General features: G+C 64.4%; 59 protein-coding genes (2 of these 59 running past the window's edge). 22 read left to right on the top strand and 37 right to left on the bottom strand.

Features of this window, described 5'->3' with window-relative positions; genetic code table 11:
- The 4 genes in view from dmpG to AC1RWL_RS04165 are tightly spaced (at most 27 nt apart) and all read right to left on the bottom strand, a layout consistent with a single transcriptional unit that may run on beyond the window.
- Window positions 1-51, bottom strand: the beginning of a protein-coding gene (gene dmpG, locus AC1RWL_RS04180; RefSeq protein ID WP_493093099.1) for a 4-hydroxy-2-oxovalerate aldolase. 993 nt of this gene lie to the left of the window's left edge; the window shows 51 of its 1,044 coding nt (coding positions 1-51); its start codon is at window positions 49-51; its stop codon lies beyond the left edge, outside the window.
- Complete coding sequence (locus AC1RWL_RS04175) at window positions 48-956, bottom strand: acetaldehyde dehydrogenase (acetylating) (protein ID WP_493093101.1); 909 nt, start codon at window positions 954-956, stop codon at window positions 48-50. Before AC1RWL_RS04175 ends, dmpG begins: the two co-directional genes overlap by 4 nt.
- 27 nt (window positions 957-983) lie before the next feature.
- A complete protein-coding gene (locus AC1RWL_RS04170) occupies window positions 984-2,723 on the bottom strand; it encodes an IlvD/Edd family dehydratase (protein ID WP_493093102.1) in 1,740 nt (579 codons plus the stop codon).
- Between the two features lie 10 nt (window positions 2,724-2,733).
- Window positions 2,734-3,792 (bottom strand): 4-hydroxythreonine-4-phosphate dehydrogenase PdxA, encoded by a 1,059-nt coding sequence (locus tag AC1RWL_RS04165; RefSeq protein WP_493093103.1) that lies wholly within the window; start codon window positions 3,790-3,792, stop codon window positions 2,734-2,736.
- 71 nt (window positions 3,793-3,863) lie between these two features.
- Here AC1RWL_RS04165 and AC1RWL_RS04160 point away from each other — a divergent pair, with 71 nt between their 5' ends.
- Window positions 3,864-4,604 carry a GntR family transcriptional regulator gene (locus AC1RWL_RS04160; RefSeq protein ID WP_493158228.1) on the top strand — a complete coding sequence of 247 codons (741 nt, stop codon included), beginning with the start codon at window positions 3,864-3,866 and terminating at the stop codon, window positions 4,602-4,604.
- Window positions 4,605-4,614: 10 nt separating this feature from the next.
- On the opposite strand, the gene AC1RWL_RS04155 is transcribed toward AC1RWL_RS04160, so the two are convergent.
- The 17 genes from AC1RWL_RS04155 to AC1RWL_RS04075 all read right to left on the bottom strand — a co-directional run bounded on the left by AC1RWL_RS04155 (window position 4,615) and on the right by AC1RWL_RS04075 (window position 22,185).
- Window positions 4,615-5,571: a metal ABC transporter solute-binding protein, Zn/Mn family gene (locus AC1RWL_RS04155; protein WP_493093105.1), complete on the bottom strand. Its 957-nt coding sequence runs from the start codon at window positions 5,569-5,571 to the stop codon at window positions 4,615-4,617.
- Window positions 5,568-6,473 carry a metal ABC transporter permease gene (locus tag AC1RWL_RS04150; protein ID WP_493093106.1) on the bottom strand — a complete coding sequence of 302 codons (906 nt, stop codon included), beginning with the start codon at window positions 6,471-6,473 and terminating at the stop codon, window positions 5,568-5,570. The genes AC1RWL_RS04155 and AC1RWL_RS04150 overlap by 4 nt, the downstream gene beginning before the upstream one ends.
- The gene (locus AC1RWL_RS04145; protein ID WP_493093107.1) at window positions 6,470-7,216 is read right to left on the bottom strand and encodes a metal ABC transporter ATP-binding protein; all 747 of its coding nucleotides are present in this window, start codon (window positions 7,214-7,216) and stop codon (window positions 6,470-6,472) included. The genes AC1RWL_RS04150 and AC1RWL_RS04145 overlap by 4 nt, the downstream gene beginning before the upstream one ends.
- The gene (locus AC1RWL_RS04140) at window positions 7,213-8,169 is read right to left on the bottom strand and encodes a metal ABC transporter solute-binding protein, Zn/Mn family (RefSeq protein ID WP_493093108.1); all 957 of its coding nucleotides are present in this window, start codon (window positions 8,167-8,169) and stop codon (window positions 7,213-7,215) included. Before AC1RWL_RS04140 ends, AC1RWL_RS04145 begins: the two co-directional genes overlap by 4 nt.
- Complete coding sequence (locus tag AC1RWL_RS04135; protein ID WP_493093109.1) at window positions 8,166-8,759, bottom strand: DUF6162 family protein; 594 nt, start codon at window positions 8,757-8,759, stop codon at window positions 8,166-8,168. Before AC1RWL_RS04135 ends, AC1RWL_RS04140 begins: the two co-directional genes overlap by 4 nt.
- Entirely contained in the window at window positions 8,756-9,085 is a 330-nt protein-coding gene (locus AC1RWL_RS04130; RefSeq protein WP_493093110.1) for a hypothetical protein, read from the bottom strand. The genes AC1RWL_RS04135 and AC1RWL_RS04130 overlap by 4 nt, the downstream gene beginning before the upstream one ends.
- A complete protein-coding gene (locus AC1RWL_RS04125) occupies window positions 9,082-9,627 on the bottom strand; it encodes a PA2404 family protein (RefSeq protein ID WP_493093111.1) in 546 nt (181 codons plus the stop codon). Before AC1RWL_RS04125 ends, AC1RWL_RS04130 begins: the two co-directional genes overlap by 4 nt.
- The gene (locus tag AC1RWL_RS04120) at window positions 9,624-10,829 is read right to left on the bottom strand and encodes a PepSY-associated TM helix domain-containing protein (RefSeq protein ID WP_493093112.1); all 1,206 of its coding nucleotides are present in this window, start codon (window positions 10,827-10,829) and stop codon (window positions 9,624-9,626) included. Before AC1RWL_RS04120 ends, AC1RWL_RS04125 begins: the two co-directional genes overlap by 4 nt.
- 161 nt (window positions 10,830-10,990) lie before the next feature.
- Complete coding sequence (locus AC1RWL_RS04115) at window positions 10,991-13,390, bottom strand: TonB-dependent siderophore receptor (protein WP_493093113.1); 2,400 nt, start codon at window positions 13,388-13,390, stop codon at window positions 10,991-10,993.
- Between the two features lie 214 nt (window positions 13,391-13,604).
- Window positions 13,605-14,531, bottom strand: a complete 927-nt coding sequence (locus tag AC1RWL_RS04110; protein WP_493093115.1) for a FecR family protein — start codon at window positions 14,529-14,531, stop codon at window positions 13,605-13,607.
- A gap of 103 nt (window positions 14,532-14,634) precedes the next feature.
- Window positions 14,635-15,123, bottom strand: coding sequence for a sigma-70 family RNA polymerase sigma factor (locus AC1RWL_RS04105; protein ID WP_493093835.1), 489 nt, complete (start codon window positions 15,121-15,123; stop codon window positions 14,635-14,637).
- A 219-nt stretch (window positions 15,124-15,342) separates the two neighbouring features.
- Window positions 15,343-16,269: a nucleoside hydrolase gene (locus AC1RWL_RS04100; protein WP_493093116.1), complete on the bottom strand. Its 927-nt coding sequence runs from the start codon at window positions 16,267-16,269 to the stop codon at window positions 15,343-15,345.
- A complete protein-coding gene (locus tag AC1RWL_RS04095) occupies window positions 16,270-17,244 on the bottom strand; it encodes an ABC transporter permease (protein ID WP_493093117.1) in 975 nt (324 codons plus the stop codon).
- A gap of 3 nt (window positions 17,245-17,247) precedes the next feature.
- A complete protein-coding gene (locus AC1RWL_RS04090; RefSeq protein WP_493093836.1) occupies window positions 17,248-18,297 on the bottom strand; it encodes an ABC transporter permease in 1,050 nt (349 codons plus the stop codon).
- A 54-nt stretch (window positions 18,298-18,351) separates the two neighbouring features.
- The gene (locus tag AC1RWL_RS04085) at window positions 18,352-19,893 is read right to left on the bottom strand and encodes an ABC transporter ATP-binding protein (protein WP_493093118.1); all 1,542 of its coding nucleotides are present in this window, start codon (window positions 19,891-19,893) and stop codon (window positions 18,352-18,354) included.
- 68 nt (window positions 19,894-19,961) lie between these two features.
- A complete protein-coding gene (locus AC1RWL_RS04080; protein ID WP_493093119.1) occupies window positions 19,962-20,951 on the bottom strand; it encodes a BMP family lipoprotein in 990 nt (329 codons plus the stop codon).
- Between the two features lie 238 nt (window positions 20,952-21,189).
- Window positions 21,190-22,185, bottom strand: a complete 996-nt coding sequence (locus tag AC1RWL_RS04075; RefSeq protein ID WP_493093120.1) for a LacI family DNA-binding transcriptional regulator — start codon at window positions 22,183-22,185, stop codon at window positions 21,190-21,192.
- A gap of 170 nt (window positions 22,186-22,355) precedes the next feature.
- Between AC1RWL_RS04075 and AC1RWL_RS04070 the strand changes: the two genes are divergently transcribed.
- Window positions 22,356-22,505 (top strand): DUF1127 domain-containing protein, encoded by a 150-nt coding sequence (locus AC1RWL_RS04070; protein ID WP_256114806.1) that lies wholly within the window; start codon window positions 22,356-22,358, stop codon window positions 22,503-22,505.
- 91 nt (window positions 22,506-22,596) lie between these two features.
- On the opposite strand, the gene AC1RWL_RS04065 is transcribed toward AC1RWL_RS04070, so the two are convergent.
- From AC1RWL_RS04065 to AC1RWL_RS04045, 5 genes are all read right to left on the bottom strand, one after another.
- Window positions 22,597-22,719 carry a hypothetical protein gene (locus AC1RWL_RS04065; RefSeq protein ID WP_256114807.1) on the bottom strand — a complete coding sequence of 41 codons (123 nt, stop codon included), beginning with the start codon at window positions 22,717-22,719 and terminating at the stop codon, window positions 22,597-22,599.
- A gap of 24 nt (window positions 22,720-22,743) precedes the next feature.
- Window positions 22,744-23,160: an organic hydroperoxide resistance protein gene (locus AC1RWL_RS04060; RefSeq protein WP_493093121.1), complete on the bottom strand. Its 417-nt coding sequence runs from the start codon at window positions 23,158-23,160 to the stop codon at window positions 22,744-22,746.
- 167 nt (window positions 23,161-23,327) lie between these two features.
- The gene (locus tag AC1RWL_RS04055) at window positions 23,328-24,632 is read right to left on the bottom strand and encodes an ATP-binding protein (protein ID WP_493093122.1); all 1,305 of its coding nucleotides are present in this window, start codon (window positions 24,630-24,632) and stop codon (window positions 23,328-23,330) included.
- Window positions 24,629-25,369, bottom strand: coding sequence for a response regulator (locus AC1RWL_RS04050; RefSeq protein ID WP_493093123.1), 741 nt, complete (start codon window positions 25,367-25,369; stop codon window positions 24,629-24,631). Before AC1RWL_RS04050 ends, AC1RWL_RS04055 begins: the two co-directional genes overlap by 4 nt.
- An 89-nt stretch (window positions 25,370-25,458) precedes the next feature.
- Window positions 25,459-26,496: an alpha/beta fold hydrolase gene (locus AC1RWL_RS04045; RefSeq protein ID WP_493093124.1), complete on the bottom strand. Its 1,038-nt coding sequence runs from the start codon at window positions 26,494-26,496 to the stop codon at window positions 25,459-25,461.
- A gap of 274 nt (window positions 26,497-26,770) precedes the next feature.
- Here AC1RWL_RS04045 and AC1RWL_RS04040 point away from each other — a divergent pair, with 274 nt between their 5' ends.
- The 5 genes from AC1RWL_RS04040 to AC1RWL_RS04020 all read left to right on the top strand — a co-directional run bounded on the left by AC1RWL_RS04040 (window position 26,771) and on the right by AC1RWL_RS04020 (window position 31,759).
- Window positions 26,771-28,528: a cytochrome c biogenesis protein DipZ gene (locus AC1RWL_RS04040; RefSeq protein ID WP_493093125.1), complete on the top strand. Its 1,758-nt coding sequence runs from the start codon at window positions 26,771-26,773 to the stop codon at window positions 28,526-28,528.
- 32 nt (window positions 28,529-28,560) lie between these two features.
- A complete protein-coding gene (locus tag AC1RWL_RS04035) occupies window positions 28,561-29,319 on the top strand; it encodes an alpha/beta fold hydrolase (RefSeq protein ID WP_493093126.1) in 759 nt (252 codons plus the stop codon).
- Between the two features lie 104 nt (window positions 29,320-29,423).
- A complete protein-coding gene (locus AC1RWL_RS04030) occupies window positions 29,424-29,990 on the top strand; it encodes a TetR/AcrR family transcriptional regulator (protein ID WP_493093127.1) in 567 nt (188 codons plus the stop codon).
- A 54-nt stretch (window positions 29,991-30,044) separates the two neighbouring features.
- The gene (locus AC1RWL_RS04025) at window positions 30,045-31,013 is read left to right on the top strand and encodes a quinone oxidoreductase family protein (protein ID WP_493093128.1); all 969 of its coding nucleotides are present in this window, start codon (window positions 30,045-30,047) and stop codon (window positions 31,011-31,013) included.
- 11 nt (window positions 31,014-31,024) lie between these two features.
- Entirely contained in the window at window positions 31,025-31,759 is a 735-nt protein-coding gene (locus AC1RWL_RS04020; protein WP_493093129.1) for an SDR family oxidoreductase, read from the top strand.
- Window positions 31,760-31,808: 49 nt separating this feature from the next.
- Here the strand turns inward: AC1RWL_RS04020 and AC1RWL_RS04015 are convergent, their stop codons facing one another.
- On the bottom strand, window positions 31,809-33,317 hold the full coding sequence (locus tag AC1RWL_RS04015) for a winged helix-turn-helix domain-containing tetratricopeptide repeat protein (protein WP_493093130.1): 1,509 nt from the start codon (window positions 33,315-33,317) through the stop codon (window positions 31,809-31,811).
- A gap of 113 nt (window positions 33,318-33,430) precedes the next feature.
- Here AC1RWL_RS04015 and AC1RWL_RS04010 point away from each other — a divergent pair, with 113 nt between their 5' ends.
- The 3 genes from AC1RWL_RS04010 to AC1RWL_RS04000 all read left to right on the top strand — a co-directional run bounded on the left by AC1RWL_RS04010 (window position 33,431) and on the right by AC1RWL_RS04000 (window position 36,935).
- The gene (locus AC1RWL_RS04010; protein WP_493093131.1) at window positions 33,431-33,646 is read left to right on the top strand and encodes a DUF1127 domain-containing protein; all 216 of its coding nucleotides are present in this window, start codon (window positions 33,431-33,433) and stop codon (window positions 33,644-33,646) included.
- Between the two features lie 13 nt (window positions 33,647-33,659).
- Complete coding sequence (locus AC1RWL_RS04005) at window positions 33,660-34,835, top strand: MFS transporter (protein ID WP_493093132.1); 1,176 nt, start codon at window positions 33,660-33,662, stop codon at window positions 34,833-34,835.
- Between the two features lie 126 nt (window positions 34,836-34,961).
- Window positions 34,962-36,935, top strand: a complete 1,974-nt coding sequence (locus AC1RWL_RS04000; RefSeq protein WP_493093133.1) for a methyl-accepting chemotaxis protein — start codon at window positions 34,962-34,964, stop codon at window positions 36,933-36,935.
- Between the two features lie 55 nt (window positions 36,936-36,990).
- Here the strand turns inward: AC1RWL_RS04000 and AC1RWL_RS03995 are convergent, their stop codons facing one another.
- Together AC1RWL_RS03995 and AC1RWL_RS03990 are read right to left on the bottom strand one after the other, a co-directional pair.
- Window positions 36,991-37,998, bottom strand: coding sequence for a magnesium and cobalt transport protein CorA (locus tag AC1RWL_RS03995; protein ID WP_256114824.1), 1,008 nt, complete (start codon window positions 37,996-37,998; stop codon window positions 36,991-36,993).
- 132 nt (window positions 37,999-38,130) lie between these two features.
- Complete coding sequence (locus AC1RWL_RS03990) at window positions 38,131-38,619, bottom strand: carboxymuconolactone decarboxylase family protein (RefSeq protein ID WP_493093134.1); 489 nt, start codon at window positions 38,617-38,619, stop codon at window positions 38,131-38,133.
- A gap of 106 nt (window positions 38,620-38,725) precedes the next feature.
- Here AC1RWL_RS03990 and AC1RWL_RS03985 point away from each other — a divergent pair, with 106 nt between their 5' ends.
- The 4 genes from AC1RWL_RS03985 (at window position 38,726) to AC1RWL_RS03970 (ending at window position 41,066) form a co-directional block, all read left to right on the top strand.
- Window positions 38,726-39,616, top strand: coding sequence for a LysR family transcriptional regulator (locus tag AC1RWL_RS03985; protein ID WP_493093136.1), 891 nt, complete (start codon window positions 38,726-38,728; stop codon window positions 39,614-39,616).
- Between the two features lie 104 nt (window positions 39,617-39,720).
- On the top strand, window positions 39,721-39,852 hold the full coding sequence (locus tag AC1RWL_RS03980; protein ID WP_256114827.1) for a hypothetical protein: 132 nt from the start codon (window positions 39,721-39,723) through the stop codon (window positions 39,850-39,852).
- 159 nt (window positions 39,853-40,011) lie between these two features.
- Entirely contained in the window at window positions 40,012-40,740 is a 729-nt protein-coding gene (locus AC1RWL_RS03975) for an SDR family oxidoreductase (protein ID WP_493093837.1), read from the top strand.
- Window positions 40,740-41,066: an Atu4866 domain-containing protein gene (locus AC1RWL_RS03970; RefSeq protein WP_493093137.1), complete on the top strand. Its 327-nt coding sequence runs from the start codon at window positions 40,740-40,742 to the stop codon at window positions 41,064-41,066. Before AC1RWL_RS03975 ends, AC1RWL_RS03970 begins: the two co-directional genes overlap by 1 nt.
- Before the next feature lie 13 nt (window positions 41,067-41,079).
- Here the strand turns inward: AC1RWL_RS03970 and AC1RWL_RS03965 are convergent, their stop codons facing one another.
- On the bottom strand, window positions 41,080-42,009 hold the full coding sequence (locus tag AC1RWL_RS03965; RefSeq protein WP_493093138.1) for a LysR family transcriptional regulator: 930 nt from the start codon (window positions 42,007-42,009) through the stop codon (window positions 41,080-41,082).
- A 104-nt stretch (window positions 42,010-42,113) separates the two neighbouring features.
- Here AC1RWL_RS03965 and AC1RWL_RS03960 point away from each other — a divergent pair, with 104 nt between their 5' ends.
- The 3 genes from AC1RWL_RS03960 (at window position 42,114) to AC1RWL_RS03950 (ending at window position 43,923) form a co-directional block, all read left to right on the top strand.
- The gene (locus AC1RWL_RS03960) at window positions 42,114-42,866 is read left to right on the top strand and encodes a 3-oxoacyl-ACP reductase family protein (RefSeq protein ID WP_493093139.1); all 753 of its coding nucleotides are present in this window, start codon (window positions 42,114-42,116) and stop codon (window positions 42,864-42,866) included.
- A gap of 26 nt (window positions 42,867-42,892) precedes the next feature.
- The gene (locus tag AC1RWL_RS03955) at window positions 42,893-43,495 is read left to right on the top strand and encodes an NADPH-dependent F420 reductase (protein WP_493093140.1); all 603 of its coding nucleotides are present in this window, start codon (window positions 42,893-42,895) and stop codon (window positions 43,493-43,495) included.
- A 107-nt stretch (window positions 43,496-43,602) separates the two neighbouring features.
- A complete protein-coding gene (locus AC1RWL_RS03950) occupies window positions 43,603-43,923 on the top strand; it encodes a low molecular weight protein tyrosine phosphatase family protein (RefSeq protein ID WP_493093141.1) in 321 nt (106 codons plus the stop codon).
- 12 nt (window positions 43,924-43,935) lie between these two features.
- Here the strand turns inward: AC1RWL_RS03950 and AC1RWL_RS03945 are convergent, their stop codons facing one another.
- From AC1RWL_RS03945 to AC1RWL_RS03920, 6 genes are all read right to left on the bottom strand, one after another.
- A complete protein-coding gene (locus AC1RWL_RS03945) occupies window positions 43,936-44,679 on the bottom strand; it encodes an MBL fold metallo-hydrolase (RefSeq protein WP_493158226.1) in 744 nt (247 codons plus the stop codon).
- Window positions 44,676-45,416 (bottom strand): amino acid ABC transporter ATP-binding protein, encoded by a 741-nt coding sequence (locus AC1RWL_RS03940; RefSeq protein WP_493093143.1) that lies wholly within the window; start codon window positions 45,414-45,416, stop codon window positions 44,676-44,678. Before AC1RWL_RS03940 ends, AC1RWL_RS03945 begins: the two co-directional genes overlap by 4 nt.
- Window positions 45,417-45,440: 24 nt before the next feature.
- On the bottom strand, window positions 45,441-46,118 hold the full coding sequence (locus AC1RWL_RS03935; RefSeq protein WP_435264707.1) for an amino acid ABC transporter permease: 678 nt from the start codon (window positions 46,116-46,118) through the stop codon (window positions 45,441-45,443).
- A gap of 16 nt (window positions 46,119-46,134) precedes the next feature.
- Window positions 46,135-46,974 carry a transporter substrate-binding domain-containing protein gene (locus tag AC1RWL_RS03930; RefSeq protein WP_493093144.1) on the bottom strand — a complete coding sequence of 280 codons (840 nt, stop codon included), beginning with the start codon at window positions 46,972-46,974 and terminating at the stop codon, window positions 46,135-46,137.
- A gap of 121 nt (window positions 46,975-47,095) precedes the next feature.
- Complete coding sequence (locus AC1RWL_RS03925; protein WP_493093145.1) at window positions 47,096-47,398, bottom strand: GYD domain-containing protein; 303 nt, start codon at window positions 47,396-47,398, stop codon at window positions 47,096-47,098.
- Window positions 47,395-48,069 carry a cysteine hydrolase family protein gene (locus tag AC1RWL_RS03920; protein ID WP_493093146.1) on the bottom strand — a complete coding sequence of 225 codons (675 nt, stop codon included), beginning with the start codon at window positions 48,067-48,069 and terminating at the stop codon, window positions 47,395-47,397. Before AC1RWL_RS03920 ends, AC1RWL_RS03925 begins: the two co-directional genes overlap by 4 nt.
- Before the next feature lie 108 nt (window positions 48,070-48,177).
- Here AC1RWL_RS03920 and AC1RWL_RS03915 point away from each other — a divergent pair, with 108 nt between their 5' ends.
- A complete protein-coding gene (locus AC1RWL_RS03915) occupies window positions 48,178-49,086 on the top strand; it encodes a LysR substrate-binding domain-containing protein (protein WP_493093147.1) in 909 nt (302 codons plus the stop codon).
- A gap of 31 nt (window positions 49,087-49,117) precedes the next feature.
- Window positions 49,118-50,008: a LysR substrate-binding domain-containing protein gene (locus tag AC1RWL_RS03910; protein ID WP_493093148.1), complete on the top strand. Its 891-nt coding sequence runs from the start codon at window positions 49,118-49,120 to the stop codon at window positions 50,006-50,008.
- Here the strand turns inward: AC1RWL_RS03910 and AC1RWL_RS03905 are convergent.
- Window positions 49,966-50,925: an AraC-like ligand-binding domain-containing protein gene (locus tag AC1RWL_RS03905; RefSeq protein WP_493093149.1), complete on the bottom strand. Its 960-nt coding sequence runs from the start codon at window positions 50,923-50,925 to the stop codon at window positions 49,966-49,968. The genes AC1RWL_RS03910 and AC1RWL_RS03905 overlap by 43 nt on opposite strands.
- 203 nt (window positions 50,926-51,128) lie before the next feature.
- Between AC1RWL_RS03905 and AC1RWL_RS03900 the strand changes: the two genes are divergently transcribed.
- The 3 genes in view from AC1RWL_RS03900 to AC1RWL_RS03890 are tightly spaced (each overlapping or abutting the next) and all read left to right on the top strand, a layout consistent with a single transcriptional unit that may run on beyond the window.
- On the top strand, window positions 51,129-51,980 hold the full coding sequence (locus AC1RWL_RS03900; RefSeq protein WP_493093150.1) for an FAD binding domain-containing protein: 852 nt from the start codon (window positions 51,129-51,131) through the stop codon (window positions 51,978-51,980).
- Window positions 51,977-52,450: a (2Fe-2S)-binding protein gene (locus tag AC1RWL_RS03895; protein WP_493093151.1), complete on the top strand. Its 474-nt coding sequence runs from the start codon at window positions 51,977-51,979 to the stop codon at window positions 52,448-52,450. The genes AC1RWL_RS03900 and AC1RWL_RS03895 overlap by 4 nt, the downstream gene beginning before the upstream one ends.
- A protein-coding gene (locus AC1RWL_RS03890; RefSeq protein ID WP_493093152.1) for a xanthine dehydrogenase family protein molybdopterin-binding subunit crosses the window boundary here: on the top strand, window positions 52,447-54,130 show its 5' portion. 674 nt of this gene lie beyond the right edge of the window; only the first 1,684 of its 2,358 coding nucleotides appear in the window; its start codon is at window positions 52,447-52,449; its stop codon lies off the right edge, out of view. Before AC1RWL_RS03895 ends, AC1RWL_RS03890 begins: the two co-directional genes overlap by 4 nt.

Raw genomic sequence — 54,130 nt, 5'->3', positions numbered from 1 at the left:
GGCGTGCATGCCGTCCCGAAGCGTCACGTCCTGGATATAGAGTTTGCTCATGCCGCGGCTCCCATCCGGCGCTCTGCGATACGCTCGGCGGTGCGAAGAGCCGCCGATGTCATGATGTCGAGATTGCCGGCATAGGCCGGCAGGTAATGCGCCGCCCCCTCCACTTCGAGGAAGACGGTGACCTTGGTCCGCTTCGCGCTGACCTCGCCGTCAAACGGTTCGAACTGGATCTCCTGCTTCAGCCGATAGCCCGGAACATAGGTCTGGACCTCCGCCACCATCGCCTCGATCGACGCCCGCAATGCCGCCGTATCCTCCGTCTCCACCAGGGCAAAGACGGTATCCCGCATCATCAGGGGCGGTTCCGCGGGGTTGAGGACGATGATCGCCTTGCCGCGCTCCGCGCCGCCCACCGTCTCGATCGCGCGAGACGTGGTTTCCGTGAATTCGTCGATATTGGCGCGTGTTCCCGGGCCAGCCGACTTCGACGCAATCGACGCGACGATTTCCGCATAAGGCACCCGCGCCACGCTCGAAATGGCCGCGACGATCGGGATCGTCGCCTGGCCGCCGCAGGTCACCATGTTGAGATTGCCGGCGGCAAGGTGTTCATCCAGATTGACCGGCGGCACGACATAGGGTCCTACGGCCGCGGGCGTCAGGTCGATGACCAGTTTCCCGTCCTCACTCAGGATCGCCGCATGCTTCTGGTGCGCTCCGGCCGATGTTGCATCAAACACGATCCCGATATCCGCATAGATCGGCATACGGCGCAGGCCTTCCAGGCCCTCATGGGTGGTAGCGACACCCAGACGCGCGGCCCTCGCCAGCCCGTCCGAACCCGGATCGACGCCGACCATCGCCACGACGGAGATCGCTCCCGCTTTTTTCCGCAAGCACTTGATCATGAGATCCGTGCCGATATTGCCCGATCCGATAATGGCCGCCTTGAGCATTCAAGCCTCCCTTGTATTCACGCCGCTTCAGTGCGCGTTTTCGCGCGCTTCGGCGCCGCTTTGACCGACCAGGAAATCGAAGTCGGCCCCGGTATCTGGCTGCATCACATGATCGAGGAACAGCCCCTCGTAGCCGCGGATCGCCTTGCGCGGCGGCGGGGTCCAGTCCTTCCGCCGCCGATCCAGCTCCTCCTCTGAGACATCGAGATGCAATCGGCCGTTTTCCATGTCGATTTCGATGAAATCACCATCCCGCACCAAAGCGAGCGGACCGCCGAGTGACGCCTCCGGCGCGACATGCAGGATGACGGTGCCATAGGCCGTGCCGCTCATGCGGGCATCGGAGATGCGCACCATGTCGCGCACGCCGCTTTCGAGGAGTTTGCGCGGCAGCGGCATGTTGCCGACCTCCGGCATGCCCGGGAAACCGCGCAGGCCGACATTGCGCATCACGAGAATGCTGTCAGCGTCGACATCCAGCGCCTGGTCGTCGATCCGCGTGCGAAAATCCTGCAATCCCTCGAAGACCACGGCGCGGCCGCGGTGCTTGAGAAGCGCCGGCGTTGCTGCCGCCGGCTTGATCAACGCACCGTTGGGCGCAAGATTTCCGCGCAGGACGGCGATGCCGGCATCCTTCACCACCGGGTTCGCGCGTGGGCGAATGACCTCCGGGTTCCAGTTGACGGTTCCCTCGATATTTTGCGCCAGCGACATGCCCGTCACCGTCGCCGCGGAGCCGTCGACGAGTTCGCCGAGTTCTGCAATCAGGGCAGGCAGCCCACCCGCATAATAAAAGTCTTCCATCAGGAAGCGGCCGGCCGGCATCAGATCCGCGAGCAGCGAAATATGGCGGCCGATGCGATCGAAATCGGCAAGGTCGAGCGGGATGCCCGTGCGCCCGGCAATGGCGAGCAGGTGAATGACGGCATTGGTCGATCCGCCGATCGCCGCATTGATGCGGATCGCGTTTTCGAAGGAGCGCCGGTCCAGCACTTTCGACAGGCGCAGGTCCTCGCGCACCATGTCGACGATGCGAAAGCCGGAATCCCGGGCAAGCAGCGTGCGGCGGCTGTCGACGGCGGGAATGGCGCCGTTCTGCGGCAGGCTCAGGCCCATGGCCTCGATGAGACAGGCCATCGTGGAAGCCGTGCCCATGGTCATGCAGTGGCCGGCCGATCGGGACATGCCCGCCTCGGCTTCCAGGAAGGCTTGCGCGCTCAAGGTTCCCGCGCGGTGCTCCTCGCTCATCGAAAACAGGTTGGTTCCCGAGCCGATATCGCGGCCGCGGAACTTGCCGTTCAGCATCGGGCCGCCGGAGACGACGATGGTCGGCAGGTCGCAGCTTGCGGCCCCCATGACGAGGGCCGGCGTGGTCTTGTCGCAGCCGCACAGCAGGACGACGCCGTCGATCGGATTGGCGCGAATGGATTCCTCCACATCCATGCTGACGAGATTGCGAAACAGCATCGCCGTCGGCCGCAGCAGCGTTTCGCCGAGCGACATGACGGGGAACTCGACCGGGAAACCACCGTTCTCGATGACCCCCAGCTTCACCGCCTCCGCAATGCCCCGCAGATGCGCATTGCAAGGGGTCAATTCCGACCAGGTGTTGCAGATGCCGATCACCGGGCGGCCATCGAAGGCCCTGTTCGGCGTTCCCTGGTTCTTCATCCAGGACCGGTGCATGAAGCCGTTTCGGTCGCTTGTCCCGAACCATTCGCGCGAGCGAAGGGCGGGATTTCCGGCCGGAGGATCCTTCTTCGTCATCGCCCGCTCCTCACGCCAACAGTGCTTTGGCGGCAAGGGCCGTGCCGCCCGATCGATACGGCCCGCTGTAGCGCGCGCGGGCCATGCTGGCGGCAAGCCGCAGCGCCGCCTTGCTGGCGCCGACATTGGCGATGCCCTTGCCGGCAATGTCATAGGCGCTGCCATGCGCCGGCGTCAGGATCGGAATGGCAAGCCCTCCGAGCAGGGTCACGCCGCTGTCGAAGCCGATCAGCTTCATCGCGATCTGGCCCTGGTCGTGATACATGGTCAAAACCGCATCGAACTCCGCATTCCGAGCCCGCCAGAACACCGTGTCGGCGGGAAATGGTCCGTCGCAGCAAAGCCCCCTGCTGCGCGCCGTCGCCACCGCCGGTGCGATGATGTCGATCTCCTCGCGCCCGAAATTGCCGCCATCGCCAGCGTGCGGATTGAGCGCGGCGATCGCGATGCGCGGCTCTGCAAAGCCCGCCTCGCGCATCGTCTGGCGCGTCAGGTCGAGCATTTCGAGAATGCGCTCCTGCGTCACCAGGCTGGCAACATCGGACATCGGGACATGGGAGCTGACGCGAGCATTCCAAAGATTGGGCAGGATGTTGAACTCGGCCGCCGCCGGTTCGTTCGGGAACCGCTCTCGCAGGAAGGCCACCTCGTCATCATAGGTCGGATGGGCAAGGCGCATCGCCGCCTTGTTGAACGGGGTGAAAGCAACCGCACCGGCAGCACCCGCAACGCCGAGGCCAAGCGCGACGGTAAAATTGTCGAGCGCGGATCGCCCGCTTTCGACGGAGTGGGTGCCGACCTCGATGTCGCCGGGATCGCTGTTGCGCAGATCCACCAGAACCGGGCGTGGCATTGCGTCAGGAATCGCATCTTCGGCGGTGAGGTGATCCAACTCCAGCACGACACCCGCCACCCTGGCGCCCTCGGCGAGAATGCGCGCATCGCCGACGACGAGGAGATCCATGTCACGGCGGATATCGTCATCCGCGACAATCCTCGCCGCGAGTTCGGGTCCGACACCCGCCGGGTCTCCAATGGCCAGAGCTATGCGTGGCTTTACGTCTGTCATCGTTCTATCTCATGCCTGTGTGCTGTATGCAGCATACTGATAAACCAAAAAATGACGCCGTCAAGTGCTGTATGCAGCATACTGGAAGTCTCACGCGATATTTGCTATGCGTCGATAACCAGCCCTCCAGAACGGAACAGCACGTGGACAATACGGAAATCAAAAGGCGACCGACCCTCCACGAAGAGGTCGTGCAACGGCTTCGCGACATGATCGTCGAAGGCCAGATCGAACCCGGCGGGCGGATCAACGAGGGCGCGATCGGGGCACAGCTCGGGGTTTCCCGCACACCGCTGCGCGAGGCTATCAAGACGCTTGTCGGGGAAGGCCTTGTCGACATCGTGCAGACCAAGGGCGCCATCGTTCATGTGTTCAGCGAGAAGGAGCTGCACGACACGCTAGAGACGCTGAAGATCCTTGAGGAAAACGCGGGACGACTAGCCTGTCAGAATGCAAGCGATGCCGCGATTGCGGGCATCGAGCAGATGCACCTGACCATGGTGAAACACTTCAATGCCGGCGAGCGGCTCGAATATTTCAAGCTGAACCAGGCCATCCATTCGGCGATCGTCGCGGCCGCCGGAAACGATGTCCTCATGGCGACGCACGAAATGCTCCAGGCCCGCGTGAAGAGAGCGCGGTTCGAAGGACATGGCGAAAAGAAGAGATGGGCCGAGGCGGTGGGCGAGCACGAAGAGATGATCGTGGCCCTGAAGTCCCGCAACGCCAATGCCTTGGCGGAGGTGTTGGGCCGCCACATGAGCCTGGCGTTCGAACGCGTCCGTTATCTCTTCAGCGACAAGGAAAAGTAACCGGACAGCTTCACTTCGCGAATACCTGCGCCAGCGACGACAGGTTGCCTTCCACGATCGCGATCAAGTCCTCGCCCTGTTTGACGGCGGACAGTACCACCCCCCGACCGCCGGCCTGCCTGATGCCTTCGGCAAGCTCCGGCGTCGGCTCGGCGCCGAGCAACACGACCGTCACGCCGTTGGCCTTGAGCCATGCGGCGAGTTTTGCGATGCGCTCCGGCGTCCATTCGTTGGGAGCGGCGGTGATCGAGGCAAGGAGGTCGATGCCGAGGTCGGCGGAGAGATAGGCGAAGTGCGGCGACAGCGCGAGGGCGGAAAGGTCATCGGCCTCGGCAAGCGCCAGGTCGGCCTCGGCTTTCAGGACGAGCAGCTTCTGCTTCACCGTCGCGAGATTGGTGGCGATTGTCTTGGCAGAAGACGGATCGAGGCGCGTGAGATCGGCGGCGAGCACGTCGGCCATGCGGCCGAGGCTGCTGGGGGCGAGCCACGGGGCCGAGCCCTCGCCCGTTGCAGGCATGGGCGCGAGGTCGAGGGCGGCGTAGACGGCGCTGTCGTCGGCGGGTTCGGCAACCGCGATGCCGTTCAGCGCGCCGTCGAGCGGGCGGCCGGCGTCGACCTCGACGATGCGGATATTGCTGCGGCGGGCATGCGGGTAGAGCGGGTCTTCCGGCCAGAAGGAACGGAAGGTGATGACCGCATCGGCGCCGGCGGCTGCCTGCGCGAGCGCAATCTTGCCCCGACCGGCGAGATAAGCGTTAAGCCGTGTTGCCGGCAGTTTTGCGGGCTGGATGGCTTCGACGGTGATCGTGCTGTCCCGGGTCAGCAGCGTGGCCAGCGCAAAGGCGGCCGGGTGGGCCGTCAGCACGCGGGTCGCGGTCTTCTCCTGCGACGCGGCGGTCGACCCGGCAAGGACGGGCGCGGCGAGCGTTGCCGAGAGCAGCGCGCGGCGGGACAGGACACCGCTCATGCGGGATCTCCTCTAAGCGATGGAAGGACCGCGCGCACCGCGGTACAGCCGAGGAAGATGCTGCCGGCGGTGAGGATGATCGCCGCACCCGACGGAATGGGCAGGTCGAGTTCCATCGGGATCAGGATTCCGGCGATCGTTGCCACGAGCGCGAAGAGCACCGAGAGGGTGACGAAGCCCTTCAGGGAACTTGAGACCGTGCGCGCGGCGGCGGCGGGAATGACCAGCAGCGCGCCGACGAGGATGGCGCCGATGATCTTGACGCTTGCCACCGTCACGATGGTCACCAGCATGACGAAGAGATAGTCGAGCGCCTTGACCGGCACGCCGCGCACCGAGGCCAGCATCGGGTTGAAGCTCGCCACCATGAAGCGGTTGAAGAAGAGCACCGTCACCACCAGCACGACGAACCCCACCACGGCGAGAATAGCGATATCCGTGCCCGATACCGTCAGGATCGAGCCGAACAGCACGTTTTCCAGGATATGGATGTTGATCCGACCGGCCAGCACGAGAAGAATGCTGGCGCCGAGCGCCAGCGACATCGAGAGGAAGACGCCGATCAGCGTATCGGCGGAAAGGCCGGTGCGGTTGCGCAGGTAGTTGAGCGCGATGCCGAAGATGAGGCAATAGCCGAACAGCGAGCCATAGGGGCCGGTATAGGGCTCGCCGAGCAGGATGCCGATCGCCACGCCCGTCAGAGCTGCATGGCCGACGGCCTCCGAGAAGAAGGCATGGCGCTTGACGACGACGAGCGTGCCGAGCCCGCCCAGCACGGGACCGGCGATGAGGCCGGCAAGCAGCGCATTCACCGCAAAACCATAGGTAAGCGAGGGCGGCAGGTAGCCGCTTGCCGCCAGCGCCTGCACTGCCTGGCGGAAGGCTTCGAACCACGCGCTCATGCCGCAGCCCCGCCGCGGTGCGAGAACAGCGCCAGCACCCGCTCGGGCGTCAGCGCCGCCTCCGGCGCGCCATCGAACAGCACGGTGCGGCTGAGACCGGTGATGCGATCCCCCAGGCGCCGCACGGCGGCGAGATCGTGCTCGACCCAGACGACCGTGGTGCCGCGCGACTTTAGCGTTCCGATCAGCCGCTCGAAGATCTGCGCACCCGCCTCGTCCAGCGCCGCCATCGGCTCGTCGAGCACCAGCAGGTCGGGTGCCGGCATCAGGCCCTGCGCCATCATCACCCGCTGGCGCTCACCACCGGAAAGCGCGCCCATACGCCGATAGGCCTTGCCCTCCATGCCGACCTCGGCAAGGGCGGTGAGGATGGCCGCCTTTACGGAAGCCTTCGGAGAGAAGAAGGCGGGCCTGTCGGCGACGAGGGCGGACAGGAAATCCATCACCGTCATCGGCAGGCCGCGATCGAATTCCAGCGCCTGCGGCACATAGCCGACGCGGCCCGGCGTGCCCGGCCAGTCGATGCGGATCGTGCCGGCATGCGGCGCCTGGCCGAGCAGGCAGCGGACCAGCGAGGATTTTCCGCCGCCATTCGGGCCGACGATGGCGTGAACCGTGCCGGCCTCGACCTGAAGGTCGATATCGGCGAGGACCTGGGTTCGGCCGAGCACGAGGGAAACCCGTTCGAAGGCAATGGCGGGGCCTTGCCGGACCACCGAGGACGGCGGGACGATCGCGTTCATGGAGTGGCTCCCGCACCGCCCTGCTCGCGGATGGCCTTCACCACCGTCGCGAAATTCTCCGCCATCTCGACTTCGAATTTTTCCGAGGCATAGGCGCCGTAGATGATGTGGGAGAGCGGATAAAGATGGATGCCGGTCTCCCGCTCGATGGTCTCGACATAGGTCGAGGGGAAGTTCAACTCGGAGAAGATGACCCTCACGTCGAGCGCCTTGATCGCGTCGATGGTCTTGGCAAGCTGCGCCGGGCTCGGCTCGATGCCGTGCGCGGGCTCCACCACCGCCGTCACCTCCAGGCCGAATTCGCGCAACAGGTAATCATAGGCGCCGTGGATGGTGGCGACGCGGAAGCTGGCGCCCGGCATGGCGGTCAATTCGGAAAGCGCGGCGGCGCGGATCTTGCGCAGGCGCTTGGCATAGGCGCGGGCGTTTTTGGCGTATTCGGCGGCATTGTCGGGGTCGAGCTTGCCGAGTTCGCGCGCGATGGTCTGCACCTGCTGGATCGCGCCGGCAATCGACAGGAAGGTGTGCGAATTCACCACCTGGCCGGAGATCATGCGGCTGTTGCCCATGCGGCTCGACACGCCGCCGACGGCGGCGAGCAGCGGCACGTCACGATTGGCCTCGATGATCGAGATCGACGGGTTCTCGGAGGCTGCGATCATGCGCTCGGCAAAATCGTCATGGCCGATTCCGTTCAGCACGACCACGTCGAGCGTGCCGACGCGGCGGATGTCTTCGGCGCGCGGCTCATAGGCATGCGGATTGAAGCCGACCGGGATCAGCGGCACGACCTCCGCCCGGTCACCGACTATATTAGCGACATAGGAATAATAGGGGTGCAGCGTCACGCCGACCTTGAGCACCTTGCCGGCAGCGCGCGTGGCGACGGGCACAGGAAGGGCGAAGGCCAAGGCGCCGGCCATCAGCGCCCGCCGCGAAATCCGGATGGTCATTCGTCTGCCCCTCGCGTCACGGATGCGTCGTAGCGATTGACGATCTCCTTCCAGCCGGCGGCGATCAGCGTCTCGTTGGAAAGGCCGGGGAGTGTGGCGTCCGGCGAGCGGTTCAGCCAGACGGAGACCCCGCCATCTGCCGCGTGCTTCGTCGCAATGCGAAGGAGGAGTGAGCCGGCGACATCGCCGGAAGCGGTGCGGCCGAGCCAGCCGGCAAAGCCGTCATCGGCTGGCACGAGGCTCCAGAGATGCCCACCGCGGCCCGCCGTTGCTGCGTCCCTTGAAAAAGGTGGCAACGCCTCGTCCGCCAGGTCCTCCGGCGTCGGTGTCGTGCCGCTTTCCAGCGCGAAGGCGATGTCGCCGGCAGCGACACGGAGATCCGCATTGATGCCCTGTTCGGCCGCCGTCAATCCGTCGCGCGCGTCGACCTGCCATTCGGCGGCCGCCGTGACGTCAGGCGCCCGCGTGCGCAGCCCCACCACCGTTCCTGCTACAAGCAGGATGGCAAGGCAGAGCAGGACCACGAGGAGCGTTTCCCGTTCAGCGCCCGCGGGGCGGACGGTGACGCTTGTCGCCTTGCTCGCCGTCACGGCGAAAGACCGTCAATATCGCGCCAGTCGACCTCGACCACATGGCCCGGTCCCGCATCGAAGAGCACGTAGAACTCGCCGGAGGGCCGATCGAACTGCACGACGGATTCCGGCCCGAACTTGCCGGGCACCAGGATTTCCTCCTCGTAGGAGATCACGTCGAGCGTCACGCCTTCGGCGCCCGTGCCATCGGAAAAGCCGCCCTTGCAGGCGATCTTGCCGTCCTCCAGCGCGCAGGTGCAGTAGGGATAGTGTGCTGCGGCGGGCGAGGCCAGGCAGACCATTGCAACCAGCCAGGCGATGAGCCCTAAAAACCGTGTTCTCATCGCGTTCCTCCGCGTTCTTTCAGCCACGCGATCGTGGCAGGTGAGGCTTCCGTCAGGGGGATCGCCGTCTGGTGGACGGACCCGTCCCATCCTTCGACGGTGAGCCAGATGTCATCGCCCGGCCGCGCGCGCCCCGGAATGGGCACGTCCGCCGTCTGGCGATAGGGGCTGCCCGACAGGACCACGCCGGCGGCCCGCAGCGAGCGCGGCTTGCCGACCCTGAGGTAGCTCGCCTTGATGCGATCGGCATCCTCGGGATTCCAGCGGATGGCGAAGGTCTTCATGTGACCGGCAAGGCCTTGGTCGATCGGCGCATCCGCGGTGTATTCCGCCACGCTGACATGCCAGGGGCCAACCGCTTTCTCGCCGAGTTCGTGCTGGCCGAGGCCCGCCTCGCCGTAGAACAGCGCCTCCTCGCGGAAGAATTTCGGCGCGGCGATGATGGGGATGATCAAAAGCAGGACGCCGAGGTGGAAGCGCCAGCGATGCCGCCCGCCGGGCAGGCCGGCATGGGGGTTGGTCTTTACCTTCGCGCCGCTCATTCCGCCGGCTCCCGCTGGCCGCCCGCAGCGGAAAGCATCCGGTCGGCCTTGACGTCGCGCATCAGCTTGGCGGTCGCCTGCGCCGTGCGTTTCGTCCAGATCATCATGCCGGAAAACACCATCATGGTGAGCAGCAGCCCGAAGAGGAAATAGACCAGCTTCAGCCACAAGCCGGCAAAGTCGCCGGTGTGCAGGGGCCGCATGCTCTCGGTGACGAGCTCCAGCGCCGAGCGGTCGGACACACGCCGCGTCGCCTCGATCTTGCCGTTATAGGGATTGACGTTGGCCGTCTCGAAAATCAGCGGATAGGCGCCGCGACCGCCGACGACGATATGGCCGAACGCATTGGACGGCAGGGCGACGAAATCCGGGCTCAGATCCGGAAACTTCTCGCGCACCAGTTCGCCGGCGCGATCGAGCGAAATCCACGGTGCCTTGGCGCCGCCCTCGGTCGGCACGTCCTCGCGCGCCACGACCGGCGGCACGCCGACCGTCGATACGGTGATGTTGTTGTCGGCGAGGATCTGCTCGATCAGGAACCAGCCGGCCGTGACCGCCATGATGGCGATGAACGGCACCGACCAGATGCCGGCCAGGCGATGGAAATCGCCCCAGAAGATGCGCGCGCCATTGCGCAGGCGCAGGCGCGGGTTGAAATAGCCGCGCCAGAATTTCTTGTAGACGACGAGCCCCGTCACCAGCGAGCCGAGCATGGGGATCGACAGCGCGGAGACGAGATACCAGCCCCAGCTCGTCGGGCCGACGAAGGGCACGAGCAGCCAGCCGTGCAGCGCGCGGATGAAATAGCGGAAGTCGAACACGCCGCCGACGCCCTGGATGGCGCCGGTATAGGGGTTCACATAGAGCGAGCGCGTCTTGCCGTCCGGATAGGTCACGGAAACATCGAGCGCGAAGATCGACTTCACCGGGCGAAGGATGAAGTTCACCGCCACCCCCGGCTCCGCCCGCTCGACGGCCGCCAGCACCGCGTCGTAGCCGAGCACAACGGCATCCGCCGTCGGGCGGTTTGCGCGCATCTCCGGCTTGACCACCCACATGATCTCCTGGCTCACCGTTGCGATCGTGCCCGTCAGGCAGACGAAAAACACCAGCACCCACAGCGGCAGGGCCAGCCAGCTGTGCACGATCAGCCAGAGCCGTGACGTCTTCTTCTTTTCTTTTACCGGTCGGGTCGAGGTCATGTCATTCCAAATTGCGTGTCGCCGCGGGCGATGGCTCCAACCTTTAAGACGAACAAAGGGGGGTGACTACACACCCCCAAACGGTAAAAATCTTTCAAGCCTTTGAACAGAAAGCGATATTCCGAAGGGCAGCGGCGGCGCAAAAGCGCCGCCCTACACACTTAGAACCTGAAGCTCGTTGACAGCTTGAACGTACGCCCTTCCCCGGCGATCAGGCCATAGGTCGTGCTCGCCCAGTAGTCGTTGTCGAGCACGTTATCGACATTGAAGCGGATGGTGATCGGTTCGGCGTTCTCCCGCTCGATCTCGTAGCGGCCGCCGACATCGAGCCGCGTCCAGGACGGAATTTCCCGGCGGGGTTCCGCCGTTTCGTAATATTGCGCGCTGGTAAACGTCACGCGCCCGCTGAGGCTCAGGCCGGTGATGAACGGCGTATCCCACTCCGCGCCGATATTCGCCTGGAACTTCGGCGAGCTGACCGCGATCTTGTCGTCATCGACGCCGCCCTGGGTCTTGGTCAGCCGTGCATCCAGCAGCATCAGGCCGCCGAGCACCCGCACGCTCTCCGTCACCTGCCCGAACACGTTGAGCTCGATGCCGCGGTTGCGCTGCTCGCCGTCATAGCTCAGCGTGTTGGTCGCGACGTTGACGCGCTGGCTCGGCTGCGTGATTTCGAAGAGGCTAAGCGTCGTCGTGAAGTCCCCCCATTCGGCCTTGACGCCCGCCTCGACCTGCTTCGTCTTGAAAGGCGCCAGCACCGCGCCCGCATTGGCAAAGCCGATCGGAACGGTGGTGCCGGGAGAAAGCCCCTCGGAATAGTTCGCATAGAGCGCCACATTCTCCCAGGGCTTGACGGAGAACGCCACCATCGGGCTCAGCGCATCTTGCTCATAGCTCCCGGAAAGCTCGCGGGTGAAGATGTTGTAGAACTTGTCGTCGACATATTGCTTGCGCAGGCCGCCCATCACGAGCAGCCGTTCGTCGAACATCGACGCCGAATAGAGCGCGGAGACGCCGTAGTAGGTGCCATCGCCATTCCGGCCGAGCTTCGGCAGTTCAAGCCCCGGATCGGGAATGTCCGAAAGATCATCCAGGTTGCCGGGGACCGGCTGCCCGATGGCGAGCCCCGCATCGGTATCGAGCGTCGTGCGATCATATTGCAGGGAGACGCGGTGGCTGACCGGGCCGGTGTCGAAATTCCACCGCATGCCGAGCTGCGCCGAAGTCCGCAGGTTCTCGCTGTTCAAAGCGTAAGGGTCCGCCACGAAGTCGCCGTCGGTGTTGAGGATCGTGTGGGAGACGAGCGTATTGGTGCTGAAGCGGCTCTCGCTGATGCCGTAAGCGCCATAAAGGGTGAGATTTTCTAGGGCATCGAACTCGCCGCGAACCACGCCGAAGCGCCCCGACGCATCGCTGAAGCTCCACGGCGCGACCGCCTGGTCCCGTCCGCTGAAGGCCGACGGAACCGGCACGCCTTCACCCAGGTAGAAATTCGAGATCGTCGCATTGTCGGTCTTGTTGGCCTGGTAGCCGAAATCGGCCGACAGCCGCAGCCGCTCGCCCTTGTAGTCGAGGCCGAGGGCAGCGAGCGACGATTCCTTGTCCTGATCGGAGGTATTGGTTTCGCCACCGCCGTAGACGCCGTTGAAGCGTATGCCGAATTCCTGGTTGTCCCCGTAGCGCCGCGCGAAATCGATATGTTCGCCGATCGTGCCGTTGCTGCGATAGAAGGTGTTGAATTCGGTGAGCGGCGCCTCGCCCGCGCGCTTGGGCACGATGTTCACGGTGCCGCCCACGGCGCCATCCGACGGCATGCCGTTGATCAGCGTGCTGGGGCCGCTCAGCACCTCGACCCGTTCGGCAAGCTCGGCCGTCGTCGAGTTGTACGGCAGTATCCCCGGCAGGCCGTCGAACAGATAGTTGTAGCTGCTGATGCGCAGGCCGCGGATGGTCACCTGCTCGAAGAAGCTGCTGCGGTCGCCATTGACGAGCGTGCGCACCGACGGGTTGTCCTGCAAGGCCTCGGCGACCGTCGACGATTGCGTGTCCTGGATGCGCTTTGCCGTATAGCTCGTCTGGTTGAACGGCGTGTCCATGACGCTGAGATTGCCGAGCAAACCGAGACGGGCGCCCGCCGCGACCTGGCCGCCGGCATACACGGGCGGCGCATCCCAGTTGTTGATGCCGTCGCCCTCGATGGTGATGGTTTCCAGCAGGGTCGAGCCATCGGCACTCGCCGCGCCGCCCTGCACCGTCGCAACGCCGACGATCGTCACCGTGTTGCCGCTGACCCGAGCCACAAGCCCCGTGCCGGCCAGGATCCTCTGCAGCGCATCCGAGCGCGTCAGCGCGCCCTGCGCGCCGCCGGACGCCTTGCCGCGCACCAGATCGGCATCGAAGAACAGCTGGACCCCGGTCGTGTTGGAAAACTGTACCAGCGCGCTCGACAGCGACTGCGCGGGGATGGCGAAGGACACCGCGCGTGCGGTGAGACCGGACGCGCTCGTCTGGGCGTAGGCGGGCATGGCGAGCGAGGCAACGGTGGCAAGCGCCGTCGTCATGAGAAGAGCCGGCAGCGACCGCGGCAAACGCCCCCGCGCGCCAACGTCCCGTTTTGTGTTTCCAGCCCCCATCACGTCACCCCTTGTCAAAACCGAGCCCGTACAGACGGGCTTCACCACAGTCCCCAGGGATTTTGCGTCCCTCACAAGGTTAGACACCCGGCCTCTGCCGGCTAATGATCGGCCGTTCGAAAATTTCCGGATTTTCTTTCCGTCAACGGCGATAGACGACGGTGACGAAGCCGGCGGCGTTCAGCACCCGGATCGGCAGGGTTTCCGCGATCGTGCGCAGCGCCTGCTCGGTCTGCCGGGTCTCGAAGATCGCCGTGACCGGGATGTCGCCGATGCTTTCGTCGACGAGCACGATCCGGCCCCGGCGGTAGCGCTCAAGTTCGCTGAGCACGCGGCGCAGCGGCACGTCCTCGAACACGATCCTGTCCTTGCGCCATGCCTCGACCACGCCCTGATCGGCCTGCTGCGGCGTGCCGAGCCCCGCCGCGCCATACGTCACCTGCCAGCCCTCCTCGATCGTGACGGCCCGCGCCGCATCGAGCGCCACCGATACGGAATGTTCGGCGACCGAGACGGTCACGAGGTCCGCCAGCTTGACGTTGAACTGCGTGCCGAGCGCCTGGGTCGTGCCGATGCCCGCCTCCACCAGGAAGGGCCGCGCGGCATCCTCCGCCACCTGGAAGAACCCCTCGCCCCGGTGCAGCACCAGCCGCCGCTCGCTGTCGGTATAGTGCACGGAAAGCGCCGAGTAGCTGCCGAGCTCGACGATGCTGCCATCGGCAAGCTCGAAGCTGCGGCGTTCCGCGACGTCGGTCGTATAGTCGGCAAAAAGGCCCGGCCGGGTAAAGACATAGCCGCCGGACGCCGCGGCAAGCCCCGCAAGACCGCCGATGAGCAGCGTGCGCCGACTCAGGCTGCCGGAGGCGCGCATGCGGTCATATTCCGGCTTGACGATCTCGAAGCGGTCCCAGAGCTGCTGCGCGCGCTGAAAGGCGGCCTCGTGCGCCGGGCTTTCGTCGATCCATTCTGCAAAGGCACGCCGATCCTCGGCACTCGCCTGCTCGTCCTTGATGCGGACGAACCATTCGAGTGCCTCGCGATAGATCGGATCGGTATCGGGTTCCGTCATGCCTTTATCGTCCGTGCCCGGAAGCTTCTGAAGTCCGTATGGGCTTCCTGCACTTCTTAAGACACTCCAGGCGGTGAAACCAATGATCGGTTGCGGGAATTTTTCAAAGCTGCCGGTCGAGTTCGGCAAGGGCAGAAACGATCTGGCTGATCACCGTGTTGCGCGAAATGCCCATCCGGATCGCCACTTCGTCATAGGAAAGCCCCTCGATGCGGTTGAGCACGAAGGCCTCGCGGCGACGCGCCGGCAAGGCCGCCACCGCCTCCAGCAACCGCCGCAACTCGCTGCGATAGAGGGCGATCATTTCAGGCGACGGGCGCAGGTCCGCGATAAGCTCCAGATCCAGCCCGGCCTGCTCGATATCGCCGCGCCGACGCGCATCACGCAGATGGTTGAGCGCCAGGTTGCGCGCCGCCTGCACGACATAGGCAGCACTTGCGGAATTTTCCTGCCGCCCGAGAATGTTGGCAAAGGCCTGCTGCACGACATCCTCCGCCGCCGCGGGATTGCCGACGATACGGCGCACGAAGGCGCGCAGCCGCCCGTGCTCCTTCTCGTATAGCTTGGCAATCTCCAAAGCCTGCGCGGTCATCTTCACAAACGGCCCCAATTCCTCCCTTCCCGGTTAGAGAACCGGATTTTCGAATGCAAATGCATTGATTTAGAGGGATTCTAAGCGAGGACCGTAAACTTGCCTTATAAAGTCACATTTTAATGTAAAAACATCGACTTCATTCTCGGAGCGCCCGATGCGCCCCGCCGAAAAGCCCGAGAGTTCCATCGAGCGAGTGGCAGAAATGCCACATTCTGGCTACGCCGCCTGCGCCAGGAAACGAGCGTATCGTTCCTCAAGCAGGGCGAAGAGGCGGTCGTGATTGACATCCGTCATGACGAGGCAATTGGGCGTGCGGCCGGCCAGTTCGCGCTGGCTCACGCTGACGATGCTCTGCCCCATCGCGAGGTCCGACTGGACATCGACTTCGACGAAACCCTCGACCCCGGAGAAAATCTCCGGTTCGATCAGGTAGGCGATGACGCAGGGATCATGCAGGCACGGGTCGCCGGCACCGTAGGATGTGAGCATGTCCGCGGCCACGGCGCCGATCCGGCCGAGGCGCTTCAGTCTTTCCGTTCGCTCGGGGGTGATGATCGCCTTGTGGGTGACGTCGAGACCGAACATGACCATGGGAATACCGGACGCGACGACCGCCTGGGCCGCGTGCGGGTCGAAGTAGAAGTTGAACTCGGCGCGCTCCGTGACGTTGCCCTTGCAGAAGGCAGTACCACCCATGAAGACGATGCGCTTGATCAGGGGTGCGATGCCGGGATCGATCGCAAGGGCGACCGCGATGTTGGTCATCGGGCCGAGAACGGCTATGGTGACCTCGCCCGGTGCTGCGCGAACCTGGTTGATGATGAAGTCGATGGCGGCGCGCTCGGCCGGCGGTGACGACGGTCGTTGCAGGCCGATGTCGCCCAGGCCATCCTCGCCATGCACCGTGACGCCGGCGCGTTGCGGGTAGAGCAGCGGGCGGCCGCAGCCCTGGAGGACGCGGATATCGCTCCGGCCGGCGAGTTCGCAGACGAAGCGCGCATTCGCCTCGGTCTTTTCGAGTGGAATGTTTCCGGCGACGGCGGTGATGCCGAGAATTTCGATTTCGTTGGATGGGAAGGCGAGCAGGAGTGCCGCCGCATCGTCAACACCCGGATCACAATCAATAATAATGGATTCAGTCATTTAACGCTCTTTCGTATAGGGAATGCCGCCGGCTTTTGGCGGGATGGCGCGGCCCATGAAGCCGGCCAGCAGGACGACGGTGAGGACGTAGGGAAGGGACTGGACGATCTGCGTCGAGAGCTCCGAGCCGAGGCCGAAGTCGAACGCCTGGAAGCGGATCGAGAGCGCTTCGAGGAAGCCGAACAGCAGGCAGGCGAGGAGCACGGGGACGGGTCGCCACTTCGCGAAGATCAGGGCCGCCAGCGCCATATAGCCCTTGCCGGCCGACATTTCCCGCACGAAGCCCGCGGACTGCGCCACCGAAAGGTAGGCGCCGGCGATGCCGCAGAGGATCGCGCCGCAGAGCAGTGCGCGATAGCGCAGCCAGCTAACCGAGATGCCGGCCGTGTCGACCGCAGCCGGGTTCTCGCCAACGGCGCGCAGGCGGAGGCCAAAGCGCGTGTGATGGAAAACCCACCACGTCACCGGCACGGCTGCAAACGCCACGTAGACGAGGATGCTGTAGCCGGAAATCAGGTCGGCATAGATCGGGCCGATGATCGGCACCGGACGGATCGCATCGGCGAAGGGCAGGATCACGGTGGGGAAGCGTGCCTCGGGCGGAAGCTGGGGCGTTCGCCCACCCAGCGCAAACCAGCCCACCGCAAGCAGGACCGTTAGCCCCGACGAGATGAAGTTGATTGCGACGCCGGAGATGATCTGGTTGCCCTGATGCGTCACGGAGGCGAAGCCATGCACGAGGCTGAGGAACAGGGCGACCAGGATCGCGAAGATCAGGCCGATCCAGGCGGATTCGAACTGGTAGGCGGCCGCCGCGGCGGCAAAGGCCGCAAACAGCATCTTGCCTTCCAGCCCGATATCCCAGACGCCGGAGCGCTCGGCATAGAGGCCGGCCAGCCCGCACAGGATGAGCGGCACGGAGAGGCGCAGCGTCGAACTCAGGAGAAGGATGACGGTCGAGAGCGTGTCTTGCATGGCTCAGGCCTCCCGTTTCGTGAAGCGGGAGAGATCGACCAGCGAATAGACCGAGTTACGGAACATCAGGCTCAGCGCACCGGCAAACAGGATGACCAGGCCCTGGATGAGCATGATCAGTTCGCGGGTGATGTTCGGCATCCAGAACGAGATTTCCGCGCCGCCCTGGTAGAGCACGCCGAACAGGATCGACGCGATGCCGATGCCGACCGGGTGGCCGCGCCCCATCAGCGCGACGGCGACACCCACCAGGCCGATGCCTGCCGGAAAATCGAGTTGCAGCTTGCCGAGATCGCCCATCAGGATGTTGACGCCGGCAAGTCCGGCAAGCGCGCCGGAGATCAGCATGCAGACGATGGTGATCTTGAAATAGCTGATGCCGGCGTTTTTCGCCGCCGCGGGGTTTGCCCCCGTGGCGCGGATCTCGAAGCCGAGCTTGGTCTTCCAGATAAGGACCCAGACGAAGACGGCGGCAGCAAGCGCGATGAACAGGCTCACATTGAGCGGCGCCGTGCCGATGTCGATCGGCAGGATCGCGCCCAGCTTCGGCACGAGACCGCCGCTGTCGAAGAGGCGCGTCTGCGGCGCCATGCTGCCGGGTTCCTTGATCACATTGACCAGGAAATAGATCATGATCGACGAGGCGATGAAATTGAACATGATCGTCGTGATGACGAGATGGCTGCCGCGCCGCGCCTGGAGATAGGCCGGGATATAGGCCCAGGCGGCCCCGAACAGCATGCCGGCGGCGGCGGCCGGCACGATGGTGACGTACCAGGGCACAAGATGATCGAGCGCCAGGCAGACGAGCGCAATGCCAAGCCCGCCGAGATAGGCCTGCCCCTCCGCGCCGATCGTGAAGAGGCCGGCATGGGAGGCCACCGCGACGGCCAGCCCCGTGAACATGAAGCTTGTCGCGAAGTAGAGCGTGAAGCCGATCCCCTCGCCCGAGCCCAGCGAGCCCGCGACGAGATAACCGACGGCCTCCAGCGGATTCTGGCCGACGAACAGCACGACGAGCCCGGAAATCAGCAGGGCGACGGCGACGTTCATCAGCGGCAGCACGGCAAAGTCGACGATCTGCCTGATGGTGATAAAGCTGGCCACTTAGCCCCTCCCCTGTTCTTCTTGCGTGACCCCGGCCATCAGCAGTCCCAATTCGCGCTCCGAGGCGTCCGGGCTGACTTCGCCGACAATCGCGCCGTCGAACATGACGAGGATGCGGTCGGAGAGCGCCCGGATCTCGTCGAGCTCGACCGAGACCAGGAGGATCGCCTTGTTCTGGTCGCGCAGTTCGATCAGCCGGCGATGGATGAACTCGATGGCGCCAATATCGACGCCGCGTGTCGGCTGGCCGACCAGCAGCATTTCCGGATCGTGCTCGATCTCGCGCGCCAGAACGATCTTCTGCTGGTTCCCGCCGGAAAAGAGCGAGGTGCGCAGGCTCGGGTCGGGCGGGCGGATGTCGTAGTCGGAAATATAATGCTGGGCGTACTCCTGCAACTGCGCCCGCTTGAGCATCGGGCTCGTGCCGAATTCCGGACGGCGGTGATAACCGAGGCTGGCATTTTCCCTAAGCGGGAAGGACAGGATGAGGCCGATGGCGTGCCTGTCCTCCGGCACATGCGCAATGCCCGCTTCCCGGCGCTTGAAGGGACCGGCGGGGACGTCCTCGCCGTTCAGCAGGACCGTTCCCGATTCCGGCGCGCGGTTGCCCGCCAGCGCATCGAGCAGTTCGCTCTGGCCGTTGCCGGCAACCCCGGCAATGCCGACGATCTCGCCGGCGCGCACCGTTAGCGAAACATCCTTGACCATGCGCACGCCGCGCTGGTCGCGCACGTTCAGGCCTCGCACATCGAAGACGACCTCGCCCGGCTTCGAGGGCGACTTGTCGACGCGCAGCAGCACGCGCCGGCCGACCATGAGTTCGGCGAGGCTCTCCTTTGTCACGGATGTCGTCGGCGCCGTGGTGATCAACTCGCCGCGCCGCATGACCGAGACGGCATCGGTGGCATCCATGATCTCGCGCAGCTTGTGCGTGATGAGGATGACGCTCTTGCCCTCGTCGCGCAGCCGTCGAAGGATGCGGAACAGGTGATCGGCCTCGCTTGGCGTCAGCACGCCGGTCGGCTCGTCGAGGATCAGGATGCGCGCCTGGCGATAGAGCGCCTTGAGGATTTCGACGCGCTGCTGCACGCCAACGGGCAGGTCTTCCGTGATCGCCTCCAGATCGACCTGCAACTCGTATTCCCGCGCGAGGCGCTGGAGTTCCGCACGCGCCTTGCGCCGGCTGACGGCAAGGAAAGCGCCCTCTTCCGCGCCAAGAATGATGTTCTCCAGCACCGTGAAATTCTCGACCAGCTTGAAATGCTGGTGCACCATGCCGATGCCATGGGCAATCGCGGTGCGGCTGTCGGGAATCCTGACCTCCTGGCCGTCGATCCGGATCTTGCCGGCGTCCGCCTGGTAGAAGCCGTAGAGGATCGACATCAGGGTCGATTTCCCGGCGCCGTTTTCACCGACGATGCCATGAATGCTGCCCGCCCGGACGGCGAGATTGACGTCCCGGTTCGCAGCGACCGAGCCAAAGCTCTTGGTGATGCCGATAAGCTCCAGCACGGGCTGCGCGGCGCTGATTTCTGCTTCCATGGTCTCCTCCGGGCAAGACTCTGGCAGAGCAAGCGGGGCGAACGATCAGACGTTCGCCCCATGCATCTTCAGAGGGGGCACTTGTCGTCCGACATATAGTCGTGGACCTTGAGCGTGCCCGCGGCGATATCGTCCTTCGCCTTCTTGGCGGCGGCCTCGACTTCCGGCGTGATCAGCTTGCGATTGTGCTCGTCCAGCGACCAGTCGACGCCGTTTTCGGCAAGACCCAGCGACTGCACGCCGCCCGTGAACTTGCCGTCCTTGGCGTCCATCAGCGCGTTGTAGACCGCGACGTCGACGCGCTTAACCATGGAGGTCAGCACGGAACCCGGATGCATATAGTTCTGGTTGGAATCCACGCCGACCGAGAGTTTCCCGGCATCCGCAACCTTCTGCAGCACACCGATGCCGGTGCCGCCGGCCGCCGCGAAGATCACGTCCGCGCCCTGGCCCATCTGCGAGGCTGCGATTTCGCCGCCCTTGACCGGGTCGTTGAAGGCCGAGCCCGTCGTGCCGGTCATGTTGCGGATGATGTTCGTCGCCCCGCCGGCCGAGGCGCCCTGGGCATAACCGCAACCGAACTTGCGGATGATCGGGATGTCCATGCCGCCGATGAAGCCGACGGTCTTGCTCTTCGAGGTAAGGGCCGCGACCAAGCCGACCACATAGGAGCCCTGCTCTTCCTTGAAGGTGACGGAGCGGACATTGGGCAGGTCGATCACGTCGTCGAGCATCACGAAATCGACATCGGGGAATTCCTTGGCGACCTTGGCCAGCTGGTCCTTGTAGGCGAAGTTCGTGACGATGACCGGGCTGAAGCCGCGGCTCGCGAAGTTGCGGATGCCCTGCTCGGCCTGCGAATCCGCCTGCGCCTCGAAATCGCGATAGCTGGATCCGGTGTCGGCCTTGAACTTTTCCGCGCCGGTATAGGCCATCTCGTTGAACGACTTGTCGAATTTACCGCTCGTGCCATAGACGACCGCCGGATTGAAATCGGCCGCCGACGCGTTTGCGATGGTCGCGGCGAAAGCCACGGTTACCAGAAGACTTTTCAGCATTGTCATTCTCCTCCCTTGTCGACGGCTCCCCCGATGAGCGCCGTGAATTCCCACCAACTCATAATGTCTAGACATATTTTCGCAGATCGCACATGTCAACCGTTTTCCCCTTAGTTAAACGTGTACCTAAGCGAAGTTAAACGTGTACCTAGGAGCCGAGACCGTCGTCAAGTGCCTCTGGTCGGCATCAATTAAAGAGGAGGAAACAAGCGGCTTCGCGGGGCGCACACCAGACCGGCTAGGTCGTGGTGCGACTGACGACTTCGGGCGTGATCGTGATGGCGGCACCCTTGCGCTCGGGGTCTTCGAGGAAGTCGATCAGCGCATCCGTCGCGACGCGGCCCGAATGCGCGATCCGCCTGTCCACCGTCGACAGCGGATGTTCGAGCAGCGGTGCGAGATAGATGTTGTCGAAGCCGATCACAGCGCAGTCTTCCGGCACGCGCAGGCCCCGCTCGCGCAAGGCCACCATCGCGCCGATCGCCAGCATGTCATTCATGCAGCAGATCGCTGTAAACGGCGTGGTATCGAGCAGATCCAGCGTCGCCTCGCGTCCGAACCGGTGCTGGAACTCCTTGCAGCGGATAAGGTCCGGATCGAAGGCGATGCCGGCCTCCTGAAGCGCCTGCCGGTAGCCGGCCAGCCGGATCTGCGTGTTCGAGCGGTGCGCCGCGCCGCTGAGGAAAGCGATCCGCGTGTGGCCCTTCTCAATCAGGTGGCGGGTCGAATCGAAGGCGCCACTGCGATAGTCCGTGTCGACGGTGGCGACGAGTTCCGCCACCGGCCCGATTTCCCGGTCCATGCACACGACCGGAATGCGCAGCGCCCCAAGCAATTCCGTATCGGGGATGACGTCGCTTGCGGCGAGCAGCAGTCCGTCCACGCGATGCCCGGCGAAGGCCGTCAGGTGTGACGCCTCGATTTCCGCCACGCCGCCCGTGCTGCAGGCGAGCGTCGTGTAGCCGCGCAGGCGTGCCGCGTCGTCGCAGGCCCTGACCAGCTCGGTGAAATAGGGGTTGAGGATATCGGGAACGATGATGCCGATGACATGGGACTTGCGCATGACCAGCGAACGGGCAAGCGAGTTCGGCGTGTAGTTGAGCTCGCGGGCGAGCGCCCAAACGCGCTGGCGGGTTTCTTCGCCGATGAACGAATCTTTCCGGTTGAGGACCTTGGAGACGGTCGCCGTGGAGACGCCGGCACGCCTGGCAATGTCCTTGATCGTGACTGTCACAAACCCTCGCCGCTGCTCACCCTTGGCATCCACGTCGTTCTACCAGCGTCGTCCCGAAGCGTCCACCGGCGTCTCCGCCATGCAGCAGGAGCATGCCTACACTGCAAGCATATGCATTTTATCCGGGCATAGGATTGCTTATGTAATGGGCAACACAAAAGGAGTTGATCATGAACGTTTTCGCAAAGCTCAAGAAGTACAACGCTGAACGCCGCGCCGTGCGCGAACTGGGTGCCCTCGACGACCGCGCCCTCCAGGACCTCGGCATCTCGCGTTCGAACATCCGTTCCGCCGTTGCCGGCCTCCTGGTCCTCGGCTGATACGACGCCCGGGAAGCCGGGCGCGGGCCGATGGCCTCTGAAAAAATTCAAGTAAAAGGGCGACTGTTTCCGACAGCCGCCCTTTTTGTTTTCAGGAACCGGCCGTGGCCGCAAGCAGACCGGCCAGCGGCGACGGTTCCGGCGAGAAGGCGTCATAGGCGCAGGGTGCTGCGAAGATGACGGCCGCCAGCATCAAGACGAGGATGCGTTTCATCGAAACCTCTACCGTCCCGGCCCGTCAGACGAGCGCCAGCACGACGTCGATATTGCCGCGCGTCGCCTTCGAATAGGGGCAGGTCTGGTGGGCTTCGTCGATCAGGGCGCGCGCGACGTCCGGCTCGATGCCCGGCAGGCTGACGTTCAGGCGGGCCTGAAGGAAATAGGCGTCGCCCGCCGTGCCGAGGTCGACTTCGGCATCGATGGCGGTTTCGGCCGGCAGGCGGATCTTGCGTTTGCCGGCGGCAAGACCGAGCGCGCCGATGAAGCAAGCGGACCAGCCAGCGGCAAAAAGCTGCTCGGGATTGGTGCCGGGCTTGCCGCTGCCCGGAGGCGAGAGGCGCACGTCGAGCTGCGTATCGTCGCTGCGGGCCGCGCCGTCGCGCCCGCCGGTGGTGTGGGTCCTGCCGGTGTAGAGAACCTTTTCGATCTTGGTCATGAGGAAACTCCTTCGTTCTGTCGCACGCTGCGACGTTGTTGACGAGCGTGGTTTTGACGGATCGACGTATCCGGCATGTTTCCGGAAAAGACGGAAATGTATCAGAGCGTAGCGCCCGCCCGCGGGGCTACCTTTTCATACAAATGCCCGGGCAAGCCGGGCATTTTTCAGGGCAGCGAGACTTCCGCCGCGAGCCCGCCGCCGGGCCGATTGTAGAGCCGCACCGCGCCGCCGAGCGACACGGCGAGCTGCTGGGCGATGGCAAGGCCGAGGCCCGAACCGCCCGTCTCGCGGTTGCGCGATTGCTCCAGCCGGAAGAACGGCTGCATGGCCGCCTCCAGCTTCTCCTCCGGTATGCCCGGCCCCTTGTCGAAAACGGTGATGACCGTGCCGCCGTCCCCGCCCCGCTCGACGCCGATCTCGGCGCTGCCGCCGAACTTCAGCGCGTTATCGACGAAATTAGTGAGGATGCGCCGCAGCGCATGCGGCTTGGTGGCGACCGTGCCGGAGACCGTGCCCAGCACCGCGACCGCCTTGCCCATGTCCTGGTAGTCATAGGCGATGCTGTCGATGAAGGAGGACAGGTCGATGCGCGAGGGTTTCTCGCGATTGCCATGGGCGCTGCGGGCATAGGCGATGCCGTCCTGCACCAGCCGCTCGATCTCGCCGAGATCGCGCACCAGCTTGTCCCGCTCGGGCGTGTCGTCGGCCATGTCGGCGCGCAGCCGCATGCGGGTGATCGGGGTCTGGAGGTCGTGCGATATCGCGGCGAGGATCTGCACGCGCTCCTCCAGATAATGCGCGATGCGGCCGCGCATGGCGTTGAAGGCGCTCGCCGCATGGGCGACCTCGCTCGGCCCCGTCTCGCCAAGCGGCAGGCCCGGCTGGTTGGGGTCAAGCGCATCGGCGGCCGCGGCCAGCGTTTCCAGCGGCCGCACCGCCTGGCGCACGGCATACCACGCACAAAGCACCAGCAGCGCCATCTGCACGATGAAGACATAGGGCAGCCAGTCCGCCAAGGGCATGATGCCGCGCGGCGTGATATCGATCGTCAGCGGGTTGCCGTCGCTCAGCGTCAGGTGCGCCTGCAAGCGCATCACATCACCCGGAATGGCCTCGACGCGCAGCGGAAAACGATGGCCGACCGCCTCCTCGATGCGGGCGGCAATCTCGGCGCTGCGGAGCGAGGTATCCGGCACGCCGGGCAGGCCTTCGCCCAGCACGAAGCGGTAATTGCCGCGGCTGAGGCGATCGACGAGGCCGGCGCGATCACCCGCCGGGAGGCGGTCGAGCACGGCGATCGAGGTCGCCACGTCGTTTTCCAGCGTGCCCAGCATCACTGCCTTCGCCGACATGTAGCGCTCCAGGTAGAGCACGGTGAAGGAGAGGCCGTAGGCAAGCACCAGCCCGACGAAGAGGATCAGGAAGATCCGGGCGCGCAGCGTGCTCGGCCAGGGCAGCGCGGCCATCATAAGCGTGGTTCCGAAATCTCGACCGGCACGGAAAACACATAGCCTTCGCTGCGCACGGTCTTGATATAGGTGGGCTCGCGCGCCTCGTCGCCGAGCCGCTGGCGCAGACGGCTGACCAGAAGATCGATGGAACGGTCGAAGAGATCCGCATCGCGGCCCTGCGTCAGGTTCAGGAGCTGGTCGCGGTTGAGCACGCGCTGAGGATGGTCGATGAAGACGCGCAGCAGGCGGTATTCGGCGCCGCTCAGCGCAATCGCCGTGCCTTCCTTGTCGAGAAGATGCCTAGCGACGGTATCGAGCCGCCAGTCGCCGAAGGTCAGCAACTGGCCGGCCTCGCTGATCTGGAGATTGGGCGGCAGCATGCGCGTGCGCCGCAGCACCGCCTTGATGCGGGCAAGCAGTTCGCGCGCCGCAAAGGGTTTCGCCAGATAGTCGTCGGCGCCCATTTCGAGGCCGATGATGCGGTCCATCTCGTCGGTGCGCGCCGTCAGCATCAGGATCGGCGTCGCCTTGTGTTTTCCGGCGCGCAACTCCCGGCACAGCACGAGCCCGTCATCGCCCGGCATCATCACGTCGAGCACGATGAGATCGACGGTGTTCGCCTCCAGAAAGGCGCGCATCTGCCGGCCATCGGCGGCAATGCTCGCCCGCAGCCCGTTTTTTGTCAGATAGGAGGACAGCAGCTCGCGGATTTCACGGTCGTCGTCGACGATCAGGATATGGTCGATATGCTCCATGGACGGACTTTCGAAAGCGCTCGTGGCGGCCCATCTGCCGCCACCCTGTTCTAGACCCTGCACCCGCTCCCGCGAAGGGGAGAAATCGCTCACAACCGGACGACGTCGAGCACGGCCTGTGCAAACGCCTCCGGCGCCTCCTGCGGCAGGTTGTGGCCGATGCCGCCGGTGATTGTACGGTGCGCGTACTTTCCGGTGAATTTTTTGGCATAGACGGTCGGATCGGGATGTGGCGCGCCGTTCGCGTCCCCTTCCAGCGTGATCGTCGGAATGGCGATGGAGGGAGCCTGTGCGAGTAGGCTCTCATAGGCGTCGAATTGCGCCTCGCCCTCCGCAAGACCCAGCCGCCAGCGATAATTATGGATGGTGATGGCGACGTGGTCCGGATTGTCGAAGGCGGCCGCCGAGCGCTCGAAGGTCGCGTCGTCGAAGGCCCAGGTCGGCGAAGCGCTGTGCCAGATCAGCTTTGCGAATTCACGCGTATTGGCGGCGTAGCCGAGGCGTCCGCGCTCCGTCGCGAAGTAGAACTGATACCACCAGGAGAGTTCCGCGGCCGGCGTCAGCGGCTTGGCATTCGCCATCTGGCTGCCGATCAGGTAGCCGCTGACCGACACCATCGCCGTGCACCGCTCGGGCCAGAGCGCGGCCATGATGTTGACGGTGCGCGCGCCCCAGTCGAAGCCGGCGACGATCGCCTTTTCGATGCCGAGCGCATCCATCAGCGCGATCATGTCGGCGGCCAATGCCGACTGCTGGCCGTTGCGCGGTGTCTCTTCGGACAGGAAACGCGTGGTGCCGTAACCGCGGAGATAGGGCATGATCACCCGGTAGCCGGCAGCCGCCAGAATCGGCGCGACATCGACGAAGCTGTAGATGTCATAGGGCCAGCCATGCACCAGCAGGACCACCGGGCCATCCGCCGGACCATCCTCGGCATAACAGATATCGAGCACGCCGGCCTTCACCTGCTTCAGCGCCGGAAAAGACGTATGCGCCTTGGTGGTGGACGCCTTCATCATGGACGACTGGGCATTGGCGATGGCGGTAGCGCCAAACTGGGCGGCGGCGAGTGTAACGGCTGCGAGACCGAAAAAGCGGCGGCGCTGGTGGTTGATCGTGTCGGACATGGGCTTTCTCCTGAAGGGATCGAACATGGCGCCAAGAAAGCCGGCCCGATGTATCGCCGGTGTGTTCGCCTCCGGCCACTATTGCATGCCCGTGTAGCCTCCGCCCCTCCGGATACGTTCTGATACAAATCCCAACCGGCGCCCCCTTCCTACACTTCGGTACAAATCCGCCCGCTCCCGGACACATCCGGGATACGTCGCGCCGGCCATATCGCTGCCATTGCTGGCCGCGTCGTCGTCCAGCGCCCGAAACCCCGGTTCAAAGGAAACGATGATGACGCTCTTTGTCATTGCCTATCTCGGCGGTGCGCTGACCATTCTCAGTCCGTGCATCCTGCCCATCCTGCCCTTCGTCTTCGCCCGCGCTGGCCAGCCGTTCCTCAAAAGCACGCTGCCCATGCTGTTCGGCATGGCGGCCACCTTCGCGCTGGTCGCGACGCTTGCGGCGGTCGGCGGCAGCTGGGCGGTCCACGCCAATGAATATGGTCGCCTCGCCGCAATCGCGCTGCTCGCCATCTTCGGCGTCAGCCTGCTGTCACCCCGCATCGCCAGCATCGTCAGCCGCCCGTTGGTCGATCTCGGCAACAGGCTGCTGAACGCCTCCGGCCCCTCGGCTTCTGGAAGCACCGCGGCACGCTCGCTGCTGCTCGGCATCGCCACCGGCCTGCTCTGGGCGCCCTGCGCCGGCCCGATCCTCGGCCTCGTGCTGACGGGTGCCGCCCTTCAGGGCGCCAATCTCGAAACCACATTCCTGCTTCTCGCCTATGCGGCCGGTGCCGCCAGCTCGCTTGCCGTCGCCCTCCTCGTCGGCGGCCGGGTCTTTGCCGGCATGAAGCGCTCGCTCGGCGTCAGCGAAAGGGTCCGCCAGGCGCTGGGCGCTGCCGTTCTGGTCGGCGTCGCCACCATCGCGCTCGGCCTCGATACCGGCCTCCTCGCCCGCCTCTCCTATGCCAGCACCGCGACCTTCGAACAGGCCGTGCTCGACCGCCTGCACGCCAAGCCGAAGAGGGAGATGGCCGGTGCGATCGTCACCGCCGCCGATAGCACGCAGTCCTTCCGCAGCGATCTGCCGCTTGAAGGCGCCGCCCCCTCGTTCGACGGCGCCGTGGAATGGCTGAATTCGCCGCCGCTCGACACTGCGGCGCTCAAGGGCAAGGTCGTGCTCGTCGATTTCTGGACCTATTCCTGCATCAACTGCATTCGCACCGTGCCCTATGTCCGCGCCTGGGCGGAAAAGTACAAGGACCAGGGCCTCGTCGTCATCGGCGTGCATGCGCCGGAATTCGCCTTCGAAAAGAAGATCGACAATGTCAAAAAGGCGGTCAGCGATTTCGGCATCGGCTATCCGGTCGCCGTCGACAACGACTACCGCATCTGGCGCGCCTTCGAGAACAGCTATTGGCCGGCGCACTACCTGATCGATGCCGAAGGACAGATCCGCTACCACCATTTCGGCGAGGGCAATTATGCCGAGACCGAAAAGGCGATCCAGGACCTGCTGCGCGAAGCTGGCAGCAACATGCAGGCAAGTGCGGCCGTAACGCCCGACACCAAAGGTGCCGAGGCCGGCCCGGACCTCAAGAATATCCGTTCGGGCGAAACCTATCTCGGCTACCAGCGCACGACGAGCTTTGCCTCTCCAGAAGGCATCACCGCCGATGCGTCGCAGACCTACTCCGTCGCGGAACCGAGCCTGAACGCCTGGGGCCTCGCCGGAACCTGGACCGTGCATGCCGAGCAGGCAACGCTCGACCGCCCCGACGGCCGCATCGCCTATCGCTTCAGCGCCCGCGACCTGCACCTCGTGCTCGGGCCGGGCGCCGATGGCAAGCCGGTGCGCTTCGAGGTAACGATCGACGGCAAGCCCCCCGGCGCCGATCACGGCGCCGATACCGACACCGCCGGCCGCGGCACGGTCTCCTCCACGCGGCTCTACCAGCTCGTTCGCCAAGCCGCGGCGGTGGAGGCGCGCACCTTCGAAATCCGTTTCCTCGATCCCGGCGTCGAAGCCTACGCCTTCACCTTCGGCTGATCCCAAAGACCCTTGAACCACAGGAGAAAACCATGACCCGCAACATCCTCTCGACCCTCGCCCTCGCCTTCGCCACCAGCGTCATCGCCTTTGCCGCGCACGCCGCCGAGGTTAAGAACATCGTCATCGTACACGGCGCGCTAGCCGACGGCTCCGGCTGGCGGAAGGCGACGGATATCCTCACGGATCGCGGCTTCAACGTCACGATCGTGCAGCAGCCGATCACCTCACTGGCGGACGACGTCGCGGCCACCCAGCGCGTGCTCGACCTCCAGGACGGGCCGACCCTGCTCGTCGGCCACAGCTACGGCGGCATCGTCATCACCGAGGCGGGCCGTGACGACAAGGTCGCCGGCCTCGTCTATGTCGCAGCCTTCCAGCCGGACAAGGGCGAGAGCCTGCTCAGCCTCGCAAGCTCGAAGCCGGCAAGCGGCATGAACATCCGCGAAACGAAGGACGGCAAGTTCCTCTATATCGACCCCGTGGCCTTCCCCAACGATTTTGCCGCCGACCTGCCGAAGGACGAAACGGCCTTCCTCGCAAGGTCCCAGGTCTTCGCCGCCAAGGAAGCCTTCTCCGCAAAGGCCGGCGACCCCGCCTGGAAAAACAAGAAAAGCTGGGCGATCGTCGCGACCGAAGACCGCTCGATCAACCCCGACCTCGAACGCGATATGGCCAAACGCGCCGGCAGCATGGTCACCGAGATCAAAGCCAGCCACGCCGTCTTCGCCTCGCAGCCGGAGAAGGTTGCCGACGTGATCGATGCGGCTGCTAAGGCACTTTCGGAATAACATTGGGCCGAAAAACCTGAAAGGCCGGCTGCCTCTCTCCCCGAGGTAGCCGGCTTCTCTTCATTATTCTTGACAGATCGTTCCAGAATTCCTATCTCCCTTTCATGGCAAGGATGAAGGAATTCGACAGGGACACCGCCGTGGACGCCGCGATCGGCGTTTTCCGCGAGCATGGTTTCGAGGGCACGTCGACGGGCATGCTGGTCGAGGCCATGAAGATCGGCCGGCAGAGCCTCTACGATACGTTCGGGGACAAGTGGCAGCTCTATTGCTCCGCCGTCGAGCACTATACGGCGGGCGAAACGGCCGAGCATATCGCAGCTTTGCGCGGCGAGGCAAAGGCTCTGGACGGCATCCGCGCCATGCTGGCGCGCGTCGTCGAGACAGCCGGGCAGAGCTGCCTTGGCATCGGTTCCATCTGCGAGTTCGGCCGCAGCCGCCCCGAACTCTCCGCGCTGCATCAGGCCGCCGATCTTCGTTTGAAGACCGCCGCCCGGGAGCGGATCGTCGAAGCTCAGGCCGCCGGCGATATCGATCGCTCGCTCTCTGCCGCGGCGGTGGCGGATTTCCTTTTCGCAAGTGTCGCCGGCATACGCATCGCCGGCCGCGGCGGCGCCGATCATGCCCATCTTCAATCGCTCAGCGCCTTGGCGCTGCGCGCCGTGACCTGAGCAGCAAAAAATTTTGCTCAATTCTGGAATGAATAGTCAAGAAAGGAAGACATGATGAAAGCGGTCGTTATGAACGGGATCGGCGGCATCGAGGAAATGGCGGTGGTCGATCGCGAGCCGCCAACGGCGGCACCAGGACGGGTGGTCGTCGAGGTCGCCGCTGCCGGCGTCAATTTCATGGATATCGGCGTGCGCCAGGGGATGGCATGGACAGATGTGCCGAACCCGAAAATCCTCGGCGTCGAGGGTGCCGGCCGGGTGATCGCTGTGGGCGATAGCGTCGATCAGTTCGCGGTCGGCGATCGTGTCGCCTGGGTCTATGAGCCGGGCAGCTATGCCGAGCAGGTGTCGGTGCGGGCGGATGCTCTGGTAAAGATCTCCGATGGACTGGATTTCCGGACGGCGGCCTCCGTGATGATGCAGGGCCTCACCGCCAGCCATTTTGCGACGGATTTCTACCCCGTCCAGCCCGGCGACGTCGCGCTCGTGCATGCAGCGGCCGGCGGCGTCGGCCTGCTCCTCACGCAGATCATAAAACTCCGGGGCGGACGGGTCATCGGCCGCGTCTCCTCCGAGGAAAAGCGCGCCATCATCCGCGAGGCCGGCGCGGATCATGTCATCGTCGATCGCGACGGGAATTTTGCCGACGAGGTCCTCCGCCTCACCGGTGGAGAGGGCGTCAACGTCGTCTATGACGGCTCGGGTCCGAAAACCTTCGCCGGTTCCTTGGCTTCGCTGCGCCGATCCGGCACCTTCTGCTGGTACGGCCCGGTGCTCGGCGGTCCGGGGCCGCTCGATATCATGAGCCTGCCGGGAAGCATCAAGATCGGCTACGCCACCTTCTACGACCATATCCACACGCCCGACCTTCTGCGCGCCCGCAGCCGGCAACTGTTCGACTGGATCGAAAGCGGCGCCCTGCGGGTGACGGTCGGCGGCACCTATCCGCTCGCCGAGGCAGCACAAGCCCATGCCGACATGGAAAGCCGCCGCACGACCGGCAAACTCCTGCTCATTCCCTGATGGAGAGACCGATGGACAAGACACAACAAACCCGGACAGCCCTGGTTTTCGGCGGCTCGCGTGGCATTGGCGGGGCGATCGCAAAGCGCCTCGCCGCGGATGGATTTCATGTGGCGCTGACCTACGTCTCTCGCCCGGAAAAGGCGGCCGAAGTGGTCTCCACAATCGAGGCGATGGGCGGCAAGGCGCTGGCGATCAGGGCCGATAGCGCAGATCCCGCCGAAATCCGCGCAAGCGTCGATCGCGCGGTGGCCGAATACGGCCCTCTCGACGTCGCTGTCGTCAATGCCGGCGTTCTCAAGTTGGGGCTGCTGGACGATTTCCCGATCGAGGACCTCGACCTATCGCTCAATGTCAATATCCGCGGCGTCTATCTGGCAATCCAGGCGGCCGCCCGGCAGATGCGGGATGGCGGCCGGATCATCACGATCGGAAGCAATATCGGATCCAGAACAGCCTCTCCGGCCGGCACCGTCTATGCCATGACCAAGGCAGCGGTTGCGGCGATGAGCCAGGGCATCGCGCTCGACCTGGCGCCACGGCGCATCACCGTCAACAATATCCAGCCCGGCCCGACGGAGACCGACCTGACGGCCGACATGATCTCCGTCCTGAAGGACCAGATTCCCCTGAAGCGGGTCGGGCAGCCGGAAGAAATCGCCGCCCTCGCCTCGTATCTCGCGAGTGCGGACGCCGGTTACATGACCGGCGCAAGTCTGACCATCGACGGCGGGTATATTCTTTAAGATTGCGCGCCGCCGCTTGCTGACCCAAGTGAAACGGCGGCGCCTGAAGTCAATCCGGAAGGCCGGCCTTGCGATAGCCGCCGACGAAATGCGCAAGCGTCGCGGCGTCGCGGAACGGCTCGGTCGCGGCCCAGTGGCGGATCGTGAAATCGGGGTTGCCGACGAGGAACAGTTCGGCCTCTGCGCGTGCCTCGTCGAGCCGGCCGAGTTGGGCAAGGCTTGCCGCCAGGAAGCGGCGGGAGCTTGTGCGGTAGGTCTCGTCCCGGCGCAGCGTCTCGACGGCGGCTTCGTAGTCGCCGGCGGCATACAATGCCTGGCCGAGCGTCAGGTAGTACCAGCTTGCCGGAAACGGGTTCAGCCGGAATGCCTTGCGAATGTGCTCAAGGCCCTCCCCGACGCGACCTGCCAGGACCGCGATATCGGACAACGCCGCAAAGGTGTCGGCCTCGTTCGGATCGAGGGCGATCGCCTTGGCGAATTCAGCCTCCGCCTCGGCAAAGCTGCGTTCATAGGCGAGCAGGTAGGCCAGCACCCAGCGGCAGCCGGCATCGTTGGGATCCATCGCGACGGCCTTGCGTGCCAGTTCCAGGGCGGTGTCACGGTCCGGTTCCGTCGGTCCTCCGCTATGCACCCACCCCATCCAATGGTTCATGGCCAGCCAGCGATAGGGCTCGGCATAGTCCGGATCGAGCGAGATCGCACGCGTGAGCATCAGATGCGCTTCGCGCGCCGATTGCGGCGTGTCGTCCATCAGCTTGCGCGCCCGCACGCAGAGATCGTAGGCCTCAATATTCTTGGGCCGATTGCGCGGCGGGGATGCCTGCAACCGGCCGAGCAGCGCCTCGACGATCTTCGCTGTCACCTCGTCCTGAACGGCAAAGATATCGTCCAGGCCACGGTCGAACCGTTCCGCCCACAGATGATCGCCGCTCACCGCGTCGACGAGCTGGGCGTTGATGCGCACCCGCCCCGCGGCACGCCTTGCGCTGCCCTCCAGCAGGTAGCGCACGCCAAGATCCTCGGCGATGGCGCGCACGTCCATCGCCTTGCCCTTGTAGGCGAAGGCCGAGTTGCGGGCGATGACGAACAGGCCGGCGGTCCTGGACAGGTCGGTGATCAGGTCTTCGGTCAAGCCGTCCGCAAAGGATTCCTGCTCTGGATCGTTGCTGAGATTGACGAAGGGCAGCACGGCGATTGATGGTTTGTCGGGTAGCGGCAGCGTTTTTCGCTTCGCGCCACCATGCTGTTCGACGGCGCCCGTGAAGCGATAGCCGATCCGGGGGACGGTGGCGATCCATTCACCCCCGTCGGCGGTCGGACCAAGCAGCTTGCGCAGCTGCGAAATCTGGACTGTGAGATTGCCCTCCTCGACGGCCATGCCCGGCCACGCCGCATCCATCAACGCGGCCTTGTCGAGGATTTCGCCGGGCCGGGCGACAAGCGCCGCCAGCAGCATGACCCCGCGATGGCCGAGGGCAACGGGCTCGTCGTCCCGAAGGAGCGTTCCCGCCGCCGGATCAAGCACGAACGGACCAAAGGCAAAACGCGATCCCTGCATGCGGCGCATCTATAATCGGTTTGGATGTTTTTGAGAACTTTTTGGGAGGGCTTAATTACGGCGCTGTCCGCATCCGGCAGAATTCACCCTCTTTCGGGCCAAAGGAGGCTGACATGAGCCATATTCTTTCTTCGGGGTCGGCGGACGTATCGAACCGGCCCTCCAGCTTCGCGACCCTGCGCGATGTGATCGCGATCTGGGATGAGCGGCAGCGCTTTCGCCGGGACCTGGCGCAGAAATCCGAGGCCAATCCCCATTTGATCGACGATATCGGCCTGACGAAGAGACAGGTCGAGGCCGAGATCGCCAAGCCTTTCTGGCAAGCGTGAGGCGAATGCTGCAATGACATCGGATCAGCAAGCCTGCACGACGGCATCGCAAGAAGACCGGATCCCCTGGGCCGCGATGGCCGGCATCATCGCGACCGTCACGGTGTTTGCGGTAGCGCAGGGGCTGACCTATCCGCTACTCAGCTTCATCCTGGAGCGGCAGGGCACGACATCGGGGCTGATCGGCCTGTCGGCGGCGATGACGCCGCTGGGCTTCATCGTCTCCGCGCCGTTCATTCCGGTGCTGGTGCTGCGCGTGGGCGGGGCGGGGCTTGCGATCCTGTGTTCGGTGCTGGCCGCGCTGATCCTGATCGCGATTGCGCTCACGCAGGACGTCTGGGCCTGGATGCCGCTGCGCTTCCTGCTCGGCTTCTTCGCCAATCCGCTTTCCGTGATTAGCGAGACCTGGCTGCTCTCGATCACGCCGGCGTCGCGCCGCGGCCGCATCATGGGCCTCTATTCGTCGATCGTTTCGGGCGGTTTCGCCATCGGCCCGCTTTCGCTCGGCCTGGTCGGCGCCGAGGGCTGGCCACCCTTCCTGATCGGCATCGTGGCCTTCCTTGTCTGCGGCACCATCATGCTCGCCGTCGTGCCGCGCCTGCCGAAGATGCCGCGGGAGGGCGAGGCGACATCGGTCGGCGGCTTCTTCGCGCTGGCGCCGCTGCTGTTGTTCGCCGTTTTCACGGCCGCCGCCTTCGAGCAGGTCCTGTTGTCGCTGTTCGCCGTCTATGGCGCGGCACTAGCCAGCGCCGAAGAACGCACCGCTTCGCTCATCACCTGTTTCGTCGCGGGCAATGCCGTGCTGCAGATTGTTCTCGGGCGCGTCGCCGAACGGCTCGGATCAAGGCACACTATGCTCTTCTGTGTCCTGGCTTCGCTGGCCGGTTGCGCACTGCTGCCGCTGCTCTTCAACGCCTCGCTCATCTGGCCGCTCGTCTTCGTCTGGGGCGGGGTTTCGTTCGGCATCTACACCATGGCACTGATCCAGCTCGGCGAACGCTTCACCGGTCAGGCCCTGATCGCCGGCAACGCGGCCTTTGCCTTCGCCTGGGGCATGGGCGGCATCGTCGGCTCACCCGCGACGGGACTGGCGATGCAACTGGTCGGCCATCAGGGGCTGCCCCTGTCCCTTGGCCTGCTGTGCTGCGTTCTGGCGATGTTTTTGATGGCGTCGAGACGGCGGCTCTGATCGAAACATCAACTCATGCCGAAAATATTGTCAGTCAATTATTGTATGCAATTTTCTGAAAATTTAAGCGAAACATAACCATCTACTTGTATCCCATGGCCGTCCCTCCACGATAGGTGAGCGCCCATGCGAAATATCCCGATCATCAGCAAGTTCCTTGTCATCCTCTTTGCCTTCGGCCTGTTCGTAGCCGGCGTCATCGCCTACACCAGCTCCAGACTGTCCCTCATCAACAACGCCTACACGACGCTGCTGGAACAGGAATCCACAGCCGCCCTGACGCTTGCGCGCACCAGCCGCAGCCTCGTTTCCGTCCGCTCCGGCATCGCCGACCTGCTGCTCGCCCGCACGGAAGAGACCAGGAAGGCTGCCCTTGCCGATATCGAGTTGAGCAAAGGCTTCTTCGTCCAGCAGATTGATCTCGCGAGCGCGGCCATGCCATCCAAGGCGAGCTTCAAGATCCTCAAGGAGGACGGGCTGAATGCACTCAACACCGTGTGCGGCCCGCTCATCGCCGCCGCCAGTGCCGCAACCGGCGAAGCGGATATCGCCCGCGCGCAGATCGAATTCCCGACCGCCTGCCAGCCGGCCTTCACCGCAACCATCGCAAAGGTGACGGACGAGATCACCGTAATCATGGACATTGCCGACGCCCGCAGGGCCGAGCTCAGCGAAATGTCGCATTCGACCATCGTGACGACCATCGTCGGCGTCATCGCCGGCCTCATCGGCATCATGATCGCCGGCTTCTTCGCCGTGCGCGCCTGGATCACCCGCCCGCTGAACGCCCTGTCCGCCACCATGGCGACGCTCGCCGATGGCGACCTCTCCGCGACGGTTGCCGAGACAGAACGCCGCGATGAAATCGGCGGCATGGCCCGCGCCGTGCAGGTCTTCAAGGACAACGGCCTGCGCACCCGCGCGCTGGAAGCGAGCTCCGCGGCTGAGCGCACCGCCGCCGAGGCCGAGCGTGAACGCAACACGGAAGTAGACCGCGTGCGCGCCGCCGCGATGACGCAGGCGACCGGCGGACTTGCCGAGGGCCTGAAGCGCATGGCCAGCGGCGATCTCGGCTTCGAGCTGACGCAAGCCTTCTCGGAGGAGTTCGAGAGCCTGCGCCAGGATTTCAACGCCGCCGTCGGCCAGCTTCGCACCACGCTCCAGGCGGTTTCCGAGACCACCGTCTCGATCGACAGCGGCTCGCGTGAGCTGAGCCAGGCCGCCAACGACCTGTCGCGCCGCACCGAGCAGCAGGCGGCCGCCCTGGAGGAGACCGCCGCAGCACTCGACGAGATCACCGCCAATGTCTCCCAGTCCTCCAGGCGTGCCGAGGAGGCCCGCAGCAAGGCCTCGGAGGCCAATGCCGCCGCGCACCATTCGGCCAAGGTCGTCTCCGAGGCGGTGACCGCGATGCAGCGCATCGAGGGATCGTCCGGCCAGATCTCCAACATCATCGGCGTCATCGACGAGATCGCTTTCCAGACCAATCTCCTGGCGCTGAACGCCGGCGTCGAGGCGGCGCGCGCCGGCGAGGCTGGCAAGGGCTTTGCAGTGGTCGCGCAGGAAGTGCGCGAGCTCGCCCAGCGCTCCGCCCAGGCGGCCAAGGAAATCAAGGAGCTAATCCGGAATTCTGCCGGGGAGGTTGAAGGCGGCGTGCGTCTCGTGACCGAGACCGGCGAGGCGCTGAAGGTGATCGGCCAGCACGTCAACGACATCAACGCCCAACTCGACGCCATCGCCACCTCGGCGCGCGAGCAATCGGTCGGCCTGGTCGAGGTCAATTCCGCCGTCAACCAGATGGACCAGACGACGCAGCAGAACGCCGCCATGGTCGAGCAGTCGACCGCCGCCAGCGCATCGCTGGCGACGGAAGCCGACAGATTGCGCGAGCTGGTCGGCCAGTTCCAGGTCGGCGCGGCGGCCGCATCCGGCGCCGGCCGGGGCTTTGCACCGGCGCCCACCCGCCCGCAGCTGAAGGCGGCGAATACCGCATCGCTCCACGTCGCCTCCCCGGCCAAGCGGATGGTCGGCAAGCTGGCCAGTGCCTTCGGCGGCGGTAGCGCCGCTCCGGCCGCCGAGCCCGGCTGGGACGAGTTCTGAGCAAGGCTACAAGGGTCGGCGCGATCGATATCGCGCCGGCCTTCTTATTGGCGGTTCAAAGCCAGCCGTTCTTGCGGAACCGCCAGTAGAGGAATGTACAGGTGGCAATGATGGCGCTGAGCACCATCGGATAGCCGTATTCCATTCGCAGCTCGGGCATGTCGTTGAAATTCATGCCGTAGATGCCGGCGAGCGCGGTCGGCACGGCGAGGATCGCTGCCCAGGAGGCGAGCTTCTTGGAAATCGCCGTTTCCTGGCTCTGGCCGACCAGCAGGCTCGCCTCGAAGGCGAAGGCCAGCACCTCGCGCAGGCTGTCGATCTTTTCCTGCACGGTGCGGATGTGATCGGTCACATCGCGAAACAGCGGATGCATGGCCGCCTGGATTTGCGGCAGGTCGGCGCTCGTCAGCCGCCGGCAGACCTCGACCAGCGGAAGCGCGGCATTGCGCAGCCGCAGGAGGTCGCGGCGCATCATGTAGAGCCGCTCGATATCGGTGGCCGTCATCGGCCTCACCAAGACCTTGTCCTCGATCTCTTCGACCTCGTATTCGAGCTGTTCCAGCACCGGCATGTAGTTGTCGACGATGAAATCGAGAATGGCATAGAGGACAAAATCCTCGCCCTTGGCCAGCGAATGCGGGCAGCTTTCCCAATGCTGGCGGACGGTGGCGTAGGAGGTCGATGGGCCGTGCCGCACGCTGACGATATAGCCCTTGCCGACGAAAAGATGCGTTTCGCCGAAGATGACGCGCCGCTCGATCAATTGCGCGGTGCGCGCGACGATGAACAGCGCATCGCCATATTGCTCCAGCTTGGGGCGCTGATGCGGGTGCTCGGCATCCTCGATCGCGAGGTCATGCAGGTTGAATTGCGCCTGGACGCGCAGGAGAAGCTCCCGGCTCGGCTCCAGCAGACCGATCCACACGACATGGCCATCCTTGGCTGCCCACTCCCCGGCCTCCTCGATGGCGATATCGGCAACGCGCCGGCCGGCCGTATAGGCGCTCGAGGCGACGATCCCCTCTTCCCCAGAGACCGGCGCGAACTTATGGGCATAATCCATCACCACCTCCCGACCGCGATGCCTCCCCTGCGCAACGAATGCGCAGGACCGCTAATCTAGCGCAGTTTTGCCGCGGGTTCGAGGAGGGGTTGGGTCGAGAGATTGTCTAGACGGCAAAACCAGAGACGCGGGTTATTTTCCGTCCCCGTCCGGTTGCTCGGGCGATGCCGCGCGCTCCGCAAACAGATCCGACAGCACCTGCGAGGCGGCGATGGCGCGTGGGAAGCCGGCCGGGACTGTGATCATGTAGACGACTTCCTTGAGTTCATCCTCGGAGACGCCGATGTTGAGGGCGTATTGGGCGTGGATCTTCATGAAAGCGGTCTCGCCCATGGCAGCGAACGCGGCGACGGCGGCGATCTGGCGTGTCCGGTTGTCGAGCCCGGGCCGCGACCAGACATCGCCGAGCGCATAGGCCTGCGTCGCCTCCGCGAGGAACGGAAATTCCTGCCGCATGCGCTCCAGCGTGGGTTGCGGGGCACCGAGGTTCAGGTCCCGGATCACGGTCTCGCCGCGCTGCAAGCGGCGTTCCGTCGTTTCGGCAACGGCGACCGCCGCCGATCCGCCAAGGGACAGCGCGATCGTGGCGCCGGCGAGTGAAATGCTGGAAAGAAATGTCATCGTCGTCTTTCTCCGATCATTGGTTGCCATGACCACGAGGATAGACGCGCGCCATTGTTGTGATAAGTTTGCCATTCCTTTCTTCCATGGAAAGAACTGCTAACCAATGGACGCCGATTTCAACGCGCTCGCGATCTTCGCCCTGGTCGCCGAAGAGAAGAATTTTCGTGCGGCGGCAGACCGTCTGGGCGTCTCGCGCTCCGCGGTCAGCCAGACGATCGCGCGGTTGGAGGGGACGCTCGGCATAGCGCTCGTCCAGCGTACCACGCGCAGCGTCAACCTGACGGAAGCGGGGGAACGGCTTTACAACGAAGTGGCGCCGGCCATCGCCGACATGCGCGCGGCGGTCGAGGTGACCGTGAACCTGCGCGGCCCGCCGCGCGGACAATTGCGGCTGGCCGTTTCGTCGATCGCCGACCGCTTTCTCTCCGGCGACATGCTGGCGGCCTTTGCCGAGGAACACCCGGAAATCCAGCTCGACATCACCGTGACGGACGAGGAATTCGATATTGTCGCCGCCGGATACGACGCCGGCGTGCGGCTCGGCGAGGTCATCGAGCAGGACATGATCGCCGTGCCCATCGCCGGCGAAGAGCGGCAGATCGCCGTCTGCGCGCCGGCTTTTCGCGACCGGTTCGGCCTCCCCGCCCACCCGCGTGAGCTTCCCGGTTATCGCTGCATCGGCTGGCGGCCGGCGCCGAAGGCGGCACCCTATCGCTGGGAATTCACGGAGGACGGCAAGGATTTCAGCGTCGCCGTCTCACCCGAGATCACCACCAACGACATGGCCCTGATGATCAAACTCGCCATCGCCGGCGCCGGGATCAGCTTCGGCATGCAGGAAAGTTATCGCGCCGCCATCGAGCGCGGCGAACTCATCCCCATCCTGGGGGATTTCTGCGCCGGTTTCCCGGGTTTCTACCTCTATTATCCAAGCCGCCGCAACGTCGCGCCAAAGCTGCGCGCCCTGGTCAGGCACGTACAAAACCTCCGTTGACCGGGCTGATTGTCCAAGAAATCTAACCACACTGCTCACATTCGGCCACCTACTGAAGCAGGGGGCGCGTTCGTACATCCTGTGCACTTAACAGGAGTAGCGACATGGATAAGAACAAGCACGCCCACCTTCCCTACCGAAAGGCGACGTTCGAAGCCCGTCCCCTCGTAAACCTGGCCGTTGGCCTGCTGCTCAGCGCCGCCATGCTGCTCTTCATGGCGGCCTTTCTTTCGTAAGTGCCGATGGCTTTCTGAGACACAAACGCATTCAAGCAAAAAGAATTGGTTAGAAAATCTTCCCAACGTGGAAATTACTGGATGACTTATCGCGACAATGGATGATCGCTAAATTTCCTTTCAATGCTCGAACGCCTTTCGAGCGTAACCGGAAAGGAAATCAAAATGTCCAAAGTCGTTCTCATCACCGGCGCGTCCAGCGGCATCGGCGCCGGCATAGCGCGTGAACTGGGCGCGGCCGGCATGAAGCTCATGCTCGGCGCGCGGCGAACCGATCGCCTGTCGGACCTTGCCGACGAGATCAGGGCGAAGGGCGGCACCGTCGAAACCCGCCGGCTCGATGTGACGGACCGCGCGGATTTCGTCGCCTTCGTCGAGGCGGCGCGTGCCGCATACGGCCGGATCGACGTGATCGTCAACAATGCCGGCGTCATGCCGCTGTCGCTGATGGCCTCCCTGAAGGTCGACGAGTGGGACCAGATGGTCGACGTCAACATAAAGGGCGTGCTTTACGGCATCGCGGCGGTGCTGCCCGAAATGACCGCGCGCGGCGCGGGCCATGTGGTCAACATAGCCTCGATCGGCGCCCTGGCGGTGTCGCCCACCGCGGCGGTCTACTGCGCCACCAAATATGCCGTGCGCGCCATCTCGGACGGCTTGCGCCAGGAGCGGGACGACATCCGCGTCACCTGCATCCACCCCGGCGTCGTGGAAAGCGAGCTTGCGGGCACCATCACCGATCCGGTGGCAGCCGAGGCCATGAAGACCTACCGCGCCATTGCGCTTCAGCCGGACGCCATCGGCCGCGCCGTGCGCTTTGCCATCGAGCAGCCGGATGATGTCGACGTCAACGAGATCGTCGTGCGGCCGACGAAGGCGGCGCCGTAATGCGCCGCCGCTCCCTCCTCCATCTCGCTGGCGCGACGCTCGCTTCGGCGCTTTTCCATCACACCTCCGCAGAGGCAAACATGAACACGCAAACGCATCCCTATGTCGGCATGTGGGTCACCGAAGACGGCCACGTCCGCCACGAGCTGCTGCCCAACGGCCGCTATGACGAAGCGCGCGGCGCGCGCAAGAGCGCCTATCAGGGGCGCTACGCCGTGACCGGCAACCATATCGACTACTGGGACGATACGGGCTTCACCGCGGACGGCGACTTCATCGACGGCGTGCTGCACCATGGCGGCATGATCCTGCACCGGGAGCCATGACCGCCTTTGTCGCTCAGCCGAGGCTGCCGGCAAACCGCTCGGCAAGGCGGTCGCGTTTGAAGACCTCTGCGACGAGATCGATGAAAACGCGCGTCTTGGCGGGCAGCAGGGTGCGGGAGGCGTAATAGAGCGAGATGGCGCCGGCATCGGCATACCAATGCGGCAGGAGGCGCACGAGGCCGCCGGTCTCAAGCTCCGCAAGCACATCTGGCACGGTAAGCAGGGCGACGCCGAGGCCGAGTTTTGCCGCCTCGCGCATCGCGGCCGGATCGTTGACCACGATGGTTTCAGCGAGATGCGCCGCCATCTCGTTTCCGGCCGCATCACGCATCGTCCAGGGGCGGACGCGGCCGGTTTTAAGCGAGCGCATCACGATACCGTCGAGATGCACGAGCTCGCCAGGGTCGCTCGGCCGCGCCCGGCCGGACATGTGGGCGGGCGACGCCACCGCGATGATATGGGCGGGCGCCAGGGTGCGGGCGACGATACCCGGCGCAAGCTCGAAGCCACCGCCGATCGCGGCATCGTACCCTTCGGCGACAAGATCGACCGGCCGGTTTTCGAAATGCCATTCCGGGCGGATGCGCGGATATTTACGAAGCAGGTCCGGCAGCAGCGGCAGGATATGCGCGGTGCCGAAGGTGGGGCTGAGGCTGACCTTCAACACACCCGCCGGCTCGGAGGCGCCGGACGAGGCATCGGCGATCGCTGCCTGTAGCGCATCGAGATTGCCGCCGATCGACTGGAGGAACCGCTCGCCCGCTTCGGTCAGCACCAGTTTGCGGGTGGAGCGCTGGAACAGGCGCACGCCGAGATTCCGCTCCAGCATCGCCACGTTGCGGCTGACGGCAGCGGGCGTCAACGCCATGCGCCGGGCAGCCTCGGAAAAACTGGCGGTCTCCGCGCTTTTGACAAAACTCTCCAGGTTGGCCAGCGTTTCCATGAAACCTTCAATGATTGATTGAAATCAAGTCAAGATATTACCGGCTAATCGAGAGGAAATAAACCGGCCATATTCGCTCCATCGAAACCAATGGAGTGAAGACCATGAGCACCAACACCCACCCGCTCACCGGCAAGGCCGCCCTCGTCACGGGTGGCTCGCGCTCGATCGGCGCGGCCATCGCCAAGAGGCTCGCCGCCGATGGCGCCACCGTCGCCCTCACCTACAACGCCTCGCCGGACAGGGCACGGCAGGTCGTCGCCGAAATCGAGGCGGCCGGCGGCAGGGCCATCGCCATCGAGGCCGATGCCGGCAGGCCGGAGGCGGTGCGCGCCGCCGTGGCAAAAACCGTCGAGACGTTCGGCAGCATCGACATCCTGGTCAACAATGCTGGCCTCGGGCTCGGCGGGCCGATCGAGGACATCGCCTTCGAGACCTATGAGCGCATGATCGCCGTCAATGTGACGGGCGTCTTCGTCGCGACGCAGGAAGCGGTGCGGCACATGAAGCCGGGCGGCCGCATCATCCATATCGGCTCGTCGATGACGCGGTATGCCGCCTTCCCCACCGCCTCGCTCTACACGCTGACCAAGGGCGCAGTCACCGGCTTCAACCGCAGTCTCGTGCGCGACCTCGGGCCGAAGGGCATCACCGTCAACACGGTGCATCCCGGCCCGACCGACACCGACATGAACCCGGCGGATGGCGACATTGCCAAGATCGTCGGCCCCGGCATGGCGATCGGCCGTTATGGCCAGCCTGCCGAAATCGCCAGCGTCGTCGCCTTTCTGGCGAGCCCCGAAGCCGCCTTCGTCACCGGCGCCGACATCGTCGCCGATGGCGGACTGACCGCCTGACCCCCCAGCCCTCAAGGAGCAAGATCATGAACAGCATCGGCATCATCGGCGCCGGCAATATCGGCCGCGCCGTCGCAACCGCCCTCGCCAACCACAATATCCGCGCCACGCTCGCCAACAGCCGCGGACCGGAAAGCCTGAAGGACGTCGTCGCCGCCATCGGCCCGACCATCGAGGCCGGCAGCCGCGAGGAAGCGGCATCGAAGGATATCGTCTTCGTCGCGGTCAACTGGTCGAAACTGCCCACGGCACTTTCCGGTCTGCCGGACTTCGGCGGCCGCATCGTCATCGACGCCAACAACCCCATCGAGGCGCCGCTGTTCAAGCCCGCCGAGCTGGGCGGCCGGCTCTCCAGCGAGGTTTTTGCGGGCCTGGTGCCTGGTGCCCGCGTCGTGAAAGCCTTCAACCACCTCCAGCCGCACTTGCTTTCCGGCGACCCCGGTGCGGAAGGCGGCCGGCGCGTGCTGTTCTATTCCGGCGACGATGCCGGGGCAAAAGCCGAGGTCGGCGCGCTGATCGAGCGGCTCGGCTTCTTCGGCATCGACCTGGGGCCGATCGCCATCGGCGGCCGCCTCGTCCAGTTCCCCGGCGGCCCGCTGCCGGCGCTCAATCTCGTGAAATTCGGCTGAACGGTGCTAGGATCAGCGGCGTACAGATCACCGTTGACCCGCGCACGGCCTCTTCTATAACGAGCCGGACCCGGTGAAACTCCAAGTGGCATTGACGGAACGAGACTGTGAAAAACGTTCTATTCGTTTGCAGCCAGAACAAGCTGCGCAGCCCGACCGCCGAACAGGTGTTCGCAGACTGGCCGGGCATCGAGGCTTCGTCTGCGGGCACGAACAACGATGCGGAAAATCCGCTGTCATCCGAACAGATCGAATGGGCCGATATCGTCTTCGTGATGGAAAAAGCGCACCGGAACAAAGTCCAGGCGAAATACCGGCCTGCTCTCAAGGGCAAGCGGTTGATCTGCCTCAACATTCCGGACGACTACGATTTCATGGACCCGGCGCTCGTCCAGTTGCTGAAGGCAAAAGTTCCCCAGCATCTGTAGGGCCGGGCCCGGTCACTTCCCGGCGGCAGTCGCCTCCAGATAGTCCCGCGCGATCTCCTGCATGCGGCTCCTGCCGAATTCCATGCCATGGCCGCCATGCACCACATGGACATCGAGATCTGACAGCCGCGCCATCGTCTCGCGGTAAACGCCCCTGTCACACCCCGGCAGGTCGTCCACGAGGCCGCCCTGGTAGATCGCATCCCCGCTGAAAAAGGTGCCCGTCTTCTGGTCGAGCAGGCCGATGGAACCGGGAGAATGGCCGGGAAGATGCAGGACCGTATAGCTGGCGTCGCCGATGTCGATGACATCGTTCTCCGCCAGGATCGTGCTCAGCGGTGCGGGTGGGATTTTATAGTCTTCCGGCGTCACGCCCGTGGGAGGCACCGCAGCCAAGGCGTCCAGCTGCGTGCGAAAATAGTCGGCCAGCGTGTCCGCATCCGGCATGCGCGCGAAGGCCTCGGCTTCCGCCTCGTGGCCAAAGCGGGTCTCGAATTCGTGGAAGGAGCCGATATGATCGACGTGAACGTGCGTCGCCACGGCGAGCACGGGCTTGCCTGGGGGGATGTGCAGCTCGCTTCTGAGGTTGGCGAGGCCCATGCCGAAATCGATGACGAGGTCAGCGTCCCGGCCGGTGACGTGGAATATGTTGGCCCGGAAGAATTTATGGACATGCGGCTCGCAGATGCGGGTGAGTCGATCCGAGATCGCTTCCTTTGAAAACCAGTCCGTGTTGTTCACGATGGCCTCGCTCAATGCAGCAGCTTGCCGAGGAAGCGCTTCGTGCGCTCGTGCGTCGGCGCGGAAAACAGGATGTCGGGCTTGTTGCGCTCGATAATCTGGCCGCCATCCATGAAGACCACTTCGCTGGCGACCTCGCGCGCGAAATTCATCTCGTGGGTGACACAGACCATCGTCATGCCATCGGCGGCAAGCGAGATCATCGTGTCCAGCACCTCCTTGACCATTTCGGGATCGAGCGCCGAGGTCGGCTCGTCGAACAGCATGATGCTGGGGTTCATGCAAAGGGCACGCGCGATGGCGACGCGCTGCTGCTGGCCGCCGGAAAGCTGGCCGGGATATTTGTCGGCCTTTTCCGGAATGTGCACGCGTTCCAGATATTTCATGGCGATCTCGGTCGCCTGTTTCTTCGGCAGCTTGCGCACCCAGCGCTGGGCAACCGTGCAGTTTTCCAGAACCGTCAGGTGCGGGAACAGGTTGAAGTGCTGGAAGACCATGCCGACATCGCTTCGCACGCGGTCGATGCGCTTGAGCTGGCTGGTAAGCTCGATGCCGTTGACGACAATCGAGCCTTCCTGGTGCACCTCCAGACGGTTCATGCAGCGGATCAGCGTCGATTTGCCGGAGCCGGACGGGCCGCAGATGACGATGCGCTCGCCCTTGTGCACCGTAAGATCGATGCCCTTGAGGACCTGGAAGGCGCCGTACCATTTGTTGACGCCGGCAACCTGAATTGCGGTTTGCGTGTTCATATCCAACCCGTGGGTTTGCGGCGATCAGCGATAGCCGCGCGAAAGCACATGTTCGATGCGGTTCTGGGCAAGCGTCAGCACCGAGACGATGACGAGGTAGTAGACGAGCGCTGCGCCATACCATTCGAGGAACCGGAAGCTCGTGGCGATCGCAAACTGCGAGACGGTCATCAGTTCCTTGAGCGAGATCACGGTCGCAAGCGACGTGGTCTTCAACAACGAGATAAACTCGTTCATCAATGAAGGAACCGCGATCCGGAGCGCCTGCGGCATGGTGATGACCAGGAAAATCTGCCAGCGATGCATGCCGAGCGCGGCCGCACCTTCTTGCTGCCCCCGTCCCACAGCGGCAAAGGCGCTGCGCAGTATTTCCGCCAGATAGGCAATCTGGATCAGCGAAAGCGCCAGAAAGGCCGCGACGAAGGGCGTGAACCAGCCGGCGCGAAAGATTTCGGAAATCTGTGGCAGGCCGTTCCAGACGAACAACAGCACGAGCAGTGCGGGTGCGCCTCGAAACAGCCAGACATAGAGCGTCACCAGCCAGCGGACGGAGCGGCGCGGCGAGCCCGCCATGGAGCCGAGCCCCATGCCGAGCACGAGGGACACGGCCATGACGCACAGCGAGAGGCCGATCGTCAGCAGCGCCCCCTTGAAAAGGGGGGCACTGAAGATCGCCTGCAGGAAGAGGTCGAGCTGGAACAACGTAGCCCGCCTGTCGTCAGTTGACGTCGTGGGAAACGTCGGTCGCCGTTTCCGGCAACTTCCATTTCTCAAGCAGCGTCTTCATCTCGCCACTCGCCTGCAAAGCCTCGATCGCTTCCTTCAGCATCTGCCGGTCGCCATCGCTCTTGCGCAGGTAGATGCCGTAGTTTTCGCTTTGCTCGTAGGTATAGGGAATGGCCAGCCGGCCGGGCACCTGGAGCATGCGGTACGCGGCCGTCGTATCCTGCGTGATCGTCGCGGTGGCGCGGCCGACGAGGATCTGCTCGATGACGCCAGAGGCGGAGGGATAGGTCTGTGCCTGGATCGGCGCCTTGCCGGCGGCTTCGAGTTCGGCGTTGAGATCGGCGACCATCTTTTCGTAGGAGGTGCCGGCCTCGATCGCCATCACCTTGCCGCTGACATCGGCGGGGACTTTCGTCTCTGTGTCGCTCGCCGCGGTGACCATCACGATATGCGAGCTGAAATACGGAATGCCATCGTATTTTTCGAGGCGGGCGGGCGTGATCAGGATGCCGCTCGCGACCAGGTCGCAGCGCTTGGAATCGAGCGATGGCAGCAGGCCCTTGAAGTCGCCGACGACATATTCCGCCTTCGCGCCCCAACCCTTGGCGATCGCGTCGATGACGTCGATCTCGAAACCGACGAGATCCTTGTCGCCCGGATTCTCATAATATTCCATCGGCGGGAATTCGCCGCTGGTGCAGACTTTCAGGACGCCGCCCGATACGAAATCGGGCTTCTGGTCGGCGGAAAGAGCCGTGCCCACGCCGAGCAGGACGGCGAGCATGGTGCCTGCCAGAAGAGACGTTTTTATTCCCAGTTTTGCTTTCATCATGGTCGTGTTCCCTTGTTTTTTGGCTTCTTGCATTGACGTTTTTTGAAGTCGTATACGAAGGCCTTTTGCAGACAAGCTAAATGTTTTCGCTGTAAAGACGCAGAAAAACTAAACGATTGCACTAACCCACCGCGTTGAGGATCTGGCCGTAAATCTCGGTGTCGAATGCGGGCAGGACGAGCGGCTCGACATGGCCATCGCGGCGCGCCGTGAGCACGTATTGCATCATCGCTTCATTGCTCGGCATTTCGAAAACCTGCATGAAATCATAGGTTCCGAGCAGAGCGTAGAAGGCGATCGATCGCCCGCCGAGCGCCGCGACACGATCCTCGCTGACCTTTCGGCGCTTGGCGCTATCTGTGAGCTCGGCGAGCCCCTTTTGCGTGAGGCGCATCAGGGAAACATATTTCTGTGTCTCGCTCATTTCGTGGAGTTTCCAAGCTTCTTCAGGCCTTCAAGCACCGCCGATGTATCGGTCAGCGCGCCAAAAATGCCGTTCTCGACGGTGACCATGTGGAGGGCGGCCTCGTGGGCATATTGATCGCCGCTGGCGCAGGCGTCGGAGATGGTCAGGCACTGGAAATTCCGGTCGCAGGCTTCGCGCAGCGTCGTGTGAACGCAGACATCCGTCGTGCAGCCGGTGAACAGCAGATGGGTGATGCCCTGCGCGCGCAAAACATGCTCGAAATCGGTGTAGGTGAAGGCGCCGTTGCAGGTCTTGTCGACGATGATGTCCTGCGGGCGCACGTCGAGTTCGGGAACGATCTGGAAGCCGGGGCTGGAGCGCAGCAGCGCGGTGGTGCCCTCAAGGCCAGACCGCTGCCGGCGCCATTTTTCGTAAGGTGTCATGTCCGCGAGGTCCCCGCGATAACCCTGCCGCGTATGGATGATCTGGATGCCAGCCTCGCGGCAGGCGGCGATGAGCTGGTTTACCGCGGGAAGGATCGCGCGCAGCGGCGCGGGATCATAACCCTGTAGGGCGAAATACCCCGTGGTGGAAAGGAAATCCTCTTGCAGGTCGATGACGATCAGCGCCGTTTTGCGCGCATCGAGATTGCCGTCATAGGGGTAGTCGAATGGTTTTGCCGAGATCATGAACACGCTCCTCTTTGTCGATGGGATAGCACTCTTAACAGTTTGAAAAAATCAATTTAAAATCACCAATATCGTTCTATAAAGCTAAACGATCAGTCGGATATCCAGATGAGCCGCCTCCCGCCCTACCTGCAATATCTGCCGGCTTTCGAAGCGACCGCGCGCCTCGGCGGGGTGCGTCATGCGGCGGAGGAACTGAACCTCAGCCCCAGTGCGATTTCATTGCAGTTGAAGAAGTTGAGCGATGCGACGGGCATCATCCTGTTCCAGAAGTCGGGCCGGAATGTCGCCCTTACCCAGGCAGGCAGGGATTTTTCGCAGGCCGTCGCCATATCGCTCGGGCAGCTCGGCACGGCAACGCGGGCATCGCAGAAAATAGCCGCCGGTGATCAGCCCGCCTCCCTGTCGGTCTCCGTGCCGACCGCGCTTGGGATCGCCTGGCTGACGGCGACGATCGTCGATTTCGCGCAATCGCACGGCATCGCCAATCTCACCATCAACGAGGCGATCACCGCCGCGGAGGTGGACTGGGAGGAAAACGACTTGGCCGTCGTCTACGACAATCCGCCCTTCACCGGAAAATACTGGCGCTCGCTCAGCGAAGTCCGGCTCTGCGCCGTGTGCTCGCCGACATTGTTCCCCCGGCTCGACCTGCGCAACCGCGACAAAAAACTGAGCTCGGTCGCACTGCTGCATGAAGACGACGGCGGGGAATGGGCAAAATGGTCCGTTGCCGCGCGCATCGGCCTTGAGGGCAATACCCGTGTGCGGGTGAATTCGGTGGCGCAGGCGATTGCGTCTGCCGTCCAGGGCCGCGGCGTGGCGCTGGTCTCGGATGTGCTGACGCGAAACTACCTGAGCGAGGGGCGGCTCATCCAGCCGTTCTCCACCACGATCAACGCGGCGCGGGAATATTACATCGTCTGCCCTGTCGACCGGGCGAACGACCCGGTCCTGCGCGCTCTGGCCGACCGGGTGGTCGAACAGTTGCGCCCGGGGCGCGAGCAGAATGCCTGATCCGTTGAACAGCAATTGAAGGAAGAAACCGATGGCGCTACCACCCCTTCATGCCTTCCGCGTCTTCGAAAGCGTCGCGCGGCTCGGCAATGTGAGTGCTGCGGCGGCGGAGCTGCATGTGACGCCGGGCGCCGTCAGCCAGCAGATCCGCGCGCTCCAGGTGGCACTCGGCGTCGACCTCTTTCAAAAGCGCGGCCGGCAACTGGCTTTGACACCAAGCGGAAGCCAGCTTCAGCGCTCGGTGGCAAGCGCGATGGAGGCGATCCACACCGGCGTGCGCCAGCTCTCGGCGCACAAATATGGCGGAGTGGCGAGGCAATCCCTCACCATTTCCATTCCGCAGGTGCATGGCGTCGCATGGCTTGCCACACGGCTGTTCACCTTCATGGCGGAAAGCCCGAATTTCCAGTTGAAGGTCGTCACCTCCAGCCATTTCCACGGCGTCGACTGGCGCAAGACGGATGTCGCGATCGTTTATGGCGTGCCGCCGTGGCCGGGATTCTGGTGGCGCATGCTGCACGGCATCCATATGACGCCGGTTTGCAGCCCGCAGCTCCTGCGCGGGCCGAACGCCATCCGCCAGCCGTCCGACCTCGCCTATCACCGGCTGCTGCACGAGGATGACGGCTCGCAATGGCGGCGCTGGCAGGCCGAAGCCGGCGTCGCCTATATGGGCGAGTCGGATGTCTATTTCGACGATTTCGGCATCGTCCTTCAGGCCGCGCGAGACGGCTTTGGCGTCGCTCTCAGCGACGAAGTCGTGTCCGCCCGCGATCTTGATGAAGGCCGCCTCGTGCAGCCGTTGCAGCTCAGCGTGCCGGCCGTGCACAACTACTATTGCATCTGCGCCGAGGCGAAACGCGAAACCGCCGAGATCGGCTATTTCATCAACTGGCTGATCGAGGAGGCGGCGACGCCGTGACGCGCCTCGCTGGGCGTGAGGCCGAAGCGGGCACGATAGTGGCGGCTGAACTGGGCCTGGTCGGAAAACCCCCACCGATAGGCGATCGTGGTGATCGTATCGGCGCCGCGGCGCAGGTCCTCGTCCGAGCGCACCAGCCGGCATTCGCGGATATAGCCGCTGGCGGTGAAGCCCGTGCCTTCGAAAAGCTGTTGCAGATAGCGCATCGAAATACCGCACGCCTCCGCCACCATGCCCGCCGAAAGACCGGGATTCTTGAGGTTCTTGCGGATAAAGGTTTCCGCGCGGTGGAGATGCGCACGGCGGACGGCCGATTCCGAACTGTCGAGCGCGCGCTCGCCCGCAAGCAGCGCCAGACAGAGAACCTCGATCAGGTGTTCGCCCGCTAGCGCCCGCGCAGCCTCGTCCATCGCATCCGCATGGGTGACGGCCGAGGACAGGCTCGACAGGAAATAGGAGGCGATGCCCGAGCGGGCATCCATGCTCAGGCCGAGGAATTTTTCGAAGGAGCCGATGCGTGCGCGCACGCTGTCGCGCGGGATCTTCGCCACCCACTGCACGTCTGGTGTCTCGTGCCAATATTCGTAAGGCGCGTCGCTGCGCTCGATGACGAAACCGCCGGGCCGACATTGCGCCTGGCGCGCGCTCTGGTGAAACGTCACCTCGGCCGATCCGGGGATGGAGATCAGGAAGGCGCTTTCCCGTTCCTCGCGCAGGTGATGGGCTGTCCGGCGATAGAGCACCGCGTCACAATCGATGCGCGTGGCGCTGACGAGGCCGAGCTGCCACATGTCCAGCCGCCCGCGAAAATTCTTCCCCCGGCGTCCCTCGGTGACGAGCGGAAAATAGGCCGCAGAAACCCGCTGCTGCCAATCGGCGAGACCGTCATCGACCGATCGACCCGCGCCCGCTGCCATCTATCCGCCATCCTCCGTTGGGGAGCCAGGATCGGAGGGTAACAAAGGATGCCGGAGCACGCAAATATCCTCACGACAATGGCATCGCGCTTTCCTGCATGAAATCGTGCGCTTTCCTGCATGCGGCCTTCCATCACCCGGCTACCTTTTTGCAAAACGAAACGGGTGAACTGGCCATGCTGACGGAACCATCACGACCAAAGATGACCTTCCCGCGATCGGTCGACGAAGCGCTGAACGATCTTGCCGCCGCCGGGCCTGACGCCATCCCCGTTGCCGGGGCCACCTGGGTGATGCGAAGCCCGCTGCGGCATGAAGCAATGGCGCCGGTCTATGTCGCCCTCTCCGGCATCGAGGGTTTTCAGCGCATTGACGTCACCGACGAAGCGGTATCGATCGGCCCGCTCGCGACCCATGATGCGCTGGCCCAAAAACTCCCGCCGACGGCGGATCTCAAGGCGCTCAAGCGGGCAAGCGCACGCTCCGCCAATCCCGGTGTCCGGCGGATTGCGACGATCGGCGGCAATATCTGCACCGCCGCCTTTGCCGCCTCCGACTTCGCGCCGGCCCTCTTGAGCCTCGACGCCCAGATCGAGGTGCGCGACAAGGCGGGGCTGGAATGGCTGCCGGTGCTGGCCTTTCTGGAAAGCCGGAAAAACCGTGAACGGCCCTGGCTCGTGACCCGCCTCATCGTGCCGCGAACCGCACGGTTGAGCGCCCATGAGCGTCTCCCGATGCGCAAGGCGGGAGACTATCCCTGCGCCATCGCCAGCGTCTCCGTAGCGGTCGACGACAAGGACAGGATTCGCGATGCGCGCATCGGCGTCGGCGCGGTGGAGGCCGCCCCTCGCCGCTGGCAAAACCTGGAGCAGGCGCTGGAAGGCCAGCCCGTGGACCCCGCGCTCGCGGAAACGGCGGCACGAGACCTCATTGCCGATTTCACCGGCCGCGATGCCGTCGATGCGCCCGGCTGGTATCGCACGAGCATCCTGCCCGTGCTCCTGCGCCGTGCCTTCGAAACCATCCGGGCCGATCACGAAACGAGGGCATCATGACCATCGAACTGACCATCAACGGAGAGGTGCGCACCGTTACGGCCGATCCCCGGACGACACTGCTGGATGTGCTGCGCGACAGCTGTCGCCTGACGGGCGCCAAGGCGGTCTGCCGCGAAGGCTTTTGCGGCGCCTGCACCGTCCTGGTCGATGGCGAGGCCGTTCCGTCCTGCCTCAGACCTATCGGCATGCTCGATGGCCGCAGCATCGTCACCATCGAGGGCCTCGCGCATTTCGAGACACCCAATCCGGTGCAGCAGGCCTTCATCGACCATGACGTGGTGCAATGCGGCATGTGTTTTCCCGGCATGGTGATGACGCTGACGGCGTTTATGGAAGCCAATCCCGCGCCCAGCCGGGGCGAGGTGAAGGCGGCGCTTTCGGGAAACATCTGTCGATGCACCGGCTACGAGCGCATCGTCGATGCCGTCCTGTCGATCCAGGACATGCGAAAGGTATCCGGCCGATGAACGCTGTGACCGATCTCGCCTCCGTGGTGATGGACCTGCCCCGGCGCGACGCGCAGGACAAGCTCACCGGCCGTACCCGCTACACGATCGACAATATCGGGCAGGACATGCTGCACGCCGTGCAGGTGCGCTCCGACATGGCATCCGCCCGCATTCTGGAGATCGACTGCTCGAAGGCGCTGGCAATGAAGGGCGTGCGGGCGATTGTGACATACGCGGATGCGCCGGGCCTGCATGGCATCGGCGTGGCCGACCATCCGCTGTTTGCAAGCGACCTCATCCGCTATCACGGCGAGCCGATTGCGGCGATTGCGGCGGACACGCTGGAGATCGCACAGGTAGCCGCGAGAGCCGTCGTGGTGAGGACCGAGTCCCTGCCCGCAGTTTTGACCATGGCCGAAGCCTTGGGCGAACACGCACCCCTCATCCACCCGGATTGGCAGCATTATGAGCTTTTAAAGGAGGGCGCGCCGCGCGCCGGCAACGTCGCCTGGGAAGCCCATGTCACGCGCGGGGATACGGACGCAGCCTTCGCCCGCCCGGACGTCACCGTCGTCGACGACTGTTTCCGCGTCGGCCGCCAGAGCCATGTGCCCTTCGAGCCGCGCTGCGCCATCGCCAGCTACGAAGACGGCCGGTTTCACATCCAGTGCTCGACGCAGGTGCCCTGGACGGTGCGCAACGTGACCGCCAAGGTGCTGGGCGTTGCCGCGTCGCGCGTCCGCGTCACGGTGCCGGCCGTCGGCGGCGGGTTCGGCCTGAAATTCGACTGCACCATCGAGCCGGTCGCCGCCCTCCTCGCGCGAAAAACCGGAAAAACCGTCTCGCTCTGCAATTCGCGGGAAGAAGAATTCCTCTCCTGCCTGTGCCGGGAGAATGCCGAGGTCCGCATCCGCTCCGCCGTGACGCCAGATGGAGAAATCGTCGGCCGGGAGGCGACGGTGCTGATGGATTGCGGCGCCTATGGCGGCGAGCAGATCTTCCTCTCCACCATGACCGCCCATACGCTAGGCGGCAACTACAAGCTTGGCGCGGTAAAACTCAACAGCCGCGCGGTCTATACCAACACGCCGCCGAACGGCGCCTTCCGTGCCTGCAACGGCGTCTACAACACCTTCTTCCTTGAGCGCCACACCGACAATATCTGCGCGGCGATCGGCATGGACCCCATGGAGTTCCGCAAGCAAAACGTGCTCGGCGATGGCGATATTGGCGCCACGGGACAGGTGTTTCAGGGCGACGTGCTGCGGCCCATGCTGGAGCGGATGGAGACGATCAGTGCCGGCGCGGACAGGCGGGAGGCGGCCGATGGCCGGCTCTATGGACGTGCCACCACGGTCGGCACCTGGTTCGTCTTCGTCGGCCCGTCGGCGGCAACCATCAACCTCAATGCGGATGGCTCGGCGACGCTCGTCACCTCCGGCGTCGAGATCGGCTCCGGCACGATGGTCCAGTCGCTGCCGCAGATCGTGGCGGGAATTCTGGGCATTCACCCAGCCGACGTGATCGTCAAGACCGCCGATACCGACGCTTCCGGCCGCGATCTCGGTGTCGGCGGCGGGCGCACCACGGTCTCCATCGGCTCCGCCAGCAAGATGGCCGCGGAGAAGATCCGCGAGCAGATCCTTGAGATCGCCTCCGAAATGCTGCAAACGCCGCCTTCAGGCCTGGCGCTCCGCG

The organism is Shinella sp. GW821-FHT10F02 (assembly GCF_058809275.1).
Note: the sequence above shows the minus strand (reverse complement) of the source record. Positions and strands in the feature narration are given on the sequence as shown.

Excerpts from the sequence above, each read along its gene's own strand:
- AC1RWL_RS04155 (WP_493093105.1), bottom strand. The coding sequence starts at position 5,571 with ATGAGCGGTGTCCTGTCCCGCCGCGCGCTGCTCTCGGCAACGCTCGCC.
- AC1RWL_RS04175 (WP_493093101.1), bottom strand. The coding sequence starts at position 956 with ATGCTCAAGGCGGCCATTATCGGATCGGGCAATATCGGCACGGATCTC.
- AC1RWL_RS04060 (WP_493093121.1), bottom strand. The coding sequence starts at position 23,160 with ATGACCAAGATCGAAAAGGTTCTCTACACCGGCAGGACCCACACCACC.
- AC1RWL_RS03895 (WP_493093151.1), top strand. The coding sequence starts at position 51,977 with ATGACCATCGAACTGACCATCAACGGAGAGGTGCGCACCGTTACGGCC.
- AC1RWL_RS04145 (WP_493093107.1), bottom strand. The coding sequence starts at position 7,216 with ATGAACGCGATCGTCCCGCCGTCCTCGGTGGTCCGGCAAGGCCCCGCC.
- AC1RWL_RS03905 (WP_493093149.1), bottom strand. The coding sequence starts at position 50,925 with ATGGCAGCGGGCGCGGGTCGATCGGTCGATGACGGTCTCGCCGATTGG.
- AC1RWL_RS04105 (WP_493093835.1), bottom strand. The coding sequence starts at position 15,123 with ATGACCGCGCAGGCTTTGGAGATTGCCAAGCTATACGAGAAGGAGCAC.
- AC1RWL_RS03900 (WP_493093150.1), top strand. The coding sequence starts at position 51,129 with ATGACCTTCCCGCGATCGGTCGACGAAGCGCTGAACGATCTTGCCGCC.
- AC1RWL_RS04040 (WP_493093125.1), top strand. The coding sequence starts at position 26,771 with ATGACGCTCTTTGTCATTGCCTATCTCGGCGGTGCGCTGACCATTCTC.
- AC1RWL_RS04045 (WP_493093124.1), bottom strand. The coding sequence starts at position 26,496 with ATGTCCGACACGATCAACCACCAGCGCCGCCGCTTTTTCGGTCTCGCA.
- AC1RWL_RS03980 (WP_256114827.1), top strand. The coding sequence starts at position 39,721 with ATGGATAAGAACAAGCACGCCCACCTTCCCTACCGAAAGGCGACGTTC.
- AC1RWL_RS04015 (WP_493093130.1), bottom strand. The coding sequence starts at position 33,317 with ATGCAGGGATCGCGTTTTGCCTTTGGTCCGTTCGTGCTTGATCCGGCG.
- AC1RWL_RS04020 (WP_493093129.1), top strand. The coding sequence starts at position 31,025 with ATGGACAAGACACAACAAACCCGGACAGCCCTGGTTTTCGGCGGCTCG.
- AC1RWL_RS03910 (WP_493093148.1), top strand. The coding sequence starts at position 49,118 with ATGGCGCTACCACCCCTTCATGCCTTCCGCGTCTTCGAAAGCGTCGCG.
- AC1RWL_RS03995 (WP_256114824.1), bottom strand. The coding sequence starts at position 37,998 with ATGGATTATGCCCATAAGTTCGCGCCGGTCTCTGGGGAAGAGGGGATC.
- AC1RWL_RS04170 (WP_493093102.1), bottom strand. The coding sequence starts at position 2,723 with ATGACGAAGAAGGATCCTCCGGCCGGAAATCCCGCCCTTCGCTCGCGC.
- AC1RWL_RS04140 (WP_493093108.1), bottom strand. The coding sequence starts at position 8,169 with ATGACCATCCGGATTTCGCGGCGGGCGCTGATGGCCGGCGCCTTGGCC.
- AC1RWL_RS03960 (WP_493093139.1), top strand. The coding sequence starts at position 42,114 with ATGAGCACCAACACCCACCCGCTCACCGGCAAGGCCGCCCTCGTCACG.
- AC1RWL_RS04125 (WP_493093111.1), bottom strand. The coding sequence starts at position 9,627 with ATGAGCGGCGCGAAGGTAAAGACCAACCCCCATGCCGGCCTGCCCGGC.
- AC1RWL_RS04150 (WP_493093106.1), bottom strand. The coding sequence starts at position 6,473 with ATGAGCGCGTGGTTCGAAGCCTTCCGCCAGGCAGTGCAGGCGCTGGCG.
- AC1RWL_RS04130 (WP_493093110.1), bottom strand. The coding sequence starts at position 9,085 with ATGAGAACACGGTTTTTAGGGCTCATCGCCTGGCTGGTTGCAATGGTC.
- AC1RWL_RS04025 (WP_493093128.1), top strand. The coding sequence starts at position 30,045 with ATGAAAGCGGTCGTTATGAACGGGATCGGCGGCATCGAGGAAATGGCG.
- AC1RWL_RS03915 (WP_493093147.1), top strand. The coding sequence starts at position 48,178 with ATGAGCCGCCTCCCGCCCTACCTGCAATATCTGCCGGCTTTCGAAGCG.
- AC1RWL_RS03970 (WP_493093137.1), top strand. The coding sequence starts at position 40,740 with ATGCGCCGCCGCTCCCTCCTCCATCTCGCTGGCGCGACGCTCGCTTCG.
- AC1RWL_RS03930 (WP_493093144.1), bottom strand. The coding sequence starts at position 46,974 with ATGATGAAAGCAAAACTGGGAATAAAAACGTCTCTTCTGGCAGGCACC.
- AC1RWL_RS04030 (WP_493093127.1), top strand. The coding sequence starts at position 29,424 with ATGGCAAGGATGAAGGAATTCGACAGGGACACCGCCGTGGACGCCGCG.
- AC1RWL_RS04090 (WP_493093836.1), bottom strand. The coding sequence starts at position 18,297 with ATGAACGTCGCCGTCGCCCTGCTGATTTCCGGGCTCGTCGTGCTGTTC.
- AC1RWL_RS04100 (WP_493093116.1), bottom strand. The coding sequence starts at position 16,269 with ATGACTGAATCCATTATTATTGATTGTGATCCGGGTGTTGACGATGCG.
- AC1RWL_RS04005 (WP_493093132.1), top strand. The coding sequence starts at position 33,660 with ATGACATCGGATCAGCAAGCCTGCACGACGGCATCGCAAGAAGACCGG.
- AC1RWL_RS04085 (WP_493093118.1), bottom strand. The coding sequence starts at position 19,893 with ATGGAAGCAGAAATCAGCGCCGCGCAGCCCGTGCTGGAGCTTATCGGC.
- AC1RWL_RS04165 (WP_493093103.1), bottom strand. The coding sequence starts at position 3,792 with ATGACAGACGTAAAGCCACGCATAGCTCTGGCCATTGGAGACCCGGCG.
- AC1RWL_RS03985 (WP_493093136.1), top strand. The coding sequence starts at position 38,726 with ATGGACGCCGATTTCAACGCGCTCGCGATCTTCGCCCTGGTCGCCGAA.
- AC1RWL_RS03990 (WP_493093134.1), bottom strand. The coding sequence starts at position 38,619 with ATGACATTTCTTTCCAGCATTTCACTCGCCGGCGCCACGATCGCGCTG.
- AC1RWL_RS04035 (WP_493093126.1), top strand. The coding sequence starts at position 28,561 with ATGACCCGCAACATCCTCTCGACCCTCGCCCTCGCCTTCGCCACCAGC.
- AC1RWL_RS04050 (WP_493093123.1), bottom strand. The coding sequence starts at position 25,369 with ATGGAGCATATCGACCATATCCTGATCGTCGACGACGACCGTGAAATC.
- AC1RWL_RS04000 (WP_493093133.1), top strand. The coding sequence starts at position 34,962 with ATGCGAAATATCCCGATCATCAGCAAGTTCCTTGTCATCCTCTTTGCC.
- AC1RWL_RS04080 (WP_493093119.1), bottom strand. The coding sequence starts at position 20,951 with ATGCTGAAAAGTCTTCTGGTAACCGTGGCTTTCGCCGCGACCATCGCA.
- AC1RWL_RS04010 (WP_493093131.1), top strand. The coding sequence starts at position 33,431 with ATGAGCCATATTCTTTCTTCGGGGTCGGCGGACGTATCGAACCGGCCC.
- AC1RWL_RS04070 (WP_256114806.1), top strand. The coding sequence starts at position 22,356 with ATGAACGTTTTCGCAAAGCTCAAGAAGTACAACGCTGAACGCCGCGCC.
- AC1RWL_RS04160 (WP_493158228.1), top strand. The coding sequence starts at position 3,864 with ATGCAGCATACTGGAAGTCTCACGCGATATTTGCTATGCGTCGATAAC.
- AC1RWL_RS04115 (WP_493093113.1), bottom strand. The coding sequence starts at position 13,390 with ATGACGACGGCGCTTGCCACCGTTGCCTCGCTCGCCATGCCCGCCTAC.
- AC1RWL_RS04095 (WP_493093117.1), bottom strand. The coding sequence starts at position 17,244 with ATGCAAGACACGCTCTCGACCGTCATCCTTCTCCTGAGTTCGACGCTG.
- AC1RWL_RS03965 (WP_493093138.1), bottom strand. The coding sequence starts at position 42,009 with ATGGAAACGCTGGCCAACCTGGAGAGTTTTGTCAAAAGCGCGGAGACC.
- AC1RWL_RS04110 (WP_493093115.1), bottom strand. The coding sequence starts at position 14,531 with ATGACGGAACCCGATACCGATCCGATCTATCGCGAGGCACTCGAATGG.
- AC1RWL_RS04065 (WP_256114807.1), bottom strand. The coding sequence starts at position 22,719 with ATGAAACGCATCCTCGTCTTGATGCTGGCGGCCGTCATCTTCGCAGCA.
- AC1RWL_RS03920 (WP_493093146.1), bottom strand. The coding sequence starts at position 48,069 with ATGATCTCGGCAAAACCATTCGACTACCCCTATGACGGCAATCTCGAT.
- AC1RWL_RS03955 (WP_493093140.1), top strand. The coding sequence starts at position 42,893 with ATGAACAGCATCGGCATCATCGGCGCCGGCAATATCGGCCGCGCCGTC.
- AC1RWL_RS04120 (WP_493093112.1), bottom strand. The coding sequence starts at position 10,829 with ATGACCTCGACCCGACCGGTAAAAGAAAAGAAGAAGACGTCACGGCTC.
- AC1RWL_RS04055 (WP_493093122.1), bottom strand. The coding sequence starts at position 24,632 with ATGATGGCCGCGCTGCCCTGGCCGAGCACGCTGCGCGCCCGGATCTTC.
- AC1RWL_RS03940 (WP_493093143.1), bottom strand. The coding sequence starts at position 45,416 with ATGAACACGCAAACCGCAATTCAGGTTGCCGGCGTCAACAAATGGTAC.
- AC1RWL_RS03925 (WP_493093145.1), bottom strand. The coding sequence starts at position 47,398 with ATGAGCGAGACACAGAAATATGTTTCCCTGATGCGCCTCACGCAAAAG.